52 protein-coding genes (2 of these 52 running past the window's edge) are annotated in these 56136 nt (G+C 68.0%); 24 read left to right on the top strand and 28 right to left on the bottom strand.

The window, feature by feature from the left end; all coding sequences use genetic code 11:
* From TSH58p_RS22140 to TSH58p_RS22125, 4 genes are all read left to right on the top strand, one after another.
* Positions 1–327, top strand: the end of a protein-coding gene (locus TSH58p_RS22140; RefSeq protein ID WP_109069528.1) for a bifunctional aminoglycoside phosphotransferase/ATP-binding protein. It extends 1233 nt beyond the left edge of the window; only the last 327 of its 1560 coding nucleotides appear in the window; its start codon lies off the left edge, out of view; the stop codon is at positions 325–327.
* A gap of 138 nt (positions 328–465) precedes the next feature.
* Complete coding sequence (locus tag TSH58p_RS22135; protein WP_109069527.1) at positions 466–1332, top strand: universal stress protein; 867 nt, start codon at positions 466–468, stop codon at positions 1330–1332.
* A gap of 152 nt (positions 1333–1484) precedes the next feature.
* Positions 1485–1745 (top strand): hypothetical protein, encoded by a 261-nt coding sequence (locus TSH58p_RS22130; protein WP_109069576.1) that lies wholly within the window; start codon positions 1485–1487, stop codon positions 1743–1745.
* Between the two features lie 280 nt (positions 1746–2025).
* Positions 2026–2385 (top strand): hypothetical protein, encoded by a 360-nt coding sequence (locus TSH58p_RS22125; RefSeq protein WP_109069526.1) that lies wholly within the window; start codon positions 2026–2028, stop codon positions 2383–2385.
* 60 nt (positions 2386–2445) lie between these two features.
* Here TSH58p_RS22125 and TSH58p_RS33670 read toward each other — a convergent pair whose 3' ends face one another.
* From TSH58p_RS33670 to folK, 3 genes are all read right to left on the bottom strand, one after another.
* The gene (locus TSH58p_RS33670; protein WP_199230095.1) at positions 2446–2604 is read right to left on the bottom strand and encodes a hypothetical protein; all 159 of its coding nucleotides are present in this window, start codon (positions 2602–2604) and stop codon (positions 2446–2448) included.
* A gap of 205 nt (positions 2605–2809) precedes the next feature.
* The gene (locus TSH58p_RS22120) at positions 2810–3226 is read right to left on the bottom strand and encodes a dihydroneopterin aldolase (RefSeq protein ID WP_109069525.1); all 417 of its coding nucleotides are present in this window, start codon (positions 3224–3226) and stop codon (positions 2810–2812) included.
* 101 nt (positions 3227–3327) lie between these two features.
* On the bottom strand, positions 3328–3834 hold the full coding sequence (gene folK / locus TSH58p_RS22115) for a 2-amino-4-hydroxy-6-hydroxymethyldihydropteridine diphosphokinase (protein WP_109069524.1): 507 nt from the start codon (positions 3832–3834) through the stop codon (positions 3328–3330).
* 237 nt (positions 3835–4071) lie between these two features.
* On the opposite strand from folK, the gene TSH58p_RS22110 reads away from it, so the two are divergent.
* The 3 genes from TSH58p_RS22110 to TSH58p_RS22100 all read left to right on the top strand — a co-directional run bounded on the left by TSH58p_RS22110 (position 4072) and on the right by TSH58p_RS22100 (position 5821).
* Positions 4072–4533: a hypothetical protein gene (locus TSH58p_RS22110; RefSeq protein WP_109069523.1), complete on the top strand. Its 462-nt coding sequence runs from the start codon at positions 4072–4074 to the stop codon at positions 4531–4533.
* Between the two features lie 103 nt (positions 4534–4636).
* Complete coding sequence (locus tag TSH58p_RS22105; protein WP_109069522.1) at positions 4637–5311, top strand: carbon monoxide dehydrogenase subunit G; 675 nt, start codon at positions 4637–4639, stop codon at positions 5309–5311.
* Positions 5312–5440: 129 nt separating this feature from the next.
* A complete protein-coding gene (locus TSH58p_RS22100) occupies positions 5441–5821 on the top strand; it encodes a cytochrome c family protein (RefSeq protein ID WP_035676169.1) in 381 nt (126 codons plus the stop codon).
* A 101-nt stretch (positions 5822–5922) separates the two neighbouring features.
* On the opposite strand, the gene pepN is transcribed toward TSH58p_RS22100, so the two are convergent.
* Positions 5923–8580, bottom strand: a complete 2658-nt coding sequence (pepN, locus tag TSH58p_RS22095) for an aminopeptidase N (RefSeq protein ID WP_109069521.1) — start codon at positions 8578–8580, stop codon at positions 5923–5925.
* 242 nt (positions 8581–8822) lie between these two features.
* On the opposite strand from pepN, the gene TSH58p_RS22090 reads away from it, so the two are divergent.
* Genes TSH58p_RS22090 through TSH58p_RS22080 form a run of 3 tightly spaced genes read left to right on the top strand, consistent with a single transcriptional unit; the run spans position 8823 to position 11349 of the window.
* Entirely contained in the window at positions 8823–9548 is a 726-nt protein-coding gene (locus TSH58p_RS22090; protein ID WP_146205851.1) for a hypothetical protein, read from the top strand.
* 5 nt (positions 9549–9553) lie between these two features.
* Positions 9554–10738, top strand: a complete 1185-nt coding sequence (locus TSH58p_RS22085) for a M48 family metallopeptidase (protein ID WP_162600078.1) — start codon at positions 9554–9556, stop codon at positions 10736–10738.
* A gap of 5 nt (positions 10739–10743) precedes the next feature.
* Complete coding sequence (locus tag TSH58p_RS22080; protein WP_109069518.1) at positions 10744–11349, top strand: hypothetical protein; 606 nt, start codon at positions 10744–10746, stop codon at positions 11347–11349.
* Positions 11350–11417: 68 nt separating this feature from the next.
* Here TSH58p_RS22080 and TSH58p_RS22075 read toward each other — a convergent pair whose 3' ends face one another.
* The 11 genes from TSH58p_RS22075 to TSH58p_RS22025 form a co-directional block, all read right to left on the bottom strand.
* Positions 11418–11774: an iron-sulfur cluster assembly accessory protein gene (locus tag TSH58p_RS22075; protein WP_109069517.1), complete on the bottom strand. Its 357-nt coding sequence runs from the start codon at positions 11772–11774 to the stop codon at positions 11418–11420.
* Positions 11775–11790: 16 nt separating this feature from the next.
* The gene (locus tag TSH58p_RS22070; RefSeq protein WP_199230094.1) at positions 11791–12216 is read right to left on the bottom strand and encodes an iron-sulfur cluster assembly protein; all 426 of its coding nucleotides are present in this window, start codon (positions 12214–12216) and stop codon (positions 11791–11793) included.
* A 23-nt stretch (positions 12217–12239) separates the two neighbouring features.
* On the bottom strand, positions 12240–12707 hold the full coding sequence (gene sufU / locus TSH58p_RS22065) for a Fe-S cluster assembly sulfur transfer protein SufU (RefSeq protein ID WP_109069516.1): 468 nt from the start codon (positions 12705–12707) through the stop codon (positions 12240–12242).
* The gene (locus TSH58p_RS22060; protein WP_109069515.1) at positions 12704–13978 is read right to left on the bottom strand and encodes a cysteine desulfurase; all 1275 of its coding nucleotides are present in this window, start codon (positions 13976–13978) and stop codon (positions 12704–12706) included. The genes sufU and TSH58p_RS22060 overlap by 4 nt, the downstream gene beginning before the upstream one ends.
* Before the next feature lie 11 nt (positions 13979–13989).
* Positions 13990–15345, bottom strand: coding sequence for a Fe-S cluster assembly protein SufD (sufD, locus tag TSH58p_RS22055; RefSeq protein WP_109069514.1), 1356 nt, complete (start codon positions 15343–15345; stop codon positions 13990–13992).
* Positions 15346–15347: 2 nt separating this feature from the next.
* Complete coding sequence (gene sufC / locus TSH58p_RS22050; protein ID WP_109069513.1) at positions 15348–16100, bottom strand: Fe-S cluster assembly ATPase SufC; 753 nt, start codon at positions 16098–16100, stop codon at positions 15348–15350.
* Between the two features lie 32 nt (positions 16101–16132).
* Positions 16133–17620, bottom strand: coding sequence for a Fe-S cluster assembly protein SufB (sufB, locus tag TSH58p_RS22045; protein WP_109069512.1), 1488 nt, complete (start codon positions 17618–17620; stop codon positions 16133–16135).
* A gap of 49 nt (positions 17621–17669) precedes the next feature.
* Positions 17670–18152, bottom strand: a complete 483-nt coding sequence (locus TSH58p_RS22040; protein WP_109069511.1) for an SUF system Fe-S cluster assembly regulator — start codon at positions 18150–18152, stop codon at positions 17670–17672.
* 274 nt (positions 18153–18426) lie between these two features.
* Positions 18427–19452, bottom strand: a complete 1026-nt coding sequence (locus TSH58p_RS22035; RefSeq protein WP_247873974.1) for a hypothetical protein — start codon at positions 19450–19452, stop codon at positions 18427–18429.
* A gap of 14 nt (positions 19453–19466) precedes the next feature.
* Complete coding sequence (locus TSH58p_RS22030; protein WP_109069509.1) at positions 19467–19883, bottom strand: phage holin family protein; 417 nt, start codon at positions 19881–19883, stop codon at positions 19467–19469.
* The gene (locus TSH58p_RS22025; RefSeq protein WP_109069508.1) at positions 19880–20860 is read right to left on the bottom strand and encodes a hypothetical protein; all 981 of its coding nucleotides are present in this window, start codon (positions 20858–20860) and stop codon (positions 19880–19882) included. Before TSH58p_RS22025 ends, TSH58p_RS22030 begins: the two co-directional genes overlap by 4 nt.
* Positions 20861–21121: 261 nt before the next feature.
* Between TSH58p_RS22025 and TSH58p_RS34205 the strand changes: the two genes are divergently transcribed.
* The 7 genes from TSH58p_RS34205 to TSH58p_RS21990 all read left to right on the top strand — a co-directional run bounded on the left by TSH58p_RS34205 (position 21122) and on the right by TSH58p_RS21990 (position 30535).
* Positions 21122–22549: a hypothetical protein gene (locus TSH58p_RS34205; RefSeq protein ID WP_109069507.1), complete on the top strand. Its 1428-nt coding sequence runs from the start codon at positions 21122–21124 to the stop codon at positions 22547–22549.
* 799 nt (positions 22550–23348) lie between these two features.
* Positions 23349–23888 carry a hypothetical protein gene (locus TSH58p_RS22015; RefSeq protein ID WP_109069574.1) on the top strand — a complete coding sequence of 180 codons (540 nt, stop codon included), beginning with the start codon at positions 23349–23351 and terminating at the stop codon, positions 23886–23888.
* Positions 23881–24681, top strand: a complete 801-nt coding sequence (locus TSH58p_RS22010) for a response regulator transcription factor (RefSeq protein WP_040134068.1) — start codon at positions 23881–23883, stop codon at positions 24679–24681. Before TSH58p_RS22015 ends, TSH58p_RS22010 begins: the two co-directional genes overlap by 8 nt.
* A gap of 58 nt (positions 24682–24739) precedes the next feature.
* Positions 24740–26293: a HAMP domain-containing sensor histidine kinase gene (locus tag TSH58p_RS22005; RefSeq protein ID WP_247873973.1), complete on the top strand. Its 1554-nt coding sequence runs from the start codon at positions 24740–24742 to the stop codon at positions 26291–26293.
* Positions 26294–26451: 158 nt separating this feature from the next.
* Entirely contained in the window at positions 26452–29091 is a 2640-nt protein-coding gene (locus TSH58p_RS22000) for a cation:proton antiporter (protein WP_109069505.1), read from the top strand.
* A gap of 16 nt (positions 29092–29107) precedes the next feature.
* The gene (locus TSH58p_RS21995; protein ID WP_109069504.1) at positions 29108–30019 is read left to right on the top strand and encodes a DMT family transporter; all 912 of its coding nucleotides are present in this window, start codon (positions 29108–29110) and stop codon (positions 30017–30019) included.
* A 117-nt stretch (positions 30020–30136) separates the two neighbouring features.
* On the top strand, positions 30137–30535 hold the full coding sequence (locus tag TSH58p_RS21990; RefSeq protein WP_109069503.1) for a hypothetical protein: 399 nt from the start codon (positions 30137–30139) through the stop codon (positions 30533–30535).
* A gap of 53 nt (positions 30536–30588) precedes the next feature.
* Here the strand turns inward: TSH58p_RS21990 and TSH58p_RS21985 are convergent, their stop codons facing one another.
* The 5 genes from TSH58p_RS21985 to rimI all read right to left on the bottom strand — a co-directional run bounded on the left by TSH58p_RS21985 (position 30589) and on the right by rimI (position 36504).
* A complete protein-coding gene (locus TSH58p_RS21985; protein ID WP_109069502.1) occupies positions 30589–32073 on the bottom strand; it encodes an alkaline phosphatase family protein in 1485 nt (494 codons plus the stop codon).
* Between the two features lie 251 nt (positions 32074–32324).
* On the bottom strand, positions 32325–32552 hold the full coding sequence (locus TSH58p_RS21980) for an anti-sigma factor (protein ID WP_246653896.1): 228 nt from the start codon (positions 32550–32552) through the stop codon (positions 32325–32327).
* Between the two features lie 332 nt (positions 32553–32884).
* Complete coding sequence (locus TSH58p_RS21975) at positions 32885–33358, bottom strand: sigma-70 family RNA polymerase sigma factor (protein WP_035676146.1); 474 nt, start codon at positions 33356–33358, stop codon at positions 32885–32887.
* A 471-nt stretch (positions 33359–33829) separates the two neighbouring features.
* Complete coding sequence (locus tag TSH58p_RS21970) at positions 33830–35311, bottom strand: RimK family protein (RefSeq protein ID WP_109069501.1); 1482 nt, start codon at positions 35309–35311, stop codon at positions 33830–33832.
* Positions 35311–36504: a ribosomal protein S18-alanine N-acetyltransferase gene (rimI, locus tag TSH58p_RS21965; RefSeq protein ID WP_247873972.1), complete on the bottom strand. Its 1194-nt coding sequence runs from the start codon at positions 36502–36504 to the stop codon at positions 35311–35313. Before rimI ends, TSH58p_RS21970 begins: the two co-directional genes overlap by 1 nt.
* 289 nt (positions 36505–36793) lie before the next feature.
* Here rimI and TSH58p_RS21960 point away from each other — a divergent pair, with 289 nt between their 5' ends.
* The 5 genes from TSH58p_RS21960 (at position 36794) to TSH58p_RS21940 (ending at position 44562) form a co-directional block, all read left to right on the top strand.
* On the top strand, positions 36794–39292 hold the full coding sequence (locus TSH58p_RS21960; protein ID WP_109069500.1) for a glycogen/starch/alpha-glucan phosphorylase: 2499 nt from the start codon (positions 36794–36796) through the stop codon (positions 39290–39292).
* Between the two features lie 285 nt (positions 39293–39577).
* On the top strand, positions 39578–40591 hold the full coding sequence (locus TSH58p_RS21955) for an aspartate-semialdehyde dehydrogenase (protein WP_109069499.1): 1014 nt from the start codon (positions 39578–39580) through the stop codon (positions 40589–40591).
* Between the two features lie 167 nt (positions 40592–40758).
* A complete protein-coding gene (locus TSH58p_RS21950; protein ID WP_014197109.1) occupies positions 40759–42366 on the top strand; it encodes a peptide chain release factor 3 in 1608 nt (535 codons plus the stop codon).
* Positions 42367–42584: 218 nt separating this feature from the next.
* Entirely contained in the window at positions 42585–44162 is a 1578-nt protein-coding gene (locus tag TSH58p_RS21945) for a sensor histidine kinase (protein ID WP_109069498.1), read from the top strand.
* Complete coding sequence (locus tag TSH58p_RS21940; protein ID WP_199230092.1) at positions 44155–44562, top strand: response regulator; 408 nt, start codon at positions 44155–44157, stop codon at positions 44560–44562. The genes TSH58p_RS21945 and TSH58p_RS21940 overlap by 8 nt, the downstream gene beginning before the upstream one ends.
* 123 nt (positions 44563–44685) lie before the next feature.
* On the opposite strand, the gene TSH58p_RS21935 is transcribed toward TSH58p_RS21940, so the two are convergent.
* The 8 genes from TSH58p_RS21935 to TSH58p_RS21895 all read right to left on the bottom strand — a co-directional run bounded on the left by TSH58p_RS21935 (position 44686) and on the right by TSH58p_RS21895 (position 52119).
* The gene (locus TSH58p_RS21935; protein ID WP_109069572.1) at positions 44686–45465 is read right to left on the bottom strand and encodes a LamB/YcsF family protein; all 780 of its coding nucleotides are present in this window, start codon (positions 45463–45465) and stop codon (positions 44686–44688) included.
* The gene (locus tag TSH58p_RS21930; protein ID WP_109069496.1) at positions 45462–46559 is read right to left on the bottom strand and encodes a biotin-dependent carboxyltransferase family protein; all 1098 of its coding nucleotides are present in this window, start codon (positions 46557–46559) and stop codon (positions 45462–45464) included. Before TSH58p_RS21930 ends, TSH58p_RS21935 begins: the two co-directional genes overlap by 4 nt.
* Positions 46556–47278: a 5-oxoprolinase subunit PxpB gene (gene pxpB, locus TSH58p_RS21925; protein ID WP_109069495.1), complete on the bottom strand. Its 723-nt coding sequence runs from the start codon at positions 47276–47278 to the stop codon at positions 46556–46558. Before pxpB ends, TSH58p_RS21930 begins: the two co-directional genes overlap by 4 nt.
* A gap of 11 nt (positions 47279–47289) precedes the next feature.
* Positions 47290–48591: a TRAP transporter large permease gene (locus TSH58p_RS21920; protein WP_109069494.1), complete on the bottom strand. Its 1302-nt coding sequence runs from the start codon at positions 48589–48591 to the stop codon at positions 47290–47292.
* 3 nt (positions 48592–48594) lie between these two features.
* Positions 48595–49104, bottom strand: a complete 510-nt coding sequence (locus TSH58p_RS21915; protein WP_109069493.1) for a TRAP transporter small permease — start codon at positions 49102–49104, stop codon at positions 48595–48597.
* 157 nt (positions 49105–49261) lie between these two features.
* Complete coding sequence (locus tag TSH58p_RS21905; protein WP_109069491.1) at positions 49262–50248, bottom strand: TRAP transporter substrate-binding protein; 987 nt, start codon at positions 50246–50248, stop codon at positions 49262–49264.
* A gap of 1 nt (position 50249) precedes the next feature.
* Positions 50250–51113 carry a putative hydro-lyase gene (locus TSH58p_RS21900; RefSeq protein ID WP_109069490.1) on the bottom strand — a complete coding sequence of 288 codons (864 nt, stop codon included), beginning with the start codon at positions 51111–51113 and terminating at the stop codon, positions 50250–50252.
* 43 nt (positions 51114–51156) lie between these two features.
* Positions 51157–52119 (bottom strand): LysR family transcriptional regulator, encoded by a 963-nt coding sequence (locus TSH58p_RS21895; RefSeq protein WP_109069489.1) that lies wholly within the window; start codon positions 52117–52119, stop codon positions 51157–51159.
* A 163-nt stretch (positions 52120–52282) separates the two neighbouring features.
* Here TSH58p_RS21895 and TSH58p_RS21890 point away from each other — a divergent pair, with 163 nt between their 5' ends.
* Both TSH58p_RS21890 and TSH58p_RS21885 read left to right on the top strand, forming a co-directional pair.
* Complete coding sequence (locus TSH58p_RS21890; RefSeq protein ID WP_247873971.1) at positions 52283–53467, top strand: efflux RND transporter periplasmic adaptor subunit; 1185 nt, start codon at positions 52283–52285, stop codon at positions 53465–53467.
* Positions 53464–56136, top strand: the 5' portion of a protein-coding gene (locus TSH58p_RS21885) for an efflux RND transporter permease subunit (RefSeq protein ID WP_109069487.1). 450 nt of this gene lie beyond the right edge of the window; the window shows 2673 of its 3123 coding nt (coding positions 1–2673); the start codon lies at positions 53464–53466; its stop codon lies beyond the right edge, outside the window. The genes TSH58p_RS21890 and TSH58p_RS21885 overlap by 4 nt, the downstream gene beginning before the upstream one ends.

The following is a 56136-nucleotide window of genomic DNA, read 5'->3' as shown; positions in this document are numbered from 1 at the left end:
GCCGGGCTGCTGGAGCGGGCGCGGACCGTGCTGGCCGCCGGGCACGCCGTGGTGCTGGACGCCGTCCATGCCCGGCCGGAGGAGCGGGCCGCCGTCGCCCGCCTTGCGGCGGACGCCGGCGTGCGATTCGACGGGATCTGGCTCGACGCGCCGCTGGACGCGCGGATCGCCCGCATCGCCGCCCGCCGTGGCGACGCCTCCGACGCGACGGCGGAGGTGGCCGAGCGGCAGGCTGTCTATGATCTGGGTCCGCTTGAATGGCTGCGCACGAATGCTGGCAGGGATGCGGGGGAAACGCTTGCGGCCGTGCTGGAGCGACTGGTGTAATTCCAGGTGGAACGGGCGCCGCCGGTTCCCCATGGTCTAGTATAGGGGCGGCGCGGCGCTGGAAACGGTGCATCCAGCCGCCGTTCCGACAGGCACCGTCCATAAGATGGGCCGGCGGAAACGGCCCGGGGGGAGATCATGTCACTCAAGACGATCCTTGTGCCGCTGGCCGGACTCGACGGCGACACGGTGGCGCTGAACGCCGCGCTGAAGATCGCGCGCGAATTCGACGCCCATGTCGACGCTCTGTTCGTGTCGCTGGACCCGCGCGACGCCGTGCCCATGCTGGGCGAGGGCATGTCCGGGGCGATGGTCGAGGAGATCATGCGCGCCGCCGAGGGGGAGTCGAAGACCCACCTCCACACCGCCCGCCGCACCTTCGACGATGTGATTCGCGCCGCGGACGTCGAACTGCGCGACGTGCCCACCGGCGTCGAGGCGCCGACCGCCCAGTGGCGGGAGGAAACCGGCCGCGTCGAGGAGGTGGTGCCGCGCGAAGGGCGGCTGGCCGACCTGCTGGTCTTCGCCCACACCACGCTGGACAGCAACACCCAGGCGTACGCGACGGTGGAAAGCGCCCTGCTGGGGGCGGCCCGCCCGCTGCTGCTGGCGCCCGCCACCCTGCCGGACGAGATCGGGCGCACGGTGGCGCTCGCCTGGAACGGCAGCCCCGAATCGGTGCGCGCCCTGACTGGTGCGATGCCTTTCCTGACCGGTGCCGACACCGTCCATGTGCTGACCGCGGAGACCTCCAACACCCAGGCTGCGGCAGGACGTCGCATCGCCCACTATCTCGCTTGGCACGGCGTTAACGTTCAGGTAACCATATTGAAGCCGGGATCGGAACCCGTCGGCCAAGCCATCATCAACAAGGCCGCGGAACTTGGGTCCGACCTCCTTGTGATGGGGGGCTACGGGCACAGCCGGATGCGGGAAATGATCCTGGGTGGCGTGACCCGCTATGTGCTGAATCACGCCGGCCTGCCCGTGCTTATGGCCCATTGACGACGGGGCCGCTCTTTTAAAAAGGCCGGGCTTCCTCGATCCGACGCGCGGCGCCGCGATGACGGGCGCCCTCCACGCCGATGGTTTTCAACCACAAGGGCCACCCGGACTCCGGTCCGGGCAAGGCCCGGCAATCGGGAAGGGAACGCGCCATGTTGACGATCGACGATTGCATCGCGCTCAGCGATCTGACCGAAGCGGAAATCGACGCCATCGCGGAGCATGAGCATCTGCCGGAAATCCTGGCGGTGGAACTGGGCTGCTGTCTCGCCCACGACGCCGAAGGCATCCGCCGGATCGCCCGCATCATCCGCGAGGACATCGAACGGGCCCGCAGCCATGGGCAGACCGTCCATGCCCGCCAGTTGACGATGGTCCTGGACGGCTTCGTGCACGACCACCCGGCCCTGTAGCCCGGCCCTGTAGCCCGCCCTGCAGCGCAGGTCCGCGCGGCAGGAGGTCGACGGGAAGGAAACGCCCCATCCGCACCGCGACGGTGCGTCGGGGAGCGGGGAGGCGCGGAACAACCGGCCCCCCGTTCGGTTGGCATTGGCGGGTTCGCGTCGGGGGGACGGCGGGGAGCGCGCTTGGCGCGCTCCCCCAACCGTCGTGACACCGCGGCGCGTTCTGTCTTGTTCCGCCGCCAGCAAAGGCCGCCGGCAAACAAAGGCCGCCAGCAAAGGACGAACGCCCGTGCCCCTGAAAACGATCCGCCTCGAACTGGCCCGCACCGCCGACCATCCGGAAGGCAGCGCGGAACACGGCTATGAATTCACCGCGCCGCTGACCCCGGACGGCCACCTCGACCTTGAGGAATGGCGCAGCCACAAGCCCGCCTGCACGGTCCGCCGCTTCTGGCGCGGGGAGGACGAGCAGACCGGCCACCTCACCCATCGGGGCAAGGGATGGCTGTTCGATTATGACGTCGACGACAGCGACGACGATGAACCGATTTTCCGTTTCGACCGTCACACGCTGGTGGAGGGCGAATACATCTCCATCACCGAGCATGACGGAGTGCAGCGCCCCTTCCGCGTCGTGTCCGTCCGCTGAGCGCTGGCCGGCTTCCGCGGCGGTCCGCTTGTTCCGGACCCGCCGCGCCGTTCCGCCCGCTCAGGCGGCCAGCTGTTCCTCGCGGTCGCGCAAATTGCGCCCGACCTCTTCGAGAAGCTCGCGCAACGTCTCGGCGGTCATGCCGTCGCGCGTCATGAGGGCGACGATGATGGGCTCGTCCAGGATTTCCGACAGGGTCGGAGCCGTCAATTGGTCCATGTTACCCTCCCTGTTCATTCCGGCCGGCCTTGAGGCGGCGTCGTTTTCCATTGTACGCAAGATACGGTATTTCGCAACAATGATGCGCCGCGAAATAAACTATCACAGTCGGCGTAAGGGTAAAAAAGTGCTGAGTGTTCATGCCTGAACACCGTAACGATGCCTATGCCGGCAATGGGATTACCACGATGGAGGGGCCGTGGGCTCAGCGGCCCGTGTCGCGGTTCCGCGTGATCGTGACTCCGGACCCGGCGGTGTCGGGAAGCAGGGACGACAGTTCCACGTCCACACGAACGTGGCGCACCTTCGGGTAGGCCAGACACAGATCGGCGGTGCGGTCGGCCAGATAGTCGGGACCGGGCAGTGCCTCCTGCGCGCACAGCCGGCGCAGGTCCTCGACGATGTCCTCGTAGGACATGACCGCGGTGATGTCGTCGGGGAAGCTCAGTCCGGGGTGGCTGACCTTCAATTCCAGGCTGATGCGGACGGTGGGGCGCCCGGGGCGCCCGGCGACCGACACGGTGGCGGTGAAGTCGCGCAGCAGGATGGTGTAGGTCGCCGCCGCGCCGGACACATCGGCGCCGAAGGGTCGGGAAACAGGGTCGTTGGCCAAAAAAAGCATCTCCTGGCGGGTGGCGGCCCTGGTCCATGCCCCGCCGGGGGCGGCCGCCTCGTCGCTGCGCCGCGCCCACTATAGCGCAGGCGCCCGCCCGTTCGGCAAGGTCAGACCGCCACCGGAAGTTCCGTGCCGGTGCGGACAACCGTGTCGCGACCCGGCACGGCGGCCAGCAGATCGTCGACGCTGCGCGGGATGGCCGGGTGCTGCAGGCCGCCCGCGATGTCGGCGAGCGGGGCCAGGACGAACGCGCGCTCCGCGATGCGGGGATGGGGGATCTCCAGTTCCGGCGCGTACATCACCAACTCGCCATAGAACAGGATATCGATGTCGATGGGGCGCGGCCCGAAGCGAAGGCCGCCTTCCAGGTCGCGGCCCATCTCCGCCTCGACGCTCTTGATGTGGCGCAGGAGTTCCCAGGGGCCGAGCGCCGTCTGGGCGCGCAACACCATGTTCAGGAAGGCCGGCTGGTCGGTCACATACATCGGAGCGGTTTCGTAGACGGGCGAGGCCAGCGTGATGCGGACCTGCGGAGCGAGCCGTTGCTGCGCGGCCGCCAGATTGGCGGCGCGGTCGCCCAGATTGCTGCCAAGCGCAAGGTAGACCGTGGTCATCGCAAAACCGTCGCTAGTCGAAACCATACCATTGTCAGTCATACCACGATCCTCCGTTCCATCAACCGTCAAAGCGTCCTCACATCCGAAACCAGCCTTCCGTACCCTGAGGAGGATCGGCACCGAGTTGGCAGTGCTGGAGCACGCTCCGGTTTAGGTAGCCGGCTTTCTCCGGGAACCGCAAGCGGTGGGCGGGGTTGTGCCAGTCGTGCGATGATGCGTGGGAGGGCGAGGGTCATGATGCTTCGGCAGGTCGGAACGGCGGCGCTTCTTGGGCTGGCCGGGGCATTTCTGGCGTCCTGCGCCACAGGGCCGGACCCGCAGATCGCCCGGCGGGCCCAGACCGAAATGGTCGGCATGCCGAAGGAGCGGCTGCTCGCCTGCGCCGGGGTTCCGGCGCGGCAGGCCCAGGCCGGCGGGCGGGAATACTACACCTACGTCTCCGACCCCGGTGTCGCCGTCAGCCCGCTCGGCGGCAGCAGCATCGGCGTCGGCGGTTTCGGAGGGGGCGGTTCCAGCGGGGTCGGCGTCGGGCTGGGCTTCGGGCTGCCGATCGGTTCCTCATCGCCCGGCATGTGCGAGGCCACCTTCGTCCTCGGGCCGGGCGGGGTCGTGGAGCAGGTGTCCTATCCGGGCAACGCCTCGCTGTCCGCCTGCACGCCGATCGTCCAGAACTGCGTTCCGCCCGCCCCGCGCTGAACGGCCCCTTCCTGGCTGAAAGGGGGACTGTCGCCGGCCGCGGCCTTGCCGTATCGTCCGGCTATGGCTTGGCTGTGAGAAAAAGGCAGGGGAGGACCACGTCATGGACATGAGCGGCAGCCAGCGCATCACGGCCCCGCGGGACAAGGTTTGGGCGGCGCTGAACGATCCGGACATCCTGCGCCAGTGCATTCCCGGCTGCGAGGAGGTGCAGAAGACCTCCGACACGGAATTCACCGCCAAGGTCGTCGCCAAGGTCGGGCCGGTCAGCGCCAAGTTCTCCGGCAAGGTGACCCTCTCCGACCTCGACCCGCCCAACGGCTACACCATCACCGGCGAAGGCTCCGGCGGGGCCGCCGGTTTCGGCAAGGGCGGCGCCAAGGTCTCGCTGGAACCGGACGGCGAGGCGGCGACGGTCCTGTCCTACACCGCCCACGCCACGGTCGGCGGCAAGCTGGCGCAGATCGGATCGCGTCTGGTGGACGCCACGGCGCGTAAGATGGCGGATGATTTCTTCAACCGCTTCACGGCGGTGGTCGGCGGGCCGGCGCCCGAGCCGGTTCCCGAACCGGTTGCGGAAGCGGCCTCGGAAACTGTCGCGGAGCCTGTGGCGCGGAGCACCGCGGCGCCTCGACCGGTCACACCCGCCGTGGCGGCTCCCGCCCCGGAAATTCCCATCCCGCTTCCCGCCGCCCGCGGGCGGGGCGGCTTCTATGTGCCTTGGGCGGCGCTGGTCGTGGTGGCTGTTCTTGTCCTTCTTCTCGCCTGGATGAAATAACCCGTATTTGGTGTTTGTGCTGTGGGCGCGACACGTTGGGGGGTTGGCCTTAACCACAGAATGTGTATGCTGCGCCCGAACCTGCCGGCATCCGAACGCCGGCCTCATCCGGAAGGGGGAATCTGACCAATGAACAAGCATATCCTGGGCGCCGCCCTGATCGCCGGCATTGCCATGGGCGCGGGCGCCGCGCAGGCCGCTGACGCCGCCGCCGGTAAGGACGTCTTCAAGCAGTGCATGGCTTGCCACACCGCGGAGCAGGGCAAGAACAAGGTCGGCCCGTCGCTGTTCGGCGTCGTCGGCCGCCCGGCCGCCTCGATCGACGGCTTCAAGTACTCCAAGCCGATGCAGGAGAAGGCCGCCGGCGGTCTGGTCTGGACCCCGGACAACCTGAAGGCCTACATCACCGCCCCGAAGGAAGTCGTTCCGGGCGGCACGATGGCCTTCGCGGGCATCAAGGACGCCGGCAAGGTGGACGATCTGATCGCCTTCCTGGGTGAGCAGAAGTAAAGACGCCCGCGTTTCGGCGCGGGGGTATGGACGGGCCGGAGGGGAAACCCTCCGGCCCTTTCCTTTTGGGCAAACCCGCCTCTGGGGCAGGCCGCTTCGGGTCAGCCGGCGGCCTCCAGGCTCTTGCTCGCCACCTCGAAGACGTCCGGCGACAGGCCCGGCGTGGCGACGATGCGCTCCAGCTCGGCCTTCATCAGGGCACGGCGCGTCGCATCGTAGCGGCGCAGGCGCGAGAAGGGCCCGACCATGCGGGCCGCGACCTGCGGGTTCATCGGGTCGAGCCGGAGGACCTGATCGGCCAGGAAGCGATAGCCCGCCCCGCTGGTGTCGTGGAAGCGCACCGGGTTGCCGCCCGCGAAGCCGCCGATCAGGGCGTAGACCTTGTTCGGGTTGCGGATCTCGAAGGCGGGGTGGGCGAGCAGCTCCGTCACCCGCTCCAGCGTGTCGGGACGGTGCGAGGTCGCCTGCACGCCGAACCACTTGTCCACGACCAGCGCCTCGCCCTTCCAGCGCTCGTAGAAGCCGGCGATGGCCTCGTCCCGTTCCGGCGCGTTGGAATTGCTGAGGAACTGCAGGGCCGCCATCACGTCGGTCATCGCCTGGGCGCCGCGATACTGGCCGAGGCAGAGGCTGAGCGCCTCCTCGTCCTCCAGCGCCATGAGATAGGCGAGGCACAGATTCTTCAGTGCCCGCCGTCCGATCGCCGCGGCGTCCACCGAGAAGGGCTCGTTGCCCGCGTTGCGGCGGTAAGTCTCAAGCCAGCCGGGCCGCAGCGCCTCGGCCAGCCGGCGGCGGGCGAACTCGCGCACGGCGTGGATGGCGTCGGGGTCGATCACCTCCATCTGCGTGCCGAGGTAGCTCTCGGTCGGCAGCACCAGGGCCTGCGCGGCGAAGGCCGGGTCCTGGTCGGCGTCCTTCAGGACGGCGCCCACCGCGTCGATGAAGCTCTGGGGCAGCGCAAGGTCCCGCCCGGCCTGCCGGTCGGCGACCAGGGAGAGCAGCAGGCGGGTGGCCAGCGTCTGCCCGGCCTCCCAGCGGTTGAAGGCGTCGCTGTCGTTGGCCATCAGGAAGGTCAGGTCGCCGTCCGTCAGGTCGGCCCGCAGCTTCACCGGGGCGGAGAAGCCGCGCAGCAGCGACGGCACCGGGCGTGCCGGCACGTCGACGAACGTGAAGGTCTGCTCGGCCTCGGTGATGTGCAGGGTGCGGCTGGTGCCGGTCGCCTCCGCCTCGCCGGACAGGCGCAGCGGCAGGTCCGCCCCGTCCGGACCGAGCAGGCCCGTGACCAGCGGGATGTGCATCGGCTCCTTCACCGGCTGGCCGGGGGTGGGCGGCACGGTCTGCCGGACGGTCAGCCGGTAGGTCTTGGCCGCCTCGTCATGGGCCCCGGACACGTCCAGCTCCGGCGTGCCGGCCTGCCGGTACCAGCGCTTGAACTGGGTCAGGTCCACGCCGGTGGCGTCGGACATCGCCGCCGCGAAGTCGTCGCAGGTCACCGCCTGCCCGTCGTGGCGCTGGAAGTACAGGTCCATGCCCTTGCGGAAGCCCTGCGGCCCCAGCAGCGTGTGGTACATGCGGATGACTTCCGACCCCTTGTCGTAGACGGTGGGGGTGTAGAAGTTGTTGATCTCCACATAGCTGTCCGGGCGCACGGGGTGCGCCATGGCGCCGGAATCCTCCGGGAACTGCACGGTGCGCAGGCGCTGCACGTCGGCGATGCGCTTGACCGCCCGCGAGTTCATGTCGCTGGAGAATTCCTGGTCGCGGAAGACGGTCAGCCCCTCCTTCAGCGAGAGCTGGAACCAGTCGCGGCAGGTGACGCGGTTGCCGGTCCAGTTGTGGAAATACTCGTGGGCCACCACCGCCTCGATGCCCAGGAAATCCTGGTCGGTGGCGGTCTCCGGCTTGGCCAGGATGTATTTCGTGTTGAAGACGTTGAGGGACTTGTTCTCCATCGCCCCCATGTTGAAGTCGCCGACGGCGACGATGTTGAAGATGTCCAGGTCGTATTCCAGCCCGAACACCTCCTCGTCCCAGCGCATCGACTTGATGAGCGAGCGCATGGCGTGGTCGACCTTGTCCTCGTTCCCCGGCTCGACATAGATGCGCAGGGTCACGTCGCGGCCGGACGCGGTGCGGAAGCGGTCCTCCTGGTGCACAAGACTGCCGGCGACCAGGGCGAACAGGTAGCAGGGCTTGGGGAAGGGGTCCTCCCACACCGCGCGGTGGCGCCCGTCGGGCAGGTCGCCGGAGTCCACGAGGTTGCCGTTGGACAGCAGCACCGGGTAGCGCGCCTTGTCCGCCGTGATCGTGGTGGTGTAGCGGGCCATCACGTCGGGCCGGTCGGCGAAATAGGTGATCTTGCGGAAGCCCTCGGCCTCGCACTGGGTGCAGAAGTTGCCTGAGGACTTGTAGAGCCCCTCCAGCGCCGTGTTCTCCTGCGGCTTGATGCGGACGACGGTTTCCAGCGTGAAGGTCTCCGGCACGCTGTGGACGGTCAGATGGTCCGGCGTGACGGTGTAGTCGGCATCGCCCAGCGGCTGCCCATTCAGCGCCACGGACACCAGCTCCAGCCGCTGCCCGTCCAGCGTCAGCGGCAGCGCCGCCGCGTCGTCGCGCGCCGGGTTGCGCCGCAGCCCGAGCTGCGCGCGGACCGTGGTCACCTCCTCGCCGAGGTCGAAGAACAGATCGACCGTGTCGATCAGATGCGCGGGCGGGCGGTAGTCCTGCAGGCGGATGGCCTTGGGCGTGCCTTTGTCCATGGGGCTTTTCTCTAACCTTGTTTTGGCCGTGTCGGCGTCGCGGGGACGGACTCTAGCATGGAGAGTGGGGACGCGGAGGGGCGTTGGACAGGGGCAAGACGCATCCATTGCGCCTTGGTCCGGCGGGACATGCAGGTGGTGACCACAGGTGGCGGTATCTGTTGATTTTGCCCTTAATGATACATAGAACTGAAAGAAGTAATGCTTTTGGTATGAATATCCCAGTATGATGGAGCCATCGCGTGTCCGGTCGATCGTTTCCCGCGCTTTCAGTGTTCGGCAGAGTTCTGGCTGTTCTTGTGGCGGTGGTTCTGGTATCCGCCTGTCAATCCAGCGTAAAGCATGTCGAAACGATCAAACGCCCGGGCAACAGCACCCGGATTGTGCTGATGCCTCTTGACGTTGAGCTCAGCGAGCTGTCGGCAGCCGGAATGAATGAGCCGAAGGCCGAATGGACCGAGGCGGCGCGTCGTCACCTGTCCGTGGCTTTCGACGAACAACAGGCGGATTTGGGACTGAGCATCGCCGCCTTCGATGACAGCAAGGCCAATCCGGAGGTCGTGGACACCCTGCATCAATTGCAGAGGCTGCATGAAAAGGTCGGCACCTCGGCCATGATCCACCACTTCTTCGACGTCAAGAAACTGCCGACCAAGCGCGGCACCTTCGACTGGACCCTGGGAACCACCGCCAGAACGTTGAAGGAGGCGACCGGTGCCGATTACGCGCTGTTCGTCTGGGTGCGCGACAGCTACGCCAGTGGCGGCCGCGTCGCCCTGATGGTCGCGGCGGCGGTGCTGGGCGTCGGGGTGCAGGGCGGATCACAGGTCGGCTTCGCGTCGCTGGTGGATCTCGAAACCGGGAACATTGTCTGGTTCAACCGGCTGATGCGCGGTGCCGGCGATCTGCGCACCGTGGAACCGGCGCGTGAAACCGCGAAGGTGCTGCTGGCGGACTTCCCGAAATGACTGTCATGCGGCGCCAGACAATGCATCGCCGGAGCTTTCTTGCGGGCTGCGGCTGCTGTTCCGCTTTGGCACTGACCGGCTGCACGACCACCGGAACGGGCGAGGGCAACACCGCACCCGGCTACCGGCCGTCCGCGGCGACGGATGAGGGCGGGCTCTGGCAGGTGATGGACCGGACGGAGAGCGACGTGAAGCGCTCCCGCGCCCTGGTGCGAGACGAGGCCGTGAACACCTATCTGCGCGACATCGTGTGCCGCATGACCGCGGACCACTGTGCCGATATCCGGGTCTATATCGTGCGCACGCCGGTGTTCAACGCATCGATGGCGCCGAACGGGATGATGCAGGTCTACTCCGGCCTTCTTCTGCGCACCCGCAACGAGGCCCAGCTGGCCGCCGTTCTGGGTCATGAAATCGGGCATTATCTGCGGAAGCACTCGTTGCAGAAATGGCGTGATGCACGGGCCAAGGCGGATTTCGGGGCGTTCCTGAGTCTCGGCCTGGCCCTGGCCGGCATCCCCGCGGTGGGAAGCCTGACCCAGATGGCTCTGCTCGCCAGCATATTCTCCTACTCCCGCGACCAGGAGCGGGAGGCCGACGACATTGGCATCCATCTCATGGCGAAGGCCGGCTATGCGCCGGGAGAGGCCGCGCGCGTCTGGGAGCAGTTGGTCGCCGAGAAGAAGGCGATGGCGGAGGAAGCCGAGCGCAACATCTTCTTCGCGTCGCACCCGGAGCCGGAGGAGCGGCAGGCGATACTGAAGGCGAAGGCAACCGGCTTGGCCCAGCCTGGGCAGACCGACGGGGCCGAGCCCTACCGCAGAAATTTGCGGGGCCTGCGCCGGACGCTGTTCGAGGATGAACTGCGGATGCGCCAGTTTCCGCGCACGCTGGTCCTGCTCGACCAGCTCTGTTCCGACATCCCACCCGACGCGGACATCATGCATTTCTACGGCGAGGTCCACCGTCTCCGCGCCGAGAACGGGGATCTGGGCCGTGCGCGGGGCTGGTACGAACGGTCGGTCGCCACGCCGGACGCTCCGCCGGAAGCCTGGCGCGGCCTTGGCCTCGTCCTGCGCCAGCAGGGAGAACGGGGACCGTCGGCGGAAGCCTTCCAGCGTTATCTGTCGCTCGCGCCACGGGCGACGGACCGCGACCTCATTCAAAGCTACATCGCCCTGGGGAGTTGATCCGTATGCCGCAGTTTGTAATCCGCACCCTGGCCGTGCTGTACGCCCTGGTGGCTTTGTCCGGCTGCGTGCACTATGCGCTTGTCCCGTCCACGGAAAAGGTGACCGTCCGCAGCGGCATGACCGTCGAACCGGGCATCGAGTGGAACCGGATCACGGCCTTGGGGGCGGCCGACACGGGGAATCTGGATTTCTGGACGGTCGATGGCGAACAGCTGGATCTGCTGATCCTCGCCGCAGGGATCGAAGATGGTAAGCCCCTGTTCAACATCGCCGGAAGCAACGAAAAGCCGCCAGTCTACCGGGCCGGCATGCCGACCGAGGATTTGAGCAGCCTGTTTGAATCGGCCTTCACCAAATCCTTCAAGGCCAAGGTCTTCACGGTCCGCTCGCTGAAGCCGCAGACGGTGTCCGGCGGCGAGGGAATTCGCCTCGATTTCTCCTTCTCAGGAGAGGATGAACTGGATCGCGATGGTGTGGCGGTCCTGGTTCAGAAGAACGGCAAGCTGTACATGGTCGCGCACCAGGGCGCGAGGCTGCACTACCGTCCGAAATACGCGCCGGAGGTGGATCGAATCATCGCGTCGATGCGCATCATCGACAAAGCGTAACCGGCGCGTTCCAACGGATGCCGGGCGCTCGCCGCCTCTCCCGCCGGAAGCGGGAGAGGCGGGGGCGGTCAAACGTGGAAGCTCTCGCCGCAGCCGCAGCGGCCCTTCTCGTTCGGGTTCTTGAAGACGAAGCCGGTCTGGAACTTGTCGTCGACGTAGTCCATCTCGCTGCCGATCAGGAACATCACGGCGGCGGGGTCGATCAGGACGGTGACGCCCTTGTCCTCCACCACCTCGTCGAACTTCATCTTTTCCTTGGCGTACTGCACGTCGTAGCTGAGGCCGGAGCAGCCCTTCGCCTTCACGCCGATGCGCAGGCCGATGTAGTCGTCCGTCGCCTTCGACATCAGCATGCGCACGCGCTCTGCGGCGGCGTCGGTGATGGAGAGGGCCTTGGGGAAAGAAGCCGTAGAAGCCGTGGCCATGGGGATCTTCGCCTCCTTAAAACATGTCCAGTTGGACCCGCGCGACCTCGGACATCATGTCCTGGCGCCAGGGCGGTTCCCAAACCAGTTCCACCTTGCATGTGGTGACGTCCTCGACGGACTCAACCGCCTGCTGCACCTGCATCGGCAGTTCGCCGGCCACCGGGCACATGGGACTGGTCAGGGTCATGTCGATCTCGACCTCGTTGTTCGGGCCGATGTCGACGCGGTAGATCAGGCCCAGCTCCCAGATGTCCACGGGGATTTCCGGGTCGTAGCAGCTCTTCAGCGCCGAGATCACCGCCTCGCTCAGCGCGGCGCGCGGATCGTAGGCGGCCTTGGCCGCGGCCATGTCCGCTTCGGTCTGGTTCATCGGCTTGGCCTCCACGGCGTCGGCGTCCTTTGAGATCGCTTCATCGGGGGAGATCGCGTCATCGGGCATCGCGTTTCACCGTTTCCTGCAACTTACTCGCTGCTCGCCTTGTCCTCGCCTTCGATGGCCGCGTTCATCGCGTGCCAGGCGAGGGTGGCGCATTTCACGCGCACCGGGAACTGACGGACGCCGGAAAGCACCATCAACCGTTCCATGGCGTCCTCGTCCACCGGGCCGTGGTCGCCATGCTCGTGGTCGTCCTTGGTGCACAGGTCGTGGAAGGTCTCGAACAGCGCCTTGGCCTCCGCCTCGGTCTTGCCCTTGACCACCTCCGTCATCATGGACGCGCTGGCGGTGGAGATGGCGCAGCCGCGGCCCTGGAAGGCCACATCCTCCACCACCCCGTCCTTCAGCTTCAGATAGACCATGAAGCGGTCGCCGCACATGGGGTTCTCGCCCTTGGCCTCCCGGTTGGCATCGTCGGGATGCCGGAAGTTCCGGGGGTTCTTGCCGTGGTCCAGGATCACTTCCTGGTACAGCTCGCGCAGTTCGTCCATCATGCTCCGAAGAACTCCTTCACCGCGATCACCGATTCGACCAGAGCGTCGGCTTCCGCCCGCGTGTTGTAAAGGGCGAAGCTGGCCCGCGCCGTGGCGCCGACGCCGAAACGCTCCATCAGCGGCTCCGCGCAGTGGCGGCCGACCCGCACGGCGACGCCGTACTGGTCCACGATGGTGCCGAGGTCGTGCGGGTGCACGCCCTCCAGCGTGAAGGAGATGATCGGACCCTTGCCCGGCGCGGTGCCGTAGACGCGCAGGCCGTCGATCTGGGAAAGCTGCTGCGTGGCGTACTGGAGCAGGTCGTGCTCGTGCGCCGCGATGGCCTCGCGGCCCAGCGTCTCCATGTAGTCCAGCGCCACGCCCAGCCCGATGACCTCGGTGATGGCCGGGGTGCCGGCCTCGAAGCGGGACGGGGGAGCCTTGAAGGTGGTGCCTTCGAAGCTGACGCTCTCGATCATGTCACCGCCGCCCTGGTAGGGAGGCATCTTCTTGAGCAGGTCGTACTTGCCGTACAGCACGCCGGTCCCGGTCGGGCCGTACAGCTTGTGGCCGGTCATGATGTAGAAGTCGGCGTCGATGTCCTGCACGTCCACCACGCCGTGCACGGCGGCCTGGCTGCCGTCGAACAGCACCGGCACGCCGCGCTCGTGCGCCATGCGGGCGATGATCTTGGCCGGCGTCACCGTGCCCAGCACGTTGGAGCAGTGGGTCATCGCCACCAGCTTCGTGCGGTCGGACAGCAGGTCCTCGTAGGCGTTCAGGTCCAGCACGCCGTGCTCGTCCACCGGGACGACCTTGATGCGGATGCCCTTGTCCATCTGCAGGAGCTGCCACGGCACGATGTTGGCGTGGTGCTCCATGACCGAGACGATGATCTCGTCGCCTTCCGACAGGAAGGTCCGGCCGTAGCTGTGGGCGACGAGGTTGACGGCCTCGGTCGCGCTGCGGGTAAAGACGATGTTGCGCTCCGACGGGGCGTTCAGGAAGCGGGCGACCTTGCGGCGGGCCTCCTCGAACTGGTCGGTCGCGGTCTGCGACAGGAAATGGACGCCCCGGTGGATGTTGGAATAATCCTCCTCCAGGAAGCGGGTCATGGCGTCGATGACCTGCCGCGGCTTCTGCGCGGAGGCGGCGCTGTCCAGATAGACGAGCGGCTTGCCGGGCTTGCCCTTCCGCTCGTGCACGGAGCGCGACAGGATGGGGAAGTCGGCGCGGACGCGCTCCACGTCGAAGGTGGGGGCGGATGCGGGGAGGGTGATCTGGGTGTCCATGTCCGGGTCCCTCAGCGCGCGTTCTGCCAGTTGGCGACGTAGCTCTGGAAGGCGTCGCGGACGCTCTCCTCGGCGATCTCCTCCAGCGCCTCGGACAGGAAGGCGCCGATCAGCAGGCCGCGCGCCGTGTCCTTGTCGATGCCGCGGGCGCGCAGGTAGAAGAGCTGGTCGTCGTCCAGCTCGCCCACCGTGGCGCCGTGGCTGCACTTCACGTCGTCGGCGTAGATCTCCAGCTCCGGCTTCGCGTCGATCTCCGCGGTGTCGGAGAGCAGGAGCGCGCGGTTCTGCTGGTAGCCGTCGGTCTTCTGCGCGTTGGGGCGAACGATGATCTTGCCCTGGAAGACGGCGCGGGCCTGGTCGTCGATGACGCCCTTGTAGACCTCGCGGCTGGTGCAGCAGGGCTTGGCGTGGTCGATGAAGGTCGTGGTGTCGACATGCTGCCCGCCGCGCACCATGTAGGCGCCGCTGACATGCGTGTCGCCTTCCTCACCGTCCAGGACGCTGTTCACCTCGTTGCGCGACAGCTTGGCGCCGATGGTCAGGATGAAGTTGTCGTAGACGCCCTTGCCGGCCACCTTCGCCGCGGTGTGCGACAGGTGGAAGGAGTCCGTGTGCTCGCGCTGGACCTTGTAGTGGTGGACCGACGCGCCCGCGCCGACGAAGACCTCAGTCACGCCGTTCGACAGGGTGGTGCAGGAGCCCAGGCCCACATGATGCTCGACGATCACGGCGCGGGAGTCCGCCTCCGCGACGATCAGGCCGCGCGGGTGGAAGGCGGTGGGCTGCGCCTCGGTGCCGACGGAGACGAAGACCAGCTCGATCGTCTCCTCCACCGTGACGCCGCGCGGCACATGCAGCACCGGGCCGTCCGCCAGGAAGGCGGTGTTCAGCGCGACCAGCGTCTGGTCGTCGGGGGCGGCGATGCGGCCCAGATGCTCGGCCACCAGATCGGGCTTGCGCGCCAGGGCGTCGGCGAGGTTCAGAAGCTCAACCCCCGCCGGCAGGCCGGCGGTGGAGGACAGCTCCGCCCGGAAGCGCCCGTCCACGAAGACCAGCCGCGGGCCGGTCGCGCCGTCCGTGCGCACGGTTGGCAGCACGTCGAAGCGGACCGCCTCGCCGGTCGCGGCCGCCGGCTGGAAGGCCAGCTTGTCGAGCGCGCGCAGGTTGGTGTAGCGCCAGGATTCGTTCTTCACCGTCGGCAGGCCGAGTTCGGCGAAGCGGGCGCGGCCCTGGGCGCGCAGGTCATTCAGCCAGGACAGGCCGCCGCCGGGCAGGCCGTCCCTGACCCGGTCGAACTGCTCCAGGAAGGGCTTGGCCGCCGCCGGGTCGTAGCCCCGCGGCGCCTTCGTGAGGGTTGTCGTCGCCATGGTCAGGCCGCCTCGTTCACGCCGAACTCGGCGTAGCCGTTCTTCTCCAGTTCCAGCGCCAGCTCCTTGCCGCCGGAGCGCTGGATCTTGCCGAAGGCCAGCACATGCACATGGTCCGGCACGATGTAGTCGAGCAGGCGCTGGTAGTGGGTGATGACCAGCATCGACCGCTCCGGCGAGCGGAGCGCGTTCACGCCCTCGGCCACGATCTTCAGCGCGTCGATGTCCAGGCCGCTGTCCGTCTCGTCGAGGATGGCGAAGGTCGGCTGGAGGACGGCCATCTGGAGCGTCTCGTTCCGCTTCTTCTCGCCGCCGGAGAAGCCGACGTTGACCGCGCGCTTCAGCATCTCGTCGGTCATGCTCAGCGCCTTGGTCTTCTCGCGCACCAGCTTCAGGAACTGCATGGCGTCCAGCTCCGGCTCGCCGCGCTTCTTGCGGATGGCGTTCAGGGCGGACTTCAGGAAGGTGGTGTTGGCGACGCCGGGGATTTCGACCGGATACTGGAAGGCCAGGAACAGGCCGGCGGCGGCGCGCTCCTCCGGCTCCATCTCCAGCAGGTCCTTGCCGAAGAAGCTCACCGAGCCCTCGGTGACCTCGTAGCCGTCGCGGCCGGCCAGCACGTAGCTGAGCGTGCTCTTGCCCGAGCCGTTCGGCCCCATGATGGCGTGCACCTCGCCCGGGTTGATCGTCAGGTCGATGCCCTTGAGGATTTCCTTGCCGTCCACCGTGGCGTGCAGGTTCTTGATCTCGATCATCGTTTCTTCTTCCTTCGCGATACGGTGGGCGGTCAGCCGACGCTGCCTTCGAGGCTGATGCCGACGAGCTTCTGGGCTTCCACGGCGAACTCCATGGGCAGCTCCTTCAGCACTTCCTTGCAGAAGCCGTTGACGATCAGCGACACGGCGTCCTCTTCCGACAGGCCGCGCTGGCGGCAGTAGAAGAGCTGGTCCTCGCTGATCTTGGCGGTCGTCGCCTCGTGCTCGACGCGGGCGGTGCGGTTGCGGTTCTCGATGTAGGGCACCGTGTGGGCGCCGCACTGGTCGCCGATCAGCAGGCTGTCGCACTGGGTGTGGTTGCGCGCACCCTCCGCCTTCGGCAGGATCTTCACCAGCCCGCGGTAGGTCTGCTGCGCACGCCCGGCGGAGATGCCCTTCGACACGATGGTCGAGCGGGTGTTCTTGCCGATGTGGATCATCTTGGTGCCGGTGTCGGCCTGCTGGAAGTTGTTGGTGATGGCGACCGAATAGAACTCGCCCACCGAATTGTCGCCCTGCAGGATGCAGCTCGGGTACTTCCAGGTGATGGCGGAACCGGTTTCCACCTGCGTCCAGGAGATCTTGGAGTTGCGGCCGCGGCAGGCGCCGCGCTTCGTCACGAAGTTGTAGATGCCGCCGACTCCCTCCGCGTTGCCGGGATACCAGTTCTGGACCGTCGAGTACTTGATCTGCGCGTCGTCCATCGCCACCAGCTCGACCACCGCGGCATGGAGCTGGTTCTCGTCGCGCTGCGGCGCCGTGCAGCCTTCCAGATAGCTGACGTAGCTGCCCTCGTCCGCGATGATCAGCGTCCGCTCGAACTGGCCGGTGTTGGCCTGGTTGATGCGGAAGTAGGTCGACAGCTCCATCGGGCAGCGCACGCCCTTCGGGATGTAGACGAAGCTGCCGTCGGTGAAGACCGCGCAGTTCAGCGTCGCGTAGAAATTGTCGGTGTAGGGCACGACGGAGCCGAGATACTTCTGGACCAGCTCCGGACACTTGTGCACGGCCTCGGAGATGGAGCAGAAGATGATGCCCATCTCCTCCAGCTTGGCCTTGAAGGTGGTCGCGACCGAGACGCTGTCGAACACGGCGTCCACGGCGATGGCCGGGCTCTTGCCCTCGGCCCCCTCGACGCCGGCCAGGATCTCCTGCTCGCGCAGCGGGATGCCCAGCTTCTCGTAGGTCTTCAGCAGTTCGGGATCGACCTCGTCCAGCGACTTCGGGCGGTCCTTGGTCTTGGGCGCGGCGTAATAGTGCGCGTCCTGGTAGTCGATCGGCGGGTAGGACAGCTTCGCCCAGTGGCGCGGCTCCTCCATCTCTTGCCAGACGCGGAACGCCTTCAGGCGCCACTCGAGAAGCCATTCCGGCTCCTCCTTCTTGGCGGAGATGAAGCGGACGGTGTCCTCGTTCAGGCCCTTGGGCGCGACATCCGATTCGATGTCCGTCGTGAAGCCGTACTTGTACTTCTGCTCCGTGACGGCGCGGACCTGTTCGACGGTTTCGGTCGTGGCGGCCATGCTTGTCTCTCGTTCCCTGAAAGCGTTGTCCGATGAAGGCGCCGAAACGTCAAACGGCGGCGCGCCGTGCCGGGCTGGGGCCGGCTCCAATGCTGTCGAGCGGACCGGGTGGGCCCTCCGCCCAGGCGGGCGGTCCCATCATGTCGGCCAGCGTCACCTGTTCGAGCGCGCCGCGGATGGCGCTGTTGACCTTCTCCCAGCCGCCGCGCATCGGGCACAGGCGCTGCACGCCGCACTGGCTGTCGCCGCCCTCCACGCAGGCGGTGAGCGCGATCGGGCCGTCGAGCGCCGTGATGATCTCGGCGATAGAGATTGCATCGGCGGCGCGGCTGAGCGCATAACCACCCGCGGCGCCGCGGTGCGAGGTCGTGAGGCCCGCCGGGGTCAGCGTCTTCATGAGCTTGGCGACCGTGGGGGAGGGCACGCCCGTGCGCTCCGCCAGATGGGAGACGGTGTGAACCGTGCCCACATGGCGCGCCATTTCGCTCATCACGACGATGGCGTAGTCGGTCAGCTTGCTCAGCCGGATCATGACCACCCCGATACAGGACTAAATTGGTCCTGATTAAGTGGCCATCATAGGACCTTTGTCAAGCGGAACCGGTGCCGGATAACCGGGAAAAACACTCGGGTATAAGGATGGCAGGACTGCACCCGGCGCACGCTGCGGCGAACTGTCGCGGACGGCGCCCGGCCGTGGGAAACCATGCGTGCCGGTCGGAGAAAGAAAAACCGGCCCCGCGGTCGAGGCCGCGGGGCCGGTGCAGTCAGCGTGGAACCCGAAGGGAGCCGTGAGCGAGACCGGATCAGCCCGGCTTGCGCACCTCTTCCCGAGCCGCGTCGCTGGCCGCGCTCACCGCATCGCCGACCTCTTCCTTGGCGGCTTCGACCGCCGCGCGGGCGGCGCGGGTGCCGCGGTCCATGGCGTCGATGGCCATCTCCTTGGCGCGGTGCGTCGCCTCGTCGGCGTAGTCGCCGACCCAGCGGTCCTCATAGCGGGAGGACGGGATGCTGGCGCCCAGCGCGGCGCCAAGGGCGACTCCCATCATGCCGGCCACCACCGGATGGTCGTCCACCATCTCCCAGAAACGCCCGGTGGCGCTGTGCAGCCGGTCCGACGCCCGCACATGGCCGGCGGCGCCAAGGTCGCGGCCACGGTTGCCGATGTGGCTTTCCACGCGGCTGCTCACGTCCCGGCGCATGTCGTGCGCCCGGTCGCGGGCGTGGTCGGTCAGGTCGTGCGCCCGGTCGCGGGCATGGTCGGCCAAGCCGCGCACGCGGTCGCCGGCCTCGTCCACGGCGTCGCTCGCCCGCTCATAGACGTGGCTCGCCGCGTCGCTGGCCCGCTCGTAGGCTTGGCTGGCGGCGTCGCGCACGCTGTGGCCGGCGCTGTAGAAGGTGTCGCGGGCGTACTGCGCGGCGCTGCCGGCGCGGTCGCGGACGTTGTGCATCGCGCCGCTGCGCGCGATGCGCCGGTCGTAGCCCGAGGCCGTCAGGGCCAGCCAGCCCAGCCCGATGCCGATCATGGCGAGCGGGATCGGGTTGCTGCGCATGGTCTCGCCGACCGAATGGGACCGCTCGTGGGTCTGGTTGCGGATCGGTTCGTAATAGCGGTCCTGGGCGCGTTCGCCGTAACCGCCGGGGGTGGTGTGCATCCGGTTCATGGTCTGCTCCATCAGGTGACGGGGAGCGAGCCGCGCGGTCTTGCGCTTCAGGACCTGGATCGTGTCGCCGATCCGGGCTTGGCGTTCGCGGATCTCCCGTTGCATCGCGTCGTAGTCGCGGGGCGTTCCGCGCCCCTTCTCACCGCCGTTCATTGGTCCGCCGCTCATCGGGGGGCCGCCGCTCATCGGGCAAGCTGGGAGCGGGCCCAGCGTTTGTCGTCCCGAAGCGTCTGGATCGTGCGCTGCGGCTGGAGATTTTCCGGGCTGAGCCGCTTCTTGCCGATCATCGCCAGCACGCCGCCGATGACGAGCACGACGGCCCCGACGATGACGGCGGCCAGCCAGGGCTCGACCACCTTCGACAGGGCGAGCACCGCCGCGGCCAGCAGGACCAGAACGCCCGCGAAGGCGATCAGTCCCCCGGCGACGACATAGGCCGCGCCGCCCGCCGCCTGTCCGGCCTTCTCGGTCAGTTCGGCCTTGGCCAGTTCGATCTCGGTGCGGGCGAGGTTGGTGGTCTCCCGCGCCAGATCGGCGAACAGGCCGGCGATGGGTCGGTCTTGCCGCGGATCGTAGGAACGGTCCTCCGCAGCGCTCATGGTTTGATCCCCTGGATCGGCGTGCCGGACGCCGGCTTCGGCTCGGTGGTGCTGCCGTGCGTGGCGCTCGGGGCGGTGGTGCCGGCGACCATTTCGGCGGCGTCACGGGTGCGGGCGGCGGTGGTCGCCGCGGTGGCGGCGTTCAGCGGACGCGGGCTCTCCAGGTTGTGGCCGGCGCCGCCGCCCGCGGCCGTTATGGCCGTCGCCGACGTCATGCCGGAGGAGGCGATGCCGGACGACAGGCCGGACCGCGGACCCGCCGTGCCGGCGCCTTCCGTGGAGGCCGAACTGCCGAACCCTCCAACCCCGGTCCGGCGATGGCCGGCCAGATCGTGGTCGGTGCGCAGGGCCTCCTGCCCGGCGCGGTCCGCACCCCGCAGACCGAAGTCGCGGTAGTCGTGATGGTCTTGATCATGGTCGCGGCGGCCGCGGTCATGGCGCCCATAGCCGCCGGTCAGGTGCGACGACGACGCGCCGCGAAATCGCCGCTCTCCGGAGCTTTTGACGAAGCGGGCGAACAGGAAGCCGACGGCGAAGGCCGCGCCCACGAACACCTCCGGCTGGCGGCGCGCGAAGCGCTCCACCTGCCCGACCATGTCGTCGACGGTGGAGTTGCGGAGCATGTCGGCCACCCGCTCCACGCGGTCGGCGGCCTGCCCGGCGTAATGGGCGGCGGTGCCGTTGTTCTCCTCGTTCAACTGCTCCGCGGCCTTGTGCAGCGCGTTGGCGACGCTGCCCAACTGGTCGGCGGCACGGTCCGTCTGCGTTTCCAACAGCGAGCGGATGCGGCCCTGGGCGGCGCCGAGGGTGTCGCGACCGGCATCGGTGGCCTCGCCCGCCAAGCGGTTGATGTCGTCCGAGGATCCCCGGTTCTGCGAACGATCGTTGCCCAAACCACTGCCCAATCCACTGTTCGCCATCGGGTCCGGCGTCTTGCGGTTCGGTTCGCCGGTGCCCAACGTATCGCGGTCTGCCATCTGTTTTCCTCCTCGGGGTCGGCTGCGGATGTGTCCCGGCCCGCAGCCTGCGGCAATTCGCCGCGCTGTGCGGCGTCCGATGTCGGGAATCAAACACCTTCATGGGCATCGGAGTTCCGGGGTGTGTATTGCGTTCTTGCGAGGCAACGCGGGGTTGTCGGAGCCGTTTCTCAGGGCGCTGTCGGAATTGGACGGGGGGCGAAACTGTGCTAAACTTCCCCGCGAATTCGCGAAGGTTCCGATGAACCGGAGGAGGCGGCCGTGAACGGCATTTTTTCCGCTCTGAGCAACGGCCAGAACAGCCTTTTCCAGCTCCAGAAGGCCAAGAAGGACTGGGAGCGCGCACTGGAAGCCATGGAGGGCAAGGACGCCCAGCAGATCCTGACCGAAAAGGCCGATCAGGCGAAGCTGCCCTTCACCATGACTCCGGAGCAGCAGAAGAATTTCACCGCCGTGGTCAACGCGCTGGAGGAAGCCAAGCGCGTCGGCGGGCCGAAGGCCGTCGCCGCGCAACGGCTGGATGAGGTCGAGCGCAAGATCGATGAACTGAAGATGATGATGCGCCACAGCCGGGGCGACCGGGAGAAGCTGGTGCAGCTGGCGCGGGAGGCGGCAATCCTCGCCAAGCAGGCCGGACGGGCGGCGAAGGAGTACGGCGCCGGCGTGGCCGCCGCGGCGGAGATGGGGCTTCCCGGCGGGGCGGGGGCGCCGTCCATCGGCGGCATCACCATCGAGAGGACGACCACGCGCACCTCCATCACCATGGTTCAGACGGAGATCGCCGTCGATGTGACGGTGACCATCCGCGGCGACGGCGCATCCGCGGAGGGCGCTCCGGCCGAAGGGGCGCCGCCGGATGCGTCCACGGCCCCGTCGCCCCCGCCGTTGCCGGCGGACGGCGCGTCCGCGGAGGGCACCACCACGGCCGCGGACATGGCCGCCGGCGAAGAGGCGGCGGAGGACGGGGACGCGCGCGCCGCCGAGGCCGTGGCGGCGGAAGCGGCCGGTCTGGCCGGGCAAGCCACAGCCCAGGGCGTGCCCGCGGACGGCAAGGAGTCGTCAGGGGAAAAGACCACCGCTGGAAAGACCGAGCAGGAAAAGGAAAAGGACCGGGCCGAGGGGAAGGCCGACGAGGAGGCCGAGGAAAAGGCGACGGACGGGCAGGGGACCGACCTCGAGCGGTTGATGGCAGAGGCGGCGTCCAGCCTGAACCCCACCCCCAGCGCCCCGCAGGGCGACAGGATCCGCAATTACATCCAGCGGATGATGGCCGACAACGACTTGAAGATGTCGCGCTACCGCGAGGCCGACGAGTTCGGGCGCCGGGTCGAGGCCGTGCTTGCGACGGCGAAATCGATCATCGCCGAGGCGAAGGCCGCCAACGAGCTGGATCAGGCTGAAGAGCGGCGCAAGGCGCGGCGGGAGTCCTTCAAGGATTACGACAAGATCGTCGAGGAATCTCAGGACAACGTCAACGAACTGCGCCAGGCGGCGTTCGGGTCCAGCACGACTCTCAAGGATTTCGTTGAGGCCATGACCGACCCGAACGGCACGGACGGCGGTTCCGACGATCCGGAGGGCCCCGGCGGGGAGTCCGCAATCATGCCGTCGGCGGACAGCCTGCCGGCTCTCGGCGGGACGGATCTGGGGATGCCCGCCCTGTCCGGTTCGGTCAATCTGCTCGCCTAGGAGCGTCGGTGCGCCGAAGCTCGGGGCACCTCCTTCGTGCGCGTTGGGCGATTGCCTTCGGAAGTATCGCCATCTGGGTAATGCAGCCCATTTCGCAGTCAAAGCGGTCTTGACGAGGGCGCCGGACGGGCGCAGGATCGTGGGTGTGAAGGTTGATGCTCGAAAAGCATTGTACGCACAGTGCCGACCGGCGGTAACGCCGGCCGGATAGAAGGCTGGAGTTCAAGCGGCAACATCACGTGAGACGCCTCCGCGGCATTCTCACCTTGTAGATACTGTTGCCCGTCCGGCTGACCGGCGGTGGGGCCATACCCGGGTGGCTCCGCCGCCGATTGTTTTTGGGCGCTTTTTCGCCCTTTCCTTTTCCCCTTCCCATCCGTCGGTTTTCGCGCCCCCAGGCGCACGGTGCCGCGCGCCGTGCGCACAGACACCCTGCTTTTTTCCCGTCCCCGGATAATCCAAAGGAAAGTATGGGTATTTGAAGCGATCGCCGCCCTCCCATCTAGCCCACAAATAGGCAAATTAGTTCGAAATCCGACCTATCGATAGGAGTAGGAACAAAAATTGGCCGCAAATGTGCGCAAAAAGGGGGTATCAAACAGGGGTTTAACGCCACATTAACCAGACTGGACTGACCTTGATCTCACGGAGGCGGCAAGTGCAGGCATGGGGCCAGCAACACCGCCCGCGAATTCAACCACGATGCTTGAAAGGCCCGACGATGACGATGACGGGTACCATATGCGAAGTGGCTGGAACCAACGCCGGAGTGGGGTGCCGGCGGCGGAAGGCGGGCCTTGTGCTGGCGGTTCTTCTGCTGGCCGGGTGCCCCGGCACCACGGTTCCTCCCGAAACGCAGACCGCCGGACCGACCGCCATGGCCGTTCCGGTGCCGAAGACGAAGCCTGCTCCTCCGCGCGTCAAGACGGCGGGCAAGGATCAGGCGGCCACGCCGGCGATGAACGGTCCGGGGACCGGTCCCGCCGCCGCGGTCATCGCCATGGCTGGAACAGAGGTGGCGGGGCTGCCCCCCGTACCGTTCGGCGGCGCCAGCCCGCCCGCCACCCTGTCCCCCGAAACGCTCGTCGGCCTGGACCAGGTCCAGACCCGGCGTCTCCTGGGCACCCCTGCCGCAACGGAAGAGGCGCCACCTGCAAAGGTGTGGCATTACGCTAAGGGCGATTGCTCGCTCAAAGTCTTCTTCTTCATGGACATGACGTCCTCCCAGGACTTCCGTGCCCTTTCCTACGATATGAAGAGCAGCGAAAATGTCCCAGATGTCGATAAACGATGCTTCGCTCAACTCCTTGCCCAAGGCTGGGATGTCCGCAATGACTGAGGCCGCCGTCGCCCGCGTGGCGCTGGTCGACGACGACGACCTGTTCCGCGAATCCCTCAGCCTCAACCTCGCCGACGAGGGGTATGAGGTCATCACCTTCGACCGTGGCGAACCCGCGCTCGACTTCTTCGCCGAGGGCGGCTCGGTGGACATCGTCCTGCTGGACTGGCGCATGCCGAAGATGGACGGCATCGACGTCCTCCGCCAGATGCGCTCCCGCGGCATCGACCTGCCGGTGATCTTCCTCACCGTGCTGTCGGACCAGATTTACGAAGAGGCCGCCCTGGCCGGCGGCGCGCTCGACTTCGTGGAGAAGTCGCGCAGCCTGTCGATCCTGCTGAAGCGCATGCGCCTCATCGTGGATGGCTCAAAGGGCACGCCGGAAGAGGCCGAGGGGCCGAAGGAATCCGTCTACGCGCTGGGCAACCTCGACCTGCGCCTGGACAACAGCCGCGCCCTGTGGAACGGCAAGCGCATCGACCTGACGCTGACCGAATTCAACATCGTCAAGCTGATGGCGACCCGCCCGGAAGAGGACGTGTCCTACCGCGAGATCTACGACCTCGTGCATGGCAAGGGCTTCCTGGCCGGTTACGGCCCGTCGGGCTACCGCGCCAACGTCCGCGCCTTCATCAAGCGCATCCGTCAGAAGTTCCGCGTGGTGGACGCCGAGTTCGATTGCATCGAGAACTATCCGGGCTTCGGCTACCGCTGGGGCAACGGCACCGGCGGCACCGGCCGCACGCGCGACGACGACGCGGATGTGATGGCCGATGGCGCTGCTGCCGATTGAGGCCCGCGGGCCTGACGGCGCGCGGGGCGGGGCGGAACTCACCAAGGGAGGCTTCTCCATGGCGGGTTTCCCCGGCGGCCGGTTGCGGTGGCTGTGGCATTCGCTGGCCAGCCGGCTGGCCCTGCTGACCATCGTCTTCCTCGCGGTTCCGGTGCTGATCTACGATCAGTTCCAGCGCGCCGACACCACGACGCAGACCCTGCTGCTGCAAAGCGCGCAGCGGCAGGGCGAGCTGATCGCCCGCGCGTTGGAGCCGGACCTGTCCCGCGCCAACCGCGCGGCCTTGCCGCAGCTCGGCCCCATCCTGCGCCGCTTCGCGGACGGGAACACACGGCTGAAGCTGCTGGTCCGGCCGCGCGCCCTGGCCGGCAACAATCTGATGGGCAGCGACGGCTTCTACTACGTCGCCGCCGCGCCTTCGGTGCCCACCGACGATCTGGACGCCGAGCGGCACCAACTCCTCGAACAGGGGGTGCTGGACCGGCTGGGCGCCTCCTGCGCCGGGAACGAGCCGCTGGCGCTGCGTCTGCCGCGCTCTTCGGGCGGCTACGAGATTCTGACCTCGGTCACGCCGATCAACACCGCCTTCGGCTGCTGGGCGCTGGTGACCAGCCACACCGCCGGCGGCTATCTGGAATCCTCCCTGGGGCGTCCCTACTGGAGCACGCCGGTCGTCCAGGCCGCGGCGATGATCTACATCGTCATGGCGGCGCTGGTGATGGCCGTCCTGCTGGGGGTGTGGCGCAACCTGCACCGCTTCGGCGATCTGGCCCGCGACATCGTGTCGGGCGGCATCGGCGAGGGCGGGCAGGGGTCCTTCACCAACCGCAACACCGTGCCGGAGCTGTCCGGGGTGGCCGAGGACTTCGACCGGCTGGTCGACACCCTGCGCGAAAGCGCGCGGTCGCTACGCCGCGCGGCGGAGGACAACGCCCACGCCTACAAGACGCCCATCGCGGTCATCCGCCAGTCGGTGGAGCCGCTGCGCCGCACCCTGTCCGCCGAGGACAACCGCAGCCAGCGCGCCCTGACCATGATCGAGAAGTCGGTGGACAAGCTCGACGGGCTGGTTTCCTTCGGACGGCGCATGGACGAGGCCGCCGCCGACCTTCTGGTCCCGCCGCGCCGCCGGGTGGACCTGTCCGATCTGGTCGAGCGCATGGCCGGCGGCTACACCAGCCTGCTCGCCGAACGGCAGCTCCACATGCGCTCGCGCATCGAATCCGGGGTGGTCGTGCGGGCCAGCGAGGACATCCTGGAGACCGTCATCGAGAATCTGGTAGAGAACGCCGTCAGCTTCTCCCCGCCGGACGGCACCGTCAGCGTGCGTCTGTCGCGCAACGGCGCCTGGGCGGAGCTGGTGGTCGAGGACGAGGGGCCGGGCGTCGATCCGGCGAACCTGCCGCGCATCTTCGAACGCTATTTCTCCCAGCGCGAGCCGGGACGGGGCATGCCGGAGGACGCGGCGGCCCAGAACCAGGCTGAAGCGACCCATTTCGGCATCGGCCTGTGGATCGTGCGCCGGAACATCGAGGCCTTCGGCGGCAAGGTCCGCGCCGAAAACCGCTCCACCGGCGGCTTCCGCATGACGGTGACCCTGGCGGTGGCGTAGGCCTGTACGTTTCTCTCCGTACCCGTGTGGCCGGGCCGTACGTCCGGTCACACGTACGGACCGCCTTTGTCCCTTATCCTGACCTTGCTCCCGCCCCAATCGGGCGATACCGTGCGCCGCGACTCCCCAAGGGCCCTCGCAAAGGGCAAGGCAGCCCCATGCACGTCATCGTCATCTATGTCCTCGCGGTATCCGGCCTTCTGGCGCTGGTCAGCCTCCTGCCACCTTTGGCGGCCCGGCTGCGGATGCCCTACACGGTGTTGCTGGCCGCCGTGGGCGTGGCCCTGGGACTGGCGATCCAGACCTTCGCCGGGCAGGGCGGCACCGGCCCCTTCCATGACTTCCTGAACTCCCTCGCCGAGATGGACATCTCGTCCGAGGTGCTGATCTACATCTTCCTGCCGGTGCTGCTGTTCGAAACGGCGCTGGCGGTGGATGTGCGGCGGCTGTTCGACGACGTGTGGCCGATCCTGCTGATGGCCGTGGTGGCGGTGTTCGTCTGCACCTTCGCCGTCGGCTACGCCCTGAACCTCTTCACCTCGATGGGGCTGATCGCCTGCCTGCTGCTCGGGGCGATCGTCGCGACCACCGATCCGGCGGCGGTCGTCAGCATCTTCCGCGACCTCGGCGCGCCGCGCCGGCTGACCATGCTGGTCGAGGGCGAAAGCTTGCTGAACGACGCCGCGGCCATCGCGCTGTTCACGCTGCTGCTCGGCATGCTGACCCGCAACGCCCATGGCGGGGCGACGGAAGCGGCGATGGAGTTCCTGCGCGACTTCGCCGGCGGCGTGGCGACCGGCTATGTGTGCGGGCGCGTGGTCTGCATGATCGTCGAGCCGGTGCGCGACCAGCCGATGGCCGAGATCACGCTGACCGTGGCGCTCGCCTATCTCAGCTACGTGCTGGCGGAGCATTACGTCGGGGCGTCCGGCGTCGTGGCGGTGGTCACGGCGGCGCTGGTCGTCGGCTCGGTCGGGCGCACGCGCATCTCCCCGGCCACCTGGGGGGCGCTGGAGCATGTCTGGAAACAGCTCGGCTTCTGGGCGAATTCGCTGATCTTCCTGATGACGGCGCTTCTGGTGCCGCGCCTGCTCGGCGGCATCGGCTGGAGCGACGTCGGGCTGGTGCTGGTCGTGGTCGGCGCGGCCACGGTGTCCCGCGCGCTGGTGCTGTTCGGCCTGCTGCCGCTGCTGTCCGGCGCCGGTTTGGCCCAGCGGGTCAGCCACGCCTACAAGGCGGTGATGCTGTGGGGCGGCCTGCGCGGGGCGGTGTCGCTGACGCTGGCGCTGGCGGTCACCGAGAACGGGCGCGTTCCCGACCGGGTCCAGGGCTTCGTCGCCGTGCTGGTCACCGGCTTCGTCTTCTACACGCTGTTCATCAACGGCACGACGCTGCGCGCCGTCATCAACCTGCTCGGCCTGAACAAGCTGTCGCCGGTCGAGCACGCCATGCGCAACCGCGCGCTCGCCCTGTCGCTGGCCGGCGTGCGCGAGCGGGTGGAGGATCTGGCCCACCGCTACGAGGTGGACGAGCAGGCCGTCGGCTCGACCGTGTCGCAATACACCGACCGGCTCGACGCCATCGTCCGGGAACGCTCGACCGAGGCGCCGCTGAGCAACGAGGACCGCGTGACCATCGGCCTCGTGATCCTGGTGAACCGCGAGGAGGAGCTGTACTACGAGCATTTCCGCGAGGGCATCCTGTCGCGGGGTGTGGCGGAGCTGCTGAACCGCCGCACCGGGCGGCTGCTCGACGCGGTGAAGGCCCAGGGCCGCGCCGGCTACCGCGCCTTCGAGGAACCCTTCATCTCCTTCACGCCCTGGATGCGGGTGGCCAGCCTGCTGCACCGCCGGCTGGGCATCCACGCGCCGCTCGCCCGCCGGCTCGCCTTCCGCTTCGAGATCCTTCTGGGCGTGCGCACCGTGCAGCGCGAGCTGCTGGAGTTCATCAACGACAAGGTCGGGCAGGTGCTGGGCACCGACGTCGCCTGCGAGCTGGAAGGCATCCTGACGGTGCGGCTCGCCATGGTCGAGCAGGCCCTGGCGGCGCTGAAGCTGCAGTATCCCGACTACGCGCTGATCCTGCAGAGCCGCTACGTCAGCCGGGCCGCCCTGCGGCTGGAGGAGGCGGACTACCGGGCGCTGTTCGCCGAATCGATCATCAGCCAGGAAATCCTGAGCGACCTCCAGCGCGATCTGGACGACCGCCGCCGCGCGCTCGACGCCCTGCCGAAGCTCGATCTGCGGCTGGATCTGATGGACCTCGTCGGGCGGGTCCCGCTGTTCAAGGGGTTGGAGGGCGACCGCCTGCGCGGCATCGCCACCCTGCTGAAGCCGCGGCTGGTCCTGCCCGGGGAAACCATCGTGCGGCGCGGCGAGCGCGGCGACGCCATGTTCTTCATCGCCTCCGGCGCGGTCGAGGTGCTGGTTCCGGGTCTCGACGAGCCGGTCCAGCTCGGCACCGGAGACGTCTTCGGCGAGATGGCCCTGCTGACCCGCCAGCGGCGCAACGCCGATGTGCGCGCGATGGGCTATTGCCAACTGCTGGTCCTGGATGTGAGAGACTTCCATCGGCTGGTGAAGAAGGACGCAAGCCTGCGCGCCCATCTCCAGTCGGTGGCCGAAGCGCGGCGCAACCCGCCGCCGAAGCCTGTCGAGGAGTCTGCGACACCCGTGGCGGAAACGCGTGCGGTGGAGGCGCCCGAGCCGGACCCGTCCGGTGCTGCGGTGACCGCCCCGGACGCCCAACCCTTGGCGGTCGAGGCCTCCGCCGCCGAAGGTGCGCAGGCGCGGGGATAGGAGACGAGGGAAAGCGATGACCGTGCAAGCGACCACCGCCGCCGCGGGCGGGCGGCCCGATTGGGTGCGCCTGATGCCGGGCGTGTTCGTGCTGCTGTGGAGCACCGGGTTCATCGGCGCCAAATACGGGCTTCCCTATGCGGAGCCGTTGACCTTCCTGCTGGTCCGGCTGGGGCTGGTCGCGGTGATCCTCGGCGTCGTCGCCCTGGTCACCGGCGCCCCCTGGCCGAAAAGCTGGGGCGAGGCCGGGCGCATCGCGCTGGCCGGGCTGCTGGTGCACGGCGTCTATCTGACCGGCGTGTTCTGCGCCATCGCCAAGGGGATGCCGGCGGGGGTGACCGCGCTGATCGTCGGCATCCAGCCGCTGCTGACCGCCGCCCTCTCCGGCCCTCTGCTGGGCGAGCGGGTGAGCGGGCGGCAGTGGGTGGGGTTCCTGATGGGGCTGGCCGGAGTCGGGCTGGTGGTGGGCGAGAAGCTCCACTTCGACTCGACGGACGCGCTGGGCATCGGGCTGGCGCTGGCCGCCCTGCTGGGCATCACCTTCGGCACGCTCTACCAGAAGCGCCACGGCACGGCGATGGACCTGCGCAGCGGTGCCGCCATCCAGTACGCCGCGACCGCGGCGGTGCTGGCGGTGCTGGCGCCGCTGTTCGAGACCATGCGCATCGACTGGACCGGCGAGTTCGTCTTCGCCCTGCTGTGGCTCAGTTTCGTGCTGTCGGTGGGAGCGATCTTCCTGCTGTTCCTGTTGATCCGGCGCGGTGCCGCGGCGCGCGTGGCGAGCCTGTTCTATCTGGTTCCGCCGGTCACCGCGGTGATCGCCTGGGCGATGTTCGGGGAGCGGCTGGGGCTGCTGGCCCTGTCCGGCATGGCGCTGGCGGTGGCCGGGGTCGCCCTGGTGAACCGGAGCGCCAGACGTGCGGCCTGACGCCGTGCGCATTGCCTCGGCGGGGCGGTCCGACTATGCTTTCCCGCACCGGCAAAATTTCCGGCGGTGTCCGCTGGTTCAACCACGCTTCGGCAAACCACATCGGAAGTGAGTGTCATGGACGGCCTGGAGCCCATCTCGCTCGATGACAACCAGACCCTGCAGGCCATCGGCATCCTCGCCGACGTGCTGGATGGGGTGGACGGCCCCGGCGGGCTGGACACGGTCCTGGTTTCCAAGGCGCTGCGGCAGGTGATCGCCACCAAGTCCCAGCCGGCCTTCGAATTCGCCACCCGCGCCTTCAACACGCTCGACGCCGACGTGCGCCGCCAAGTGGCGGAAAACGCCGATCAGGCCGCCCACGATTCGGTCGAACTGCGCGCCCGCGTCGGCGGCTTCCTGGCGACCTCGGCCAAGGCGCCGGGGGCCGGCGGCCCGGCCACGCCGGCGCAGGCCACCAGCTTCCTCAACGCACTCAATCTGCGCAACCGCCGCCGGTCCCCCCAGTCGGAGTGAGCCGGCCGTGTCCGGTCGTCCGGGGTCAAACACCCTGGGGTCGGATCACGGGGTCAGATCACCTGGGTGTAGCGGTTCGGCTGGCCTTCGGCGGACCAGCGGGCGTGGATCTGGCCCTTGCCGTCGAAGATCAGCGACAGCCAGTTGCGCTGCCGGATGATGCGCTTGCCCGATTCGGGAAAAGCCGGCATTTCGAAGACATAGCCGTTGGGCAGGGTCTCCTTGCGGCCGGCCAGCCATTCCAGGGCGACGGTGGTGGCCTTGGCGGGCGGCGGATGGACGACCCCCGACGCGATGAGCTGCCACATCTCCACGCCGCCGCCGCGCAGCACGGCCCGCGCGCCCGCATGGATTTCCCCCGACACGGAGGTGACCCGGCACCCGGTGCGTCGGGAAAACTCCGCCAGCAGCCCGAGCAGGCGCAGCCATTCCTCGGCGTGGGCGGGGCTGCGCCATTGGTCGCGCAGATCGTCCTCGATCCCGACACGGACGGGCGACAGGCCGACCGCCCGCTCCATCACCCCGGTGTCGAGGTAGAGCAGCGGCACGCTGGACATCAGGATCAGATGGCGGCAGCCCTTGAAGCGTTCCAGCCACTCCGGCAGGGCGTCCCAGACCCGGTCCGACAGAACGCGCCTCGGCGTGCGGTCGCTGCGCATGTCCAGCGCCAGAACGCCGACGTCGCCAAGCCGGAACCCCTGGCTGAACGAGTTCAGCGGCGCCCCCCACACGCATTCCGGCTGGGCTTCGCCCGTGGCGCCCAGTTGGAAGAGCGAGAAATGGCGGCGGGCGACCGTGAAGACGCCGCGCCAGGCCGGGGACATCATCTCCTCGTCCGGGTGGGAGCCCCAGCCGTCGAAGATGTCGTGGTCGTCCCACATCATCACCGAGGGAATGCGGGCCGTCACCGCCGCAGTTTCCGGCTGGCCCCAGACCCGCAGATAGAGGTCGAAGTAGAAGTCGGTCGCCTCCTCCGCCATGGCGGGGGTGAAGGGCTCCTGCAGGCGGGCGGCGTCCGTCCGCTTCTTCCAGGCGCTGAGCAGCGGCGGCTGGCGCCACACCGCGTCGGCGTAGAGCTGGTCGCCGCCCTGCAGCAGCAGATGAAAACGTTCGCTCTCGTGCCGGCGGCGCAGGTCGCCCCACAGGGCGTTGCGCGGCGCGGTCAGCCCGGCGATCTTCTCCTCATCCTCCGCCCCGTTGCAGGAGACGTAGGCGATCCGCGGCGACGACGCGCGTCCCGGCACGGTCACCGCCCAGATGTCCCCCGGCGACGCGCCGTCGGTGAAGCCATAGGCGGCCTCGACATCGCGGGAACCGCGCGGAATGGCGAAATCGAAGCGCCAGACATGCCGGTTGCGCCACTGGGCGAGATGGCGGGGCGGAACGGGCAGGGTCACGCCGTCCACCCGCAGGTCGTAGGGTTCGGCCTCGCCCTCCAGCACGAAGAGGGCGGACAGCCACCAGCGGTCGCCTTGCTCTCCCCGGAAATAAAGGACGGGACCCAGAATGATGTTCGGTGCCGGCCTGCCGCGCGCCATGGACGCTGTTCATCCTCTTCGTTCCCGCCGGTCCGGGCGCCCATGGCCCAGCTTCCGTTTCCGCGGCTCCTGTTTATGGGAAAAGCCGCCGGTCTGTAAAAGGGGCAAGCGCTGATCCGAAGGGGGAGGCCGCGTGGAAAAACGGGAAAACCCGCCGCCGCGACGAGGAAACCTGCGTGCGGACAAAAAAAGCGGGCGGCCGGGTCGTCCGGTCGCCCCACATGTGACGATGGAACACGGGAATCGGGAGGCTAGCTCTTGCGGCGTTGCCTCAGCAGTTCGAGCATGCGCGCCGGCACCGGTTCTTCCAGCACAGGATCGTAAAGGCGGTGAAGCTCCTCCACATGGCTTCTGTGGAAGGTCACCACGGCCTTCGCGTCGGCGTCGTCCTCTACGGACTGCTCGAACTCCTGACGCTCCTTATCGTCCAAGGCACCGTCAAGATATGCGTTGATATGGTTCATCGTCACACGCTTCATATCTTTTGATCCCGGAACGTCTCCGGAGGCCATCCCCCCGAGACGGAAACGATCCGCGACGCAGAGTTCAATATAGTGAGGCGGGCACGGCGTCGGGAGTGGTGTCTTACCTCATCTTATGGGGATGATGCCGATACCGCCAATTGGTAGGCGAGGCGTATCCGTTCGGTCCCCGTGGATGTCCGGCCACTCCGCAGCAGCCATGCTCGTTTCGCTCGCGGGAAGTAACAGCCGCTCCCATCGGTTGTTCCAGCACCGGATTGTCCGGATGCGACGGAAAAATCAACCTGTTGTACGGCTGCCATACCCCGTGGCGCATTCCCTGCCGTGCCTCAGGCCGCCATCAGGTTGTTCAGCCGTTCGCGGGCCCGGCACAGGCGGGAGCGGATGGTGCCGATGGAGACGTTCAGCTTCTCCGCGGCCTCCTGATAGGGGCGGCCCTCGATGGCGACCAGCTTCACGACCTTGCGCTGGCTGGGGGTGAGGGCGCCGAAGGCGCGGTCGACGTCGCGGAAGACGAGCCGGGCGATCTGGGACGCCTCGACCGACATGGCGCCGTCCCACAGCTCGACCTTGGTGACGTGCTTTTCACGCTGGAGGTTGTTGAAATGCAGATTCTTCAGCATCGTGGTCAACCAGGCCTGCATGTTGGTGCCGGGCTCGAAACGATGCTGGCGGGACAGGGCGCGGGCAAGACAATCCTGGGTGAGATCCTCGGCGGCGCTGACGTCGCGCGTCAGTTTGCAGGCATAACGCTGCAGGTTCGGCATGCAACGGATCAGTTCGGATTCGAAACAATACGCCATTGTCGCTCTTCCTCCAGCTTCTCTTCATTCGGCGGGGCTGCCGGTCGGTGGTGACGGCGCCCCGGTCCCGAAAGTTCGGTTCCCGAGAGTTCGGTTCCCGAGGTTTCGGTGGGCGATGATCGCCTTGTCGACGCGTGGTCTCTTCCGGCGCCGGCCGTATGGCCGCGCCGGTCGTGTGATTCGTGTCGGTTGGGTGGAATCCGGTGGTGCTGCCTAGCAGTGTCCGGGCATCGGTCCGGCGCAGCACATCGAGCAGTTCGTCGTCATCAACGGTCTCCCGCTCTCCAGCCTGGGCAACTCCTAAGCGTCGATGCGCTTCGGTGTTGCTCCCGTTCGTGGTGACGTTGATTTCATAACGCGGGGGGAAGAGGCTTGTTCCCCGGCGGCCACAGCCGAAAACATCTTAGGAGGAGAAGTGTTTGGAATCCGGGGGTCATCCGAACGGATGGCGGAACTGCCCGAAAGGGAATTTCAGGCTGCTGAGCCGGGCTTGCGCGGCCGGGACTCCAGGCGGCGCAGGAATTCGCCCATGATGAGGCGGTACAGCCCATCCTTCAGCTTGGCGTCCTCGACGCCGAGGTCGATGCTGGGGTTGTCGTTGATCTCGATGACGAAGACGCCGCGCTCGTTCTGCTTCACGTCCACGCCGTAGAGCCCGTCGCCGATCAGGCCCGCCGCCTTCACCGCGGTCTCGATGACCTCGCGCGGCGCCTCCTCGACGGACAGCGTGCGGGAGGAGCCCTGCTCGGCCCGGCCGTTGCCGCCGTGCTTGACGATCTGCCAGTGCTTCTTCGCCATCAGATACTGGCAGACATAGATCGGCTGCCGGTTCAGCACGCCGACGCGCCAGTCGAACTCGGTGTACATGAACTCCTGGGCCAGGATCACGTCGGACTGCTCGAACAGGCTTTCGGCCGTCGCGTCCAGCTCGCTGCGGGTCTGCACCTTGAAGACGCCGCGGGAAAAGGAACCGTCCGGAATCTTGAGGACGATGGGGTAGGGGATCTCCTGGTCCAGCGTCGCCAGACCGCGCTTGTCGAAGATCACCGTCTTCGGCGCCGGGATGCGGTTGGCGCGCAGCAGCTCGGCCAGATAGACCTTGTTGGTGCATTTGAGGATCGAGTTGGGATCGTCGATCACCGGCAACCCTTCCTTCTCCGCCTTCTTGGCGAAGCGGTAGGTGTGGTGGTCGAGATTCGTCGTCTCGCGGATGAACAGCGCGTCGAACTCGGCGAGCCGGGAATAGTCCTTCTTCTCGATCAGCTCCACCGCGATGCCCAGGCTCTCCCCGGCCTTGACGAATTTCTGGAGCGCGCGCGGGCTGGAGGGGGGAAGCTCCTCCTTCGGGTTGTGCAGGATCGCCAGCGTGTAGCGCGGCGGCGCCTTGGCCGCCGGCTCCCGCCAGGAGGTGCGGGTGTAGGCGTCCAGCGCCGCCTGGAACAGCGGTTCCTGGTCGGGCCGCAGGTCGGCCAGCGACAGCGGCTCCAGGGCGTGGATGGTCCAGCCCTCCTTCAGCCGCACCTGAACCTTCAGCAGGGGACAGCGGAACAGATCGAAGATCGTGCGGGCGATGTCCTGGAACCGCGCGTCGTCTGCGTGGCCGAAGAAGACGGTGAGGTTGAAGGAGGCTTCCGGCGCGTGGTCCATCCGCTTGATGGCCTTGCGCAGCGCCTCCTGCGCCTCGGTCAGCTGGGCGCGGTAGAAGCTCTTCTGCGACAGGTCGAGGATGGTCCGGACCGAAGGGATCACCCGCTCGCCGCGCGCTTCCGCGAGCAGCGAGACGTAGTAGCCGGTGCCCAGATAGCGGTAGCTGCGCGACAGGTTCAGCACCCGAGCGCCGCGCGGCGCCTGTTCCGGGTGGGCGATGTAGTCGCGGGCGCTGACCACCGGCAGGCCGTCCTTCGCCCATTTCACATCCGCCCGGCGGTCGACGACGAGAAGATGCGCGGGCATCAGGCGGCGGGCCCTTTGGCGGCCCGATCAGGGATCTGGGGCCGGAGGAGAAGGGCGGCCTTCAGCTGGGCCTTGCCGTAGCGGGCCATGCGCTCGAAGTCGGCTTTCGGGATCGGCATGTTCATCCGGTCGATGTGAGCGTGGTGACGGTCGTACACAAGCGGATCGTGAACATAGAGAAAGCGGTCGTCGGCACCGGTCACGACGACCCAGTGCGGGAATTTTTCGTGATAGATCCGATAGGAGCTGATGAGCACGATGGGGATGGCCCCGCCAGCCACCGCGTCGGCCATGTCCTGGGCGGTCAGGGTGTTGTGGCGGACGGTGGCGCCGCTGCCCTCCAGCTCGTCGAGGAAGTCCTCGTGCACGATGCGCATGACCTCCTTCTTCTCGTCGCTGCGCACGCTGTCCAGGAAGGGGGTGGCGTTGTCCTTGATGTGGATGTCCACCGCGAAGCCGCGCCGCGCCGCCGCCAGCGCCAGCCCGAACGGGCCGCAGCCGCCGTGGCCGGAGGTCATGAAGACGGTCGTGGATTCCCGCCACAGGCGGATCTCCAGCTTCCGCCCCAGCTCGATGTCCGCGGGCTTCAGCGCCTTCATCGCCATCATCAGGGCCGACGGGCCGCAGGTGAAGTCCAGGGTCTGCTGGTAGTAGGGAACCAGGGGGCCGCCCAGCGGCGCGCTGGGGCCGCTGTGGCCGAGGCGCTTCTCCAGCCGCAGCGCCTCCATATGGTCTTCATAATAGTCGGTGTAGACGCCGAACTCGCGGTAGCCGGCCTTCTTGTAGAGGTCGATCGCCGCGGCGTTGTCGCGCCGCACCTCCAGCCGCAGATAGATGCAGTCCCGCGAGCGGGCCGCCTGCTCCGCCGCGGCGAGGAGGCGCTTGGCGACGCCCTGGCCGCGGTGGTCGGGATCGACGGCGAAGGAATAGAGCCGGGCGAGCGAGGTCCCGGAATGGAAGGACACCAGCGCGTAGCCGACGACCGCGCCGCTGTGGACTTCCACAAGTCCAGTGGCCTTGGCTTTCGTCAGCAAATAATGAAAACTACGTCGGGTCAGGCGGTCGGTGGCGAAACACCGCTCCTCGATGGCCAGCAACGCGGGGATGTCCGCCGGCTGGGCCTGACGGAGCAGGATGGTGGCGTCGCCGGGCAGGTCCTGGCGGGAATCCGCAGATACGGTATTGTCGAGCATCGGGAGGTTCAAAGAGGCTGACACGGACGCCATCTTACTCCCTCCAGCGGGGCTTCGCAGCGATTACCGACCTCTGGTGCGCCGCGGGGATGGTTTGCGTTTTGGCACAGCGCGTGTGGCACAAGGGCAAGTCTTGGCTGTTGCTCTGGACGAACGGCCTAGCCGATTCGACTGGTTGGGCGCAGCGACTTAAACGTTGCTTAACCATGGACCCCGGAAACTGCCGCCGATGGAAGACCGGCTGAATAACCGCCGCTCCAGTTGGCCCTGGAAAGAAGAAAGTCAAGACATGGACGCTCGGTATAAGTCCCGCGAGATCGAACGCCGCAGTCTGGATGTCGACGGGCTGAAGCGCTCGTTTCTGGAATGGCTGGTTTATTCCGTCGGCAAGGACGCGCGGGCGGCGACCCGGCGCGACTGGTTCCACACCGTGGCGCTGGCCGTGCGCGACCGCCTCGTGGACCGCTGGATGGACACGACGCGGACCTATTACCAGCAGGACGCCAAGCGCGTTTACTACCTCTCGCTGGAATTCCTGATCGGCCGCCTTCTGACCAACAGCCTCGCCAACCTCGGCATCACCGACCAGTGCCGTCAGGCGCTCGACCGTATCGGCCTGAACCTCGACGACGTGGTGGAGGCGGAGCCGGACGCGGCGCTGGGCAACGGCGGTCTCGGCCGTCTGGCCGCCTGCTTCCTCGACAGCATGGCGACGGAAGCGCTGCCCGGCTACGGCTACGGCATCCGCTACGAGTTCGGCCTGTTCGAGCAGCGCTTCGAGCATGGCTGGCAGGTCGAGTATCCGGAGCAGTGGCTGCAATTCGGCAACCCGTGGGAGTTCCCGCGTCCGGAGGTGCTGTATCCCGTCCAGTTCTACGGCCGCGTCGAGGAGTTCCGGGATTCGGTGGGCGAGCGCGCCTACCGCTGGGTGGACGCCGAGCGCGTGCTGGCCATGGCCTACGACACGCCGGTGGTCGGCTACGGCGGCGACACGATCAACACGCTGCGCCTGTGGTCGGCGCGCGCCACGCGCGACTTCAACTTCGGCCACTTCAACGACGGCGCCTACATGAAGGCGGTCGAGCAGAAGGTGCTGACCGAGAATCTCAGCCGCGTCCTCTACCCGAACGACGCGACGGAAGGCGGCAAGGAGCTGCGGCTGAAGCAGGAGTACTTCTTCACCTCCGCCTCGCTGCAGGACATCCTGCGCCGCTATCTGCAGCACCATTCCAACTTCGACAGCCTGCCCGACAAGGCGGCGATCCAGCTCAACGACACGCACCCGGCGATCGGCATCGCCGAGCTGATGCGGCTGCTGGTGGATCAGCACGGCGTGGTCTGGGACAAGGCGTGGGACATCACCCGCGCGACCTTCTCCTACACCAACCACACGCTGCTGCCGGAAGCGCTGGAGGCGTGGCCGGTCCGCATGATGGAGCGCGTCCTGCCGCGCCACATGCAGATCATCTACGAGATCAACGCCAAGTTCCTGAACCGCTCCAAGGCGCGGGCGGCGGGCGACAACGGGCGGCTGTCCCGCCTGTCGCTGATCGACGAGCGCGGCGACCGCCGGGTGCGCATGGGCAATCTGGCCTTCCTCGGCTCGCACAAGGTCAACGGCGTGTCGGCTCTGCACACCGAGCTGATGAAGCAGACCGTCTTCGCCGACTTCCACGCGGAGTTCCCGGAGCGCATCAACAACAAGACCAACGGCATCACGCCGCGCCGCTGGCTGCATCAGGCGAACCAGCCCCTGGCCGCGCTGATCACCAGCCGCATCGGCAACGGCTGGATCAAGGACCTCAGCCAGATCAAGGCGCTGGCGGAGAAGGCCGACGATCTGGTCTTCCGCGAGGAGTTCCGCCGCGCCAAGCGCAAGAACAAGAAGCGGCTGGCCGCCTACATCGCGCGCCAGACCGGGGTGGACGTGCAGGTCGACAGCCTGTTCGACGTGCAGGTCAAGCGCATGCACGAGTACAAGCGCCAGCTCCTGAACATCCTCCAGGCCATCGCGCTGTACAACGAGATGCGCGACAACCCGACCGTCTCCTGGGTGCCGGTGACCAAGATCTTCGCCGGCAAGGCGGCGCCGAGCTATCACATGGCTAAGCTCATCATCAAGCTCATCAACGATGTGGCGAAGGTGGTGAACCACGACCCGTCGGTGCACGACAACCTGAAGATCGTCCTGCTGCCGAACTACAACGTGACGGCGGCGGAGATCATCATGCCGGCGGCCGACCTGTCGGAGCAGATCTCCACCGCGGGCATGGAGGCGTCGGGCACCGGCAACATGAAGCTGGCGCTCAACGGCGCGCTGACCATCGGCACGCTGGACGGCGCCAACGTCGAGATCCGCGAGCATGTGGGCGAGGACAACATCTTCATCTTCGGCCTGACCGCCGAGGAGGTGAACGATCTGCGGGCCAGCGGCGGCTTCAACCCGCGCGACGTCATCGCCTCCAACCCCAGCCTGAAGCGGGCGCTGGACATGATCTCCACCGGCGTCTTCTCGCCGGACGATCCCAACCGCTACCACCCGATCCTTCAGGCGCTGACCGACGGCGGCGACCATTTCCTGGTGACGGCGGACTTCTCCGACTATTGCCAGGCGCAGCAGGCGGCCATGGACCTCTACCGCGACCAGGAGGAATGGACCCGCAAGGCCATCCTGAACACCGCCAACATGGGCTGGTTCTCCTCAGACCGCACCATCATGGAGTATGCGATGGAGATCTGGGACGTGCATCCCGTGAAGCCGGAGCATGTGACCGAAACCGAGGGCTGACGCGGCCTCGCCCCGAGCCGGACAAAAATTGTGGCGCGAAGGCGCGGGCGCTTTACAAGCCCCGCGCCTTTCGTTTATCTAGCCAGTTATGAATCGCTCGCTCGCCATCACCACCACCACTACCAAAACGACCCGCTCCGGCGGGCCGTCGGATGGTGGCGTGCGTTGATCGAGTAAGACGCTTCACCCACCACGAAGGCCCCGCCGGACACGGACGGGGCCTTGGTGCATCTGGGGCCGCCGTCCACGCTCGATCCGGGCAAGACCAAAGGACGGACCACACCCATGAGCACCTCTTCTCCTTCTCCCCGCCGCGTTGCCATCGTCGGTGCCACGGGCGCCGTCGGCCGCGAGATGGTCGATGTTCTTCACCGCCGTTCGTTCCCGGTCGCGGAACTCGGCCTGTTCGCGTCGGAGCGCAGCGCCGGCCGCACAGTCGAGACCCCGTTCGGCGAGAAGACCCTCGTGGCGTTCGACGTCGAGAAGGTGAAGGGCTACGACATCGTCCTGCTCGCCGTGTCCGGTGATTTCGCCAAGGAGCACGCGCCGGCCATCGCCGCGGGCGGGGCGCTGGTGATCGACAACTCCTCGGCCTTCCGCTACGACGACAACGTCCCGCTGATCGTGCCGGAGATCAACGCCCACGCCATGGGCGACGCCAAGCTCATTGCCAACCCGAACTGCACGACCGCCATCGCCGTCGTGGCGCTCGGCCCCCTGCACAAGGCCTTCGGCCTGAAGCGAGTCATAGTCTCCACCTATCAGGCGACCAGCGGTGCCGGTGCGGAGGGCATGGCCGAGCTTGAGGAGCAGACCCGCAACCAGCTCGACGGCAAGCCGGTCGTCAACAGCGTGTTCCGCCACCCGATTCCCTTCAACCTGATCCCCCAGATCGACGCCTTCCAGGAGAACGGCTACACGAAGGAGGAGATGAAGGTGACCTGGGAGACCCGGAAGATCCTGGAGATCCCGGACCTGCCGGTGAGCTGCACGGCGGTGCGCATCCCGACCTACCGCGCCCATTCCGAGGCGATCACGGTCGAGACGCTGTCCCCGGTCACCCAGGACGCCGCCCGCGCCGTTCTGGCCGACGCGCCGGGCGTGGTGGTGAAGGACGTGCCGGCGGACGGCGTCTACCCGATGCCGATCAACGCCACCGGCCAGTTCGACGTCGAGGTCGGCCGCATCCGCACCAGCCTGATCTTCGGCGACCACGGCCTCGACCTGTTCGTCTGCGGCGACCAGCTCCTGAAGGGCGCGGCGCTCAACGCCGTGCAGATCGCCGAGCTGAGCCTGTAAGGCACGAGCGGCCTCCGTCATCCCTCCTTCCTTTCGGCGGGAGGGATGAAGGCTGGAATGGGCCGGTCTTCGCTGCTATCTATACGTCCGAACGAAGAGGGCCGTGGGGCGTTCCGCCTCCCGGCCCTCTTCGCCGTTGTCTGCACCGCTGAGTTACGGGAACGCGCATGTCCGAGCTTCTGGACGCTGTTTCCCGGCGTCGAACCTTCGCGATCATCGCGCACCCCGACGCCGGCAAGACCACCCTCACCGAAAAGCTGCTGCTGTTCGGCGGCGCCATCCAGATGGCCGGCGCCGTGAAGGCCCGCGGCGAGCAGCGCCGCGCCAAGTCGGACTGGATGAAGGTGGAGCGCGAGCGCGGCATTTCCGTGACCGCCTCGGTCATGACCTTCGATTACGAGGGGCGCACCTTCAACCTGCTGGACACGCCGGGCCACGAGGACTTCTCGGAGGACACCTACCGGACGCTGACCGCGGTGGACAGCGCCGTCATGGTGATCGACGGCGCGAAGGGCATCGAAAGCCAGACCTTGAAGCTGTTCGAGGTCTGCCGCCTGCGCGACGTGCCGATCATCACCTTCTGCAACAAGATGGACCGCGAGGCCCGCGACCCCTTCGACCTCATTTCCGAGATCGAAAGCTCGCTGGCGCTGGAGGTCACCCCGGCGAGCTGGCCCATCGGCATGGGCCGCGACTTCCTGGGCTGCTACGACCTGATCCGCGACCGCCTGATCCTGATGGACCGCACCAAGGGCGACGAGATCGACGACGGCATCGAGTGCAACGGCCTCGACGACCCGCGCCTCGACGAGCTGCTGCCGGCCCACGCCGTGGCGAAGCTGCGCGAGGAGGTGGAGATGGCCCGCGGGCTGATGCCGCCCTTCGACCTGGAGGCCTACCGCGCCGGCCACCTGACGCCGATCTATTTCGGGTCGGCGATCAACAACTTCGGCGTGCGCGAGCTTCTCCAGGGCTTGGCTGAGAACGCCCCACCGCCGCGCCCGCAGCCGGCGGAGCAGCGCTCCGTTCAGCCGGACGAGGGCAAGTTCAGCGGCTTCGTGTTCAAGGTCCAGGCCAACATGGACCCGAACCACCGCGACCGCATCGCCTTCGTGCGCATCTGCTCCGGCAAGTTCAAGCGCGGGGCCAAGCTGAAGCATGTCCGTTCGGGCAAGCTGATGGCGGTGAACAACGCCGTGCTGTTCCTGGCCCGCGACCGCGAATTGGCGGAAGAGGCGTGGCCCGGCGACATCATGGGCATCCCAAACCACGGGTCCTTGCGCATCGGCGACACGCTGACCGAGGGCGAGGACCTGCGCTTCACCGGCGTGCCGAGCTTCGCGCCGGAACTGCTCCAGCGCGTCCGGCTGGAAGACCCGATGCGCGTGAAGCACCTGCGCAAGGCGCTGGAGCATTTCGCGGAGGAGGGCGCCTCCCAGGTGTTCAAGCCGCTGACCGGGGCGGACTGGGTGGTCGGCGTGGTCGGCCAGCTCCAGTTCGAGGTTCTGGCCGCCCGCATCGAGGCGGAATACGGCCTCGCCGCCCGCTTCGAAGGGGCGGGGGTGGACGCCGCCCGCTGGATCGAGACGGACGACGAGGACCAGCTCAAGAAGTTCCTTGACCTCAACCGCTCGGCGGCGGCGGAGGACCATGACGGGGCGCTGGTGTTCCTGGCCCGCAACGCCTGGCACCTGAACCGCACGCAGGAGGATTTTCCGGCCCTGCGCTTCCTGAAGACCCGCGAGCAAAACCGTAAGGTGCACACCGCGGCGTAACATTCATCCGCAGGCATGCGGAACGCGCTGACCAAAGGCTGGTATCGCGTTCCGCGTGTTGCTCCGCCTCTCTGATTCGAGTAGCGTTCGCTGATGCAGCCTTCGCGGCGGAGTGCCGCAAGGCGTTGTGCTTCAAGGCTTTGTGGTGGGATCAGAGAAACGGCGGCGTTGGCGGGTCCGGCTGGGCCGCGGGCGGTGACCGAAAAAAGAGGGGCGGCATGTTCGGTGGCGTGGAAGCCTTCTTCGACACCAGCGCGTACTTGCCTCACGGCGTGTGCCTGTTCTGGCGTCCGGAAATCCTGACCCTGCACATCGTGTCCGATGTGCTGACTGGTCTTTCCTATTACTCAATTCCGGTCGCGCTGCTTTACTTCGTCCTGAAACGACGCGATGTCGCCTTCAGCTGGATCGTCTGGCTGTTCGCCGCCTTCATCCTGGCTTGCGGCACGACGCATTTCTTCAGCCTGTGGACCTTGTGGTACCCCGACTATGCCGTGGAAGGCATCGTCAAGGCGCTGACCGCGCTGGTGTCCGTGCTGACCGCCGTCGCCTTGTGGGTGCAGATGCCCAGGGCGCTCGCCCTGCCCAGCGCCACCCAGCTCGCCGACGCCAACGCGGCTTTGCAGCGCGAGATCGAGATCCGGCGTCAGGCCGAACTGCGCTACGCCAGCTTCTTCAACAATCTGGTGGAGGGACTGTTCGTCGTCACGGTCCTGCCGGACGGCGCCTTCGCTTTCGACACGCTGAATCCCGCTCACGCGCGGGCGACAGGGATCGACCCGGAGACCATCCGCGGCCGGCTGGTCCGCGAGGCCGTTCCCCCGGAGACCGCCGACGCGGTGGTCGAACGCTACAGCGCCTGCGTGGCCGCCGGCGGGCCGATCGATTACGAGGAGACGCTGGACCTTCCGGTCGGGCGGCGCACGTGGCACACCGTCCTGGTGCCGGTGCGCGGCGAGGATGGCCGGGTAATCCAGATCCTCGGCAGCTCCCGCGACATCACCGACCGCAAGCGGCTTCAGGAGGAGCTGGTCCAGACCTCCAAGCTGGCGACGCTGGGCACGGTCGCCGCCGGCATGGCCCATGAGATGAGCCAGCCCCTGAACATCATCCGGATCTGGGCCGAGAACGCCCTGTCGCGCCTGCGCGACGGCGACACCGACACCGCGCGCCTGGACAAGGTGCTGACCATCATGTCGGAACAGGCGGAGCGCATGGGCCGCATCATCGACCATATGCGCACCTTCAGCCGCCGCGACGGCGCCACCCAGCGCTTCGATCCGGCGGCGAGCGTCCGCTCCGCCGTTGAGCTGGTGTCCAACCAGTTCGCCTTGGAAAACATCGAGGTCGTGAGCGACATCCCGCCCATCGACTGCGTCGCGCGCGGGCGCCCCCTGCAATTGGAGCAGGTGCTGCTCAATCTGCTGTCCAACGCGCGTGATGCCATCCTGGAATGGCGCGCCGACCCCGACGGATCGCCCGCCGCCGGGCGGATCGCCGTGGGCATGGGCTGCGACATGACCGCCGGGCGGGCCGTCATCACCATCGCCGACGATGGCGGCGGCATCGACCCCGACATCCTGCCGCGCATCTTCGACCCCTTCTTCACGACCAAGGAGGTCGGGAAGGGGTCGGGCCTCGGCCTGTCGATCGGCTATGGAATCGTCGATTCCATGGGTGGACGGATCGAGGCGGCGAACGTCACCCACGGGAACGGAAGCCGCGGCGTCCGTTTCACCATCACCGTGCCGGTGTCCCATCCCTCCGTTCAGGACGTGGAGCGCGCTCATGCCTGACCCCGTCACCGTTCCGTTGCATGTCCTGGTGGCCGAGGACGAAGCCCTCGCCGCCATGGCGCTGGAGGATTTCTTATCCCGCAAGGGATACCGCGTGACCCTGGCCCAGGACGGGCAGGAGGGGTTGGAGCGCTACAGCGCCGACCCCGCCGACCTCGTGATCACCGATTTGCGCATGCCGCGGATGGACGGCCGCGCCCTGATCCGCGAGCTGCGGGTCAGGGCGGCCCGTTTGCCGATCCTGGTGATGACCGGCTTCCTGTCGATGGAGGCGGGGGAGGACGACCTGACGTCCGACCGCTGGCAGCCGCTGGTGGTGCTGCGCAAGCCGGTCAGCCCGCAGGTCATCCTGGATACGCTCACCAGCCTCGCCGAAGCGGCGAAGCTGCGGCCGGCATGATCCCAACGCGTTAAAGCGGATTTCAATCCGCTTTGGACCGCGACTGCGGTCCCGGCCGCAAGCGCGGACGAAGCCCGGCCGGCGAATAAGGCCATATGATTCTAAAGCGAATGAAAATTCGCTTTAGAAGCGGTCCCGCAGCTCCGGCAGGGGGACGATGCGGACCCCCTTGGCCTCCAGCGTGCGGCGCAGGTTGCTGGCCATGGCGACGGCGCTCGGCTCGTCGCCGTGGACGCACACGGAATGGACGGTGCAGGGGATGCGCGTGCCGGTGACCGACAGGATCACGCCCTCCTCCAGCATGCGCAGGACGTTGGCGGCCGCCACGTCCGGATCGTGGATCATCGCGCCGGGCTGGCCGCGCGGCACGAGGTTGCCGTTGTCGTCATAGGCGCGGTCGGCGAAGACCTCCTCCGCCGTGGGCAGGCCCAGCGTGCGCCCGGCCCGCGCCATTTCCGACCCGGCGGTGGCGAGGTAGATCAGGGATGGATCGACGCCCTTGATCGCCCGCCCGATCGCCAGGGCCAGCCCCTCGTCCACAGCCGCCATGTTGTTCAGGGCGCCGTGCGCCTTCACATGGGTGACCGAACCGCCGCTGGCGGCGGCGATCCCCATCAGCGCGCCGATCTGGTAGGCGACCATCGCCTCGACCTCCGCCGCCGACATCCGCAGGGGGCGGCGCCCGAAGCCCTGGAGATCGGGGTAGGAGGGGTGGGCGCCCAGGCTGACGCCCTTCGCCACCGCGTTCCGGACGGTCCGCGTCATCACCAGCGGGTCGCCGGCGTGGAAGCCGCAGGCGATGTTGGCGGACGCGACGATGCCCAGCATGGACTCGTCGTCGCCGATGTCGTAGGCGCCGAACCCTTCGCCCAGGTCGGCGTTCAGGTTCACGGTGATGGTCATGGTGCCCTCCCGCACATGTTTTCCCGGTTCAGGATGTCGCCGTTGCCGTTGACGATGTCGACGACCCCGGACACGAGGTTTTCCGCGTAGAGCGCCTCCAGATCGACGCCGCCCGCCGGGCGCACCGGGCGGATGGCGCGGATCCAGGCCGCGATGGTCTGCTCCTGCCGCCGACGGATGGCCTCCGCCTCCTCCACCGTGACGGCGCGGAAGCTCAGGGCGCCGCCGGGGCTCAGCCGGCCGACGCGGGGCAAGTCGGCGGAGATCACCGTGGCGATCTTGGCGTAGCCGCCCGCCGTCTGGTGGTCGTTCAGCAGAAGGATCGGCTGGCCGTTGCCCGGCACCTGGATGGAGCCGGTGACCAGCCCGTCGGACGGAATGTCGGCGGAGCCGGTGTGGGCCAGCGTCGGGCCGTCGAGCCGCAGGCCCATGCGGTCGGCGTCCTTGCCGACGCGGTAGGTCGCCGACAGGAAGGTCTCCACCGCCTCCGCCGTGAAGCGGTCCTCCTGCGGGCCGAGGACCACCCGCACCGGCCCGCCGCCATAGTCCGGCGGCTCCGGCAGTTCCACGTCGGCGCCCGGCGGGGCGTCGCTGCGGTTGAGCGGCAGGCGCGTCCCGTCGCCCAGCGGCTTGCCGCCGAGCGGCCCGATGCCGGCGCGCACATAGGTGGACAGGCTGCCCAGGAACGGTTCCAGCGCGAAGCCGCCGGCCACCGCCAGATAGGCGACCGCCGCCCCGGTGACGGCGCCCAGCTTCAGCACGTCGCCGCGCGCCAGCGTGTGGCTGCGGTGGGGTTCCAGCGGCTGGGGCGATTGCCCCTCGCGCTCCAGGCTCAGCGCCATCGGGCCGACGATGGCGACGCGCACGCCGTCGGCCTCCACCTTCAGGGCGGGGCCGAGCAGAGCGATCTCCACCCCCGCCGCGCCCGCCGGGTTGCCGACCAGCGCGTTGGCGAGGCGGAGGCCGATGGGGTCGAGCGCGCCGGCCACCGGCATGCCGAGTTCCTGATGGCCGAAGCGGCCGAGGTCCTGGATGGTGGCGAACAGCCCCGGCCGGACGACCGTGAGGCAGGGGGCAAGGGAGGGCGGGTTCATGGTGCGGCCCTCAGCGTGTCGGGATCGAAGCGCCCGGCGGCGGTCTCGGCGGACAGGGCGTCGAAACGGGCGCGGTCCACCGCCTCGAACCGCACCCGGTCGCCCGCGGCCAGCAGGACCGGGGAGGGGCGGGCGCCGTCGTAGAGCGGCACCGGGCAGCGCCCGATCAGGTGCCAGCCGCCGGGACTCTCCCAGGGATAGACGGTGGTCAGCCGCCCGGCGGTGGCGACCGACCCCGCCGGCACGCGGACCCGCGGCTCGCCGCGCCGCGGCTTCTCCAGCTCCGCCGGCAGGTCCCCCATGTAGGCGAAGCCCGGCATGAAGCCCAGCATGTAGACGAAATACTCCGTCGACCCGTGGAGGTCGACCAGCCGGTCCGCCGACAGGCCGAGCGACGCGGACAGCTCCGCGAGGTCCGGTCCCAGATCGGGGTCGTAGCAGACGGGCAGGCGCCACAGGGTGCCTTCGGCCGGCGCGTCCCCGGTGTGGGCCAGTTCCGCCTCCACGGCGGCCTGGACCTCCCGGCGGCTGGTCGCCGCCGGGTCGTAGACCACCTGGAGCGAGCGGAAGGTCGGCACCGTCTCCACCAGACCCGGCAGGGCGGCCAGCTTCAGCCGGGCGTGCAGGGCCATGACGCGGGCGTTGGTGGGGCGGTCGATGCCCTCGCCGAACTCCACGTTGAAGGCCGTGTCGCCCGCCGTGGTGAAACGGACGTCCATGATGCCGCTCCTCACCCGATCATCAGCGAGGGCAGCCACGACACCATGCCCGGGAAGATCCAGAGCAGGAACACCATGACGATCATCATCAGGAAGAAGGGCAGGCTGGCCTTGGCGATGGTGAAGATGTTCTTGCCCGTCATCGATTGCAGGACGAACAGGTTGAAGCCCACCGGCGGGGTGATCTGGGCCATCTCCACCACGATGATGATGTAGATGCCGAACCACAGCAGGTCGATCCCGGCGTTCTGCACCATGGGCAGGATGACCGAGGTGGTCAGCACGACCATCGAGATGCCGTCCAGGAAGCAGCCCATGACGATGAAGAACAGGGTCAGCACGACCAGCAGCGACGCGGTGGAGAGCTGCATGGAGGTGATCCACTCCGCCAGCAGGCGCGGGATGCCGGTGTAGCCCATGGCGACGGTCAGGAAGGCTGCCCCCGCCAGGATGAAGCCGATCATGCAGGAGGTGTGGGCCGCGCCCAGCACGCTGTCGCGGAAGGTCGCCCAGCTCATCGTGCCGGTCACCAGCGCCAGCAGCAGCGATCCCAGGACGCCGATGCCCGCGGCCTCCGTCGGCGTGGCGATGCCCGCGTAGATGGAGCCGAGCACGCCGGCGATCAGCAGCATGACGGGGATCAGCGACCCGGTGTCGCGGATCTTCTCCATGAAGCTCTGGCGCGCCTCCCGCGGCGGCACCCGGTCGGGATTCAGCAGGGACCAGCCGCCGACATAGAGCATGAACAGGCCGGTCAGCACGATGCCCGGAATGACCCCGGCGATGAAGAGGCGCGCGATGGATACGTCCGCCGCCACCCCGTAGACGATCATGATGATCGAGGGCGGGATCAGCAGGCCCAGCGTGCCGGCGCCGGCCAGCGAGCCGACGATCATCATCGGGTCGTAGCCGCGCCGGGTCAGTTCCGGGATGGTCATCCGCCCGATGGTCGCGGCGGTCGCGGCGGAGGAGCCGGAGACGGCGGCGAAGATCGTGCAGCCGACGATGTTGACGTGCATCAGCCGCCCCGGCAGCCAGCCCGTCCATGGCGCCAGCCCCTTGAACATGTCCGACGAGATGCGCGTTCGGAACAGGATCTCGCCCATCCAGATGAACAGGGGCAGGGCGGTCAGGGTCCAGCTCGTGCTGGCGCCCCAGATGTTGGTCGCCATGACCATGCCGACGGGGCGTGTGGTGAACAGCGCCATGGCGACGAAGCCGACGCCGGCCAGCGCCAGCGCCACCCAGATGCCGGTCCCCAGCATCAGGAGCATCGTCACCACGACGACGATGGAAGCGGTCGTCTGGTCCATCGGTCAGCCCTCGCTCTGCATGCCGGCGCTTTGGTAGGACGCCTCGCGTCCCTGGATCACCGCCAGCAGGTCGTCCAGGAAGGCGATCACGAGGATCACCAGCCCGACGCCCATGGCGGCCTGCGGAATCCACAGCGGGATGGGCAGAACCCCCTGTCCCAGATCGCCGAAGTCGTAGGAATCGTAGGTCATGCGCAGCCAGTACCACGCGAAATAGCCGCTGAGCGCCGTGCCGAAGCCGAGGCAGATCAGCTCCACGAGCCGGCGGGGCCCGCCGCGCAGCCGGTCGACCAGCACGCCGACGCGGATGTGCGCGCCGCGGCGCAGCGCCGGACCCAGCATCAGGAAGAAGGAGGCGGCCATGCAGTAGCCGGCCAACTCGTCGGCTCCCGGCACCATGCGGTTGGCCAGCCGGGCGAACACCTGGGACACGATCAGCACGGCGATCAGCACCAGGAACACCGCGCCCAGGATCTCGGCGGCGCGGTAAAGGAAGGTCAATGCGGTGCGCATGGAGCGACCACCTCCGGGTAGGGCGGGGGGTGTTTTTTGTGGTGGTGGGCGTGTTGCCCCCACCCCGGCCCTCCCCCGCTGACGCAGGGGAGGGAGTTCAAATCCCCTCCCCTGCGAAGCGGGGGAGGGTTAGGGTGGGGGCAAGCGTCGCCGCCGCTTACTTCCGGAACGCCGAAACGATCGCCTCGCCGTCGGCGCCGGCGGCCTTGGTCCACTCCTCGGTCATCGTCTTGCCGATGGCGGCGAAGCCGTCCTTGATCGCCGGGGACGGGGTCAGCACCTTCATGCCGTTGCCGGACAGCGTCTTGTTCAGCTCCGCCGTCTTCTTCTCCCACTCGGTCCAGCCGGTGGCCTCGGCCTTGGCGGCGGCCTGCTCGACGGCCTTCTTCGTGGCGTCGTCCAGGCCCTTCCAGACCTCGGTGCTGACGAACACCATGTTGCGCGGCAGCCAGGCCTGCACGTCGTAATAGACGTTCACGAAGTCCCATGCCTTGGTGTCGACGCCGGTGGCGGCGGAGGTCATCATGGCGGTGACGATGCCGGTGCCGAAGGCCTGCGACACCTCGGCGGCCTCGATCTTGGTCGGCACGGCGCCGGCCAGCTCGGCGATGCGGGTGGTCGCCGGGTTGTAGGCGCGGAACTTCTGCCCCTTCAGATCGGCGACGGAGGCGATCTCCTGCTTCACGTAGAGGCCCTGCGGCGGCCACGGAATCGAGTAGAGGAGCTTCAGGCGCTGACGCTCCAGCTTCTTCTCCAGGTAGGGCTTCGACACCTCGTAGAGCTTCTTCGAGGCGGCGAAGTCGGTCGCCAGGAAGGGCACGGAATCGAGGCCGTAGAGCGGGTCCTCGTTCGCCCAGGAGCTGATGAGCACCTCGCCGATCTGGGCCTGGCCCGACTGGACCGCGCGCTTAATCTCCGGATGCTTGACCAGCGAGCCGTTGGAATGGACGGTGATCAGGATCTTGCCGTTTGTCGCCGCCTTCACGTCCTCGGCGAACTGGCGCACCGTGATGGTGTGCAGGTTCGTGTCGGGGTAGGGGGTCGGCATGTCCCAGGTCTCGGCGAAGGCCGCGACCGGGGTGGCGCAGAGGCCGACGCCGAAGGCGGCGGCGGCGAGGCGGGTACGCAGGGTGATCGCGGTCATGTCATGAAGCTCCCTGTTCTTGTCTGAAGAGTTGCGCGACCGTAGGGGACACGCCCTCCAGCTCGGCGTTCAGCCGGTCGGTGACCAGCATGTGTCCGGGGCTGTGGGCGATGGCGAAGGGCAGGCGGGCGGCGGCGAGCGCCACCTGGGGGGTGACCCCGCAGGCCCAGAAGACGGGGACCTCGCCGGGGCCGAGCGGAACGGCGTCGCCGAACTCCGGCCGCGACAGGTCGCGGATGCCGAGCGCCGCCGGGTCGCCGATGTGCACCGGCGCGCCGTGGACGGCGGCGTAGCGCCCGGTCACCGCGGCGGCGCGTTCGGCCTGCGCGGGCGTCATCGGGCGCATCGACACGACCATCCGGCCGGCGAAGGGCGGGACGGCCACGCAGTCCCGGTCGGTCACGTACATCGGCACGTTGCAGCCGCGCTCGATGTGGCGGACCGGCAGGCCGGCGGCGAGCAGGGCCTCCTCGAAGGAGAAGGAGCAGCCGATGGCGAAGGCGACCAGATCGTCGCGCCAGACCGACAGCAGGTTCTCCGGCTCCTCCGCCAGCAGGCCATCGCGGTAGACGCGGTAGCGCGGGAAGTCGGTGCGCAGGTCGAGGTCCGCGCCAAGCTCCGCGAAGCGGTGGTCGCCGGGCTTCGACACGGCCAGCAGAGGGCAGGGCACCGGATTGGCGCGGCAGAAGCGTTCGAAGGCGGGAGCCACCGCTGCGGGGACGATGGCGAGGTTTGCCTGCACATGGCCGGGCGCCAGTCCGGCGGTCGGCCCGCGATGCTCTCCCCGGCGGATCGCCAGACGGGCCAGCAGGGCGGCGGTAGCGGTGCCGGGCGGAGATGAGGTGTTTGGGGTCACGGACTGCATGGCGGGCAAAACCTCGGTGACCGGACTGTTGTGTCCTAAGGGTTCACGCATCCGTCCGATCCGTCAAATTTTCATTTTGGATCGTTTGCGATAAACGGCGTTTATCAGTGGGCGCCCCATGCCGTTGCGCCCGCACGATCTCCAAGGCCATGTCGGCCACGATGGGCACCAGCGGGTTGTCGCTGTCCACCGGGTGGCAGATGGTGAAGTCGAGGTCGGGCAGCGGGTCCTCCGCCGGGATCAGCCGCAGCAGCCCCTCGGCCAGTTCGCGCTCGATCACCGCGGGCGGGATGGCGCTGATGCCGATGCCGTCCAGGGTCATCCGCACGATGCTGGCGAGCGAGCTGTTGCCGTAGAAGCGCAGCGGCGGCAGGCCGGGCCGCTTGAACATCTGCTGGATGGCCACCGACGGCTTGGTCTGGCGGGAAAAGGTGATGACCGGATAGCGCGCCAGATCGGCCAGCCCCAGCCGCCCGGCGGGCAGGTCAAGCGACGGGCTGGCCACCCAGGCCATGGGGTAGCTGCTCAGCGCGTGGTTGCGCATGTCCGGCTCTGCCACCGGTCCCAGCATGAAGGCGATGTCGAGGTCGTGCGCCAGCAGCCCGTTGCGCAGGTGGATGGAGGTGTCGACCTCGATCTCCAGGCTGACCAGCGGGAAGCGGTTGTGCAGCCGCTCGATCAGCCGGCTCAGCCAGGTGTGGACGATGGTTTCCGCCACGCCCAGCCGGATCAGCCCGCGCAGGGTCGTCGATTCGGCGACCGCGTGCACCAGCTCGGCCTGGAGCGTCAGCATCCGCTCGGCGTGGTCCAGCAGTTCCATGCCCTTCAGCGTCAGGGTGACCCGCCGCGTGCCGCGGTTGAACAGCTGGACGCCCAGCTCCTTTTCCAGCTGGGCGATGCGGGCGGAGATGGCCGGCTGGGTGGTGTTCAGCCGCCCAGCCGCGGCGCGGAAGCCGCCCAGACGGGCGATCCACACGAAGGCTTCCAAGTTCTTTAGGTCCAGCATCGCCGAATCGCTCCGCAGCCCATAGCCGCTGTTACAGTCTGTTACCAATTGGCTGTAGGATGGACATTAACCTGCAAAGCCTCTCCTGCGATAATGGGCCGCATTGCCTTGTGGCAGGATGGTGCGCTCCGGCCGGACCGGGCAGCCCTACCGGGAGTTCGATGTGACGAAACGCATAGTGCTGTTTGCGCTCCTGCTGGCCGCGCTGATCGGTGGCGGCTACTGGTACACGCACCGGGCGGGCGGGGCCGACGCGCAGACCGCGAAGGCCGCCACCCCGGCGGGACCGCGCGCGCTGCCGGTGGTCATCCAGGCGGCCGAGAGGCGCGCGGTGCCGGAGCGGCTGGGCACCATCGGCTCGGTCCAGCCGGTGGCCGCCATCGCCATCAAGGCACGCGTCGATTCGGTCGTCGAGACGGTCCACTTCACCGAGGGGCAGGAGGTGAAGGCGGGCGACCTGCTGTTCACCCTCGACTCCCGCGCGCTGGAGGCGCAGCTCCGTCAGGCCCAGGCCAATCTGGAGCGCGACCGCGCCAATCTCGACAAGGCGCGCGGCGACGTGAAGCGCTACGAGCAGCTCGTCCGCTCCAACACCGTGGCCCGCCAGCAGTACGACGCCGCCGTGGCCGCCGCCGACGCGCTGGAGGCCACGGTGAAGGCCGGTCAGGCGGCCATCGAGGCGGCCAAGGTGTCGCTCAGCTTCACCCGCATCACCGCCCCCATGGACGGGCGCACCGGCGCCGTGAACGCCAAGCCCGGCACGATGGTGCGCGGGGCGGACGCCACGCCGCTGGTCACGCTGACCCAGCTCCGCCCGATCACCGTCGCCTTCAACGTTCCGGAACGCCACCTGCCGACCATCCGCGCGGCGATGGAGACGAGCACGCTGGCGGTCACCGCCGGCATTCCCGGCGCCGCCGTTCCCCCGGCCGAGGGCGTCCTGAACTTCGTGGACAGCCAGGTCGACCAGCAGACCGGCACGATCCTGGTGAAGGGCCAGTTCACCAACGCCGACACCCGGCTGTGGCCCGGCCAGTTCGTCGATGTGGTCCTGACCCTGCGGGTCGAGCCGCAGGCCCTGACCCTGCCGGAGGAGGCGGTGCAGACCGGCCAGCAGGGCCGGTTCGTCTATGTGGTCAAGCCGGACGACACGGTGGAGATCCGCAACATCGCCGTGGCGCGCAGCCAGGACGGCCTCGTCGTCATCGCCGACGGGCTTCAGGCCGGTGAGCGCGTGGTGGTCGATGGCCAGTCCCGCCTCTATCCCGGCGCCAAGGTCGCCGCCGCCAAGAACGGCGGCAAGGAGGGCGCCAACGGCAAGGCTCCGCTCACCGGAGGCGCGTCATGACCCTCTCGGAGCTGTGCATCCGCCGTCCGGTGATGACCATCCTGTTGACGGCGGCGCTGGTTCTGGGGGGCCTCGCGGCCTACCGCCAGTTGCCCGTCGCGGCGCTGCCGCGGGTCGACTTCCCGGTCATCAACGTCTCCGCCACGCTGCCCGGCGCCAGCCCGGAGACCATGGCGGCTTCGGTCGCCAGCCCGCTGGAGCGCGAGTTCTCGACCATCGCCGGCATCGACACGATCACCTCGACGTCGAGCCTCGGCAACACCTCCATCACCATCCAGTTCGTTCTGGAGCGCGACATCGACGCCGCCGCCCAGGACGTGCAGGCGGCCATCGCCCGCACCCAGCGCCGCCTGCCGGCGGAGATGACCACCGCGCCCAGCTACCGCAAGGTGAACCCGGCCGACCAGCCGGTGCTGATGCTGGCGCTCTCGTCGCCGACGCTGACGCTGTCCTCGCTGAACGACTTCGCGGAAACCGCGGTCCAGCCCAAGGTCGCCACCCTGCCGGGCGTCGCCCAGGTGCAGATCTACGGCGCGCAGAAATACGCCGTGCGCGTGCAGGTGGACCCCAACGCGCTGGCGGTGCGCGGCATCGGCATCGACGAGCTTCAGAAGGCGCTGGCCGCCGCCAACGCCAACACCCCGGTCGGCACGCTGTCCGGCGCCAAGCAGCAGCTCGTCCTCGCCGCCAACCCGCAGCTTCCCGACGCCGAGGCCTTCCGCGGCCTGATCGTCGCCTACCGCAACGGCGCCCCGGTCCGGCTGGGCGACGTGGCGAACGTGCTGGACAGCGTGGAGAACGCCCGCACGGCGAGCTGGCACAACGGCACCCGCGCAATCGTCATGGCCGTGCAGCGCCAGCCCGACGCCAACACGGTGGACGTGGTGGACCGGGTGCGCAACCTGCTGCCCACTTTCCGCGCGCAGCTTCCGCCCAGCGCGAAGGTGGAGGTGGTGAACGACCGTTCCACCTCGATCCGCGAGGCGGTGGAGGACGTGCAGTTCACGCTGGGCCTGACCATCGCGCTGGTCGTGCTGGTCATCTTCCTGTTCCTGCGCCGGCTGACGGCGACGATGATCCCGGCGCTGACCGTCCCGATCTCGCTGATCGCGACGGCGGGCGGGATGCATCTGATGGGCTTCTCCATCGACAACATCTCGCTGATGGCGCTGACGCTGGCGGTCGGCCTCGTCGTCGATGACGCCATCGTGATGATGGAGAACATCGTCCGCTACGTCGAAGAGGGGATGCAGCCCTTCGAGGCGGCCCTGAAGGGCTCGCGCGAGATCGGCTTCACCATCATCTCCATCACCGTGTCGCTGGTGGCGGTCTTCATCCCGATCCTGCTGATGGGCGGTGTGGTCGGGCGTGTCTTCCACGAGTTCGCCCTGGTGGTGACCATGGCGATCAGCGCGTCGGCCTTCGTGGCGCTGACCCTGACACCGATGATGTGCGCGCGCATGCTGACCCACGAGCCGCACGGCGCCAAGGAGGGCTGGTTCGGGCGCGTCCTGGAGGGCGGGTTCAGCGCGCTGCACCGCGGCTACGCCGTGACCCTGCGGCTGGCGCTGAGGCACCGCCCGGTGATGGGGCTCGTCATGATCGCGACGGTGGTCGGCTCCGCCCTGCTGTTCCAGGCGATCCCCAAGGGCTTCTTCCCGACCGAGGACATCGGCCAGATCACCGTCTCGACGGAGGCGGCCCCCGACATCTCCTTCCCGGCCATGGCCGAGCGGCAGCAGGAGGTGGCGCGGATCATCCAGGCCCACCCGGCGGTGGCCGACATGACCTCGTCGGTCGCCATCGGCGGCAATTCGGTCAACACCGGCCGCATGTTCGTCGTGCTGAAGCCGCGCGCCGAGCGCCCGCCGGCGGGCGAGGTGATCCAGCAGCTTCGCCGCCAGCTCGCCGGCATTCCCGGCATGGCGGTCTACATGCAGCCGGTGCAGAATCTGCGCATCGGCGGCCGTTCGTCCAAGAACGAGTTCCAGTACACGATCCAGGGCCTGAACACGGAGGAGCTTTACGCCTGGTCCGGACGGCTGGAGCGGGCGATGCACGACATCCCGATCCTTCAGGACGTGACCAGCGACCTCCAGCTCAACAGCCCACAGGCCTATGTGCATGTGGACCGGGAGAAGGCCGCCACGCTGGGCATCGGCATCGATCAGGTGCGTTCCACCCTCTACAGCGCCTTCGGCCAGCGGCAGGTCTCGACGATCTACACGCCGACCAACGACTATCAGGTGCTGATCGAGCTGGCGCCGAAGTACCAGCAGGACGACAACGCCCTGTCGCGCATCTATGTGCGCTCCGGCTCCGGCAAGCTGGTGCCGCTGGATGCCTTCGCCAGCGTGCAGCGCACCGCCGGGCCGCTGACGGTCAACCATCAGGGCCAGCTTCCCGCCGTCACCCTGTCCTTCAACGTGGCGCCCGGCCATTCGCTGGGCGAGGCGGTGAACGCCGTCCGGCAGGCGGAGCTTGAGATGGCCCTGCCGCCGGGCATCACCACCGGCTTCGCCGGCACCGCCCAGGTGTTCGAGGACGCGCAGAAGAGCCAGGGTCTGCTGCTGCTGGCGGCGGTGCTGGTGATCTACATCGTTCTCGGCGTGCTGTACGAGAGCTTCATCCACCCGCTGACCATCCTGTCCGGCCTGCCGTCCGCGGCC

Source organism: Azospirillum sp. TSH58, assembly GCF_003119115.1.
In the GTDB taxonomy this organism is placed as follows: domain Bacteria; phylum Pseudomonadota; class Alphaproteobacteria; order Azospirillales; family Azospirillaceae; genus Azospirillum.
Note: the sequence above shows the minus strand (reverse complement) of the source record. Positions and strands in the feature narration are given on the sequence as shown.

What these genes read in the sequence shown, in the direction of transcription:
- TSH58p_RS22030 (WP_109069509.1), bottom strand. Translation starts at nt 19,883, where the DNA reads ATGAGCGCTGCGGAGGACCGTTCCTACGATCCGCGGCAAGACCGACCC.
- TSH58p_RS22060 (WP_109069515.1), bottom strand. Translation starts at nt 13,978, where the DNA reads ATGGACACCCAGATCACCCTCCCCGCATCCGCCCCCACCTTCGACGTG.
- TSH58p_RS21975 (WP_035676146.1), bottom strand. Translation starts at nt 33,358, where the DNA reads ATGGCGTATTGTTTCGAATCCGAACTGATCCGTTGCATGCCGAACCTG.
- TSH58p_RS21980 (WP_246653896.1), bottom strand. Translation starts at nt 32,552, where the DNA reads ATGAAGCGTGTGACGATGAACCATATCAACGCATATCTTGACGGTGCC.
- TSH58p_RS22005 (WP_247873973.1), top strand. Translation starts at nt 24,740, where the DNA reads ATGGCGGGTTTCCCCGGCGGCCGGTTGCGGTGGCTGTGGCATTCGCTG.
- sufB (WP_109069512.1), bottom strand. Translation starts at nt 17,620, where the DNA reads ATGGCCGCCACGACCGAAACCGTCGAACAGGTCCGCGCCGTCACGGAG.
- TSH58p_RS22070 (WP_199230094.1), bottom strand. Translation starts at nt 12,216, where the DNA reads ATGCCCGATGACGCGATCTCCCCCGATGAAGCGATCTCAAAGGACGCC.
- TSH58p_RS22110 (WP_109069523.1), top strand. Translation starts at nt 4,072, where the DNA reads ATGATGCTTCGGCAGGTCGGAACGGCGGCGCTTCTTGGGCTGGCCGGG.
- TSH58p_RS21970 (WP_109069501.1), bottom strand. Translation starts at nt 35,311, where the DNA reads ATGCCCGCGCATCTTCTCGTCGTCGACCGCCGGGCGGATGTGAAATGG.
- TSH58p_RS22130 (WP_109069576.1), top strand. Translation starts at nt 1,485, where the DNA reads ATGTTGACGATCGACGATTGCATCGCGCTCAGCGATCTGACCGAAGCG.
- TSH58p_RS21940 (WP_199230092.1), top strand. Translation starts at nt 44,155, where the DNA reads ATGCCTGACCCCGTCACCGTTCCGTTGCATGTCCTGGTGGCCGAGGAC.
- TSH58p_RS22085 (WP_162600078.1), top strand. Translation starts at nt 9,554, where the DNA reads ATGCGGCGCCAGACAATGCATCGCCGGAGCTTTCTTGCGGGCTGCGGC.
- TSH58p_RS22120 (WP_109069525.1), bottom strand. Translation starts at nt 3,226, where the DNA reads ATGCTTTTTTTGGCCAACGACCCTGTTTCCCGACCCTTCGGCGCCGAT.
- TSH58p_RS22025 (WP_109069508.1), bottom strand. Translation starts at nt 20,860, where the DNA reads ATGGCAGACCGCGATACGTTGGGCACCGGCGAACCGAACCGCAAGACG.
- TSH58p_RS21905 (WP_109069491.1), bottom strand. Translation starts at nt 50,248, where the DNA reads ATGACCGCGATCACCCTGCGTACCCGCCTCGCCGCCGCCGCCTTCGGC.
- pxpB (WP_109069495.1), bottom strand. Translation starts at nt 47,278, where the DNA reads ATGGACGTCCGTTTCACCACGGCGGGCGACACGGCCTTCAACGTGGAG.
- TSH58p_RS22040 (WP_109069511.1), bottom strand. Translation starts at nt 18,152, where the DNA reads ATGATCCGGCTGAGCAAGCTGACCGACTACGCCATCGTCGTGATGAGC.
- TSH58p_RS22080 (WP_109069518.1), top strand. Translation starts at nt 10,744, where the DNA reads ATGCCGCAGTTTGTAATCCGCACCCTGGCCGTGCTGTACGCCCTGGTG.
- TSH58p_RS21990 (WP_109069503.1), top strand. Translation starts at nt 30,137, where the DNA reads ATGGACGGCCTGGAGCCCATCTCGCTCGATGACAACCAGACCCTGCAG.
- TSH58p_RS22135 (WP_109069527.1), top strand. Translation starts at nt 466, where the DNA reads ATGTCACTCAAGACGATCCTTGTGCCGCTGGCCGGACTCGACGGCGAC.
- TSH58p_RS21945 (WP_109069498.1), top strand. Translation starts at nt 42,585, where the DNA reads ATGTTCGGTGGCGTGGAAGCCTTCTTCGACACCAGCGCGTACTTGCCT.
- TSH58p_RS21900 (WP_109069490.1), bottom strand. Translation starts at nt 51,113, where the DNA reads ATGCAGTCCGTGACCCCAAACACCTCATCTCCGCCCGGCACCGCTACC.
- sufC (WP_109069513.1), bottom strand. Translation starts at nt 16,100, where the DNA reads ATGATCGAGATCAAGAACCTGCACGCCACGGTGGACGGCAAGGAAATC.
- TSH58p_RS22010 (WP_040134068.1), top strand. Translation starts at nt 23,881, where the DNA reads ATGACTGAGGCCGCCGTCGCCCGCGTGGCGCTGGTCGACGACGACGAC.
- TSH58p_RS33670 (WP_199230095.1), bottom strand. Translation starts at nt 2,604, where the DNA reads ATGGACCAATTGACGGCTCCGACCCTGTCGGAAATCCTGGACGAGCCC.
- rimI (WP_247873972.1), bottom strand. Translation starts at nt 36,504, where the DNA reads ATGCTCGACAATACCGTATCTGCGGATTCCCGCCAGGACCTGCCCGGC.
- TSH58p_RS22035 (WP_247873974.1), bottom strand. Translation starts at nt 19,452, where the DNA reads ATGAGCGGCGGACCAATGAACGGCGGTGAGAAGGGGCGCGGAACGCCC.
- TSH58p_RS21955 (WP_109069499.1), top strand. Translation starts at nt 39,578, where the DNA reads ATGAGCACCTCTTCTCCTTCTCCCCGCCGCGTTGCCATCGTCGGTGCC.
- TSH58p_RS21920 (WP_109069494.1), bottom strand. Translation starts at nt 48,591, where the DNA reads ATGGACCAGACGACCGCTTCCATCGTCGTCGTGGTGACGATGCTCCTG.
- TSH58p_RS22105 (WP_109069522.1), top strand. Translation starts at nt 4,637, where the DNA reads ATGGACATGAGCGGCAGCCAGCGCATCACGGCCCCGCGGGACAAGGTT.
- TSH58p_RS21985 (WP_109069502.1), bottom strand. Translation starts at nt 32,073, where the DNA reads ATGGCGCGCGGCAGGCCGGCACCGAACATCATTCTGGGTCCCGTCCTT.
- TSH58p_RS22000 (WP_109069505.1), top strand. Translation starts at nt 26,452, where the DNA reads ATGCACGTCATCGTCATCTATGTCCTCGCGGTATCCGGCCTTCTGGCG.
- TSH58p_RS21935 (WP_109069572.1), bottom strand. Translation starts at nt 45,465, where the DNA reads ATGACCATCACCGTGAACCTGAACGCCGACCTGGGCGAAGGGTTCGGC.
- TSH58p_RS22075 (WP_109069517.1), bottom strand. Translation starts at nt 11,774, where the DNA reads ATGGCCACGGCTTCTACGGCTTCTTTCCCCAAGGCCCTCTCCATCACC.
- TSH58p_RS21895 (WP_109069489.1), bottom strand. Translation starts at nt 52,119, where the DNA reads ATGCTGGACCTAAAGAACTTGGAAGCCTTCGTGTGGATCGCCCGTCTG.
- TSH58p_RS21950 (WP_014197109.1), top strand. Translation starts at nt 40,759, where the DNA reads ATGTCCGAGCTTCTGGACGCTGTTTCCCGGCGTCGAACCTTCGCGATC.
- TSH58p_RS21960 (WP_109069500.1), top strand. Translation starts at nt 36,794, where the DNA reads ATGGACGCTCGGTATAAGTCCCGCGAGATCGAACGCCGCAGTCTGGAT.
- folK (WP_109069524.1), bottom strand. Translation starts at nt 3,834, where the DNA reads ATGACCACGGTCTACCTTGCGCTTGGCAGCAATCTGGGCGACCGCGCC.
- TSH58p_RS21915 (WP_109069493.1), bottom strand. Translation starts at nt 49,104, where the DNA reads ATGCGCACCGCATTGACCTTCCTTTACCGCGCCGCCGAGATCCTGGGC.
- TSH58p_RS21930 (WP_109069496.1), bottom strand. Translation starts at nt 46,559, where the DNA reads ATGAACCCGCCCTCCCTTGCCCCCTGCCTCACGGTCGTCCGGCCGGGG.
- sufD (WP_109069514.1), bottom strand. Translation starts at nt 15,345, where the DNA reads ATGGCGACGACAACCCTCACGAAGGCGCCGCGGGGCTACGACCCGGCG.
- TSH58p_RS22100 (WP_035676169.1), top strand. Translation starts at nt 5,441, where the DNA reads ATGAACAAGCATATCCTGGGCGCCGCCCTGATCGCCGGCATTGCCATG.
- TSH58p_RS21995 (WP_109069504.1), top strand. Translation starts at nt 29,108, where the DNA reads ATGACCGTGCAAGCGACCACCGCCGCCGCGGGCGGGCGGCCCGATTGG.
- sufU (WP_109069516.1), bottom strand. Translation starts at nt 12,707, where the DNA reads ATGATGGACGAACTGCGCGAGCTGTACCAGGAAGTGATCCTGGACCAC.
- pepN (WP_109069521.1), bottom strand. Translation starts at nt 8,580, where the DNA reads ATGGACAAAGGCACGCCCAAGGCCATCCGCCTGCAGGACTACCGCCCG.